Annotated in this window: 43 protein-coding genes and 1 pseudogene (2 of these 44 cut by a window edge); 12 read left to right on the top strand and 32 right to left on the bottom strand. The window is 63.2% G+C overall.

All coding sequences use genetic code 11. From position 1 onward, the window contains the following. Positions 1-1,698 carry the 5' portion of a S9 family peptidase gene (locus LNV07_RS09650; protein WP_263570956.1) on the bottom strand. The gene continues 279 nt to the left of window position 1, outside the view, so only the first 1,698 of its 1,977 coding nucleotides appear in the window; its start codon is at positions 1,696-1,698; the stop codon falls past the left edge of the window. A 1,124-nt stretch (positions 1,699-2,822) separates the two neighbouring features. On the opposite strand from LNV07_RS09650, the pseudogene LNV07_RS09655 reads away from it, so the two are divergent. Further along, positions 2,823-3,329, top strand: a pseudogene (locus tag LNV07_RS09655) (hypothetical protein); the annotation flags it as partial. Between the two features lie 253 nt (positions 3,330-3,582). Here LNV07_RS09655 and LNV07_RS09660 read toward each other — a convergent pair. Beyond that, positions 3,583-4,866 (bottom strand): formylglycine-generating enzyme family protein, encoded by a 1,284-nt coding sequence (locus LNV07_RS09660; protein WP_263570957.1) that lies wholly within the window; start codon positions 4,864-4,866, stop codon positions 3,583-3,585. Positions 4,867-5,181: 315 nt separating this feature from the next. Between LNV07_RS09660 and LNV07_RS09665 the strand changes: the two genes are divergently transcribed. From LNV07_RS09665 to LNV07_RS09680, 4 genes are all read left to right on the top strand, one after another. Next, entirely contained in the window at positions 5,182-5,574 is a 393-nt protein-coding gene (locus LNV07_RS09665; RefSeq protein WP_263570958.1) for a hypothetical protein, read from the top strand. Positions 5,575-5,869: 295 nt separating this feature from the next. Then, a complete protein-coding gene (gene ruvC, locus LNV07_RS09670) occupies positions 5,870-6,418 on the top strand; it encodes a crossover junction endodeoxyribonuclease RuvC (RefSeq protein ID WP_263570959.1) in 549 nt (182 codons plus the stop codon). A 10-nt stretch (positions 6,419-6,428) separates the two neighbouring features. Next, positions 6,429-6,908, top strand: a complete 480-nt coding sequence (locus tag LNV07_RS09675) for a PH domain-containing protein (protein WP_263570960.1) — start codon at positions 6,429-6,431, stop codon at positions 6,906-6,908. Beyond that, positions 6,901-8,415 carry a PH domain-containing protein gene (locus tag LNV07_RS09680; RefSeq protein WP_263570961.1) on the top strand — a complete coding sequence of 505 codons (1,515 nt, stop codon included), beginning with the start codon at positions 6,901-6,903 and terminating at the stop codon, positions 8,413-8,415. The genes LNV07_RS09675 and LNV07_RS09680 overlap by 8 nt, the downstream gene beginning before the upstream one ends. Before the next feature lie 23 nt (positions 8,416-8,438). Here LNV07_RS09680 and LNV07_RS09685 read toward each other — a convergent pair whose 3' ends face one another. Together LNV07_RS09685 and LNV07_RS09690 are read right to left on the bottom strand one after the other, a co-directional pair. Continuing rightward, the gene (locus tag LNV07_RS09685; protein WP_263570962.1) at positions 8,439-8,948 is read right to left on the bottom strand and encodes a PEP-CTERM sorting domain-containing protein; all 510 of its coding nucleotides are present in this window, start codon (positions 8,946-8,948) and stop codon (positions 8,439-8,441) included. 35 nt (positions 8,949-8,983) lie between these two features. Further along, positions 8,984-12,004: an ExeM/NucH family extracellular endonuclease gene (locus LNV07_RS09690; RefSeq protein ID WP_263570963.1), complete on the bottom strand. Its 3,021-nt coding sequence runs from the start codon at positions 12,002-12,004 to the stop codon at positions 8,984-8,986. 562 nt (positions 12,005-12,566) lie between these two features. Between LNV07_RS09690 and LNV07_RS09695 the strand changes: the two genes are divergently transcribed. Continuing rightward, positions 12,567-14,324, top strand: coding sequence for an ABC transporter ATP-binding protein (locus LNV07_RS09695; protein ID WP_263570964.1), 1,758 nt, complete (start codon positions 12,567-12,569; stop codon positions 14,322-14,324). After that, complete coding sequence (locus LNV07_RS09700) at positions 14,311-16,062, top strand: ABC transporter ATP-binding protein (protein ID WP_263570965.1); 1,752 nt, start codon at positions 14,311-14,313, stop codon at positions 16,060-16,062. Before LNV07_RS09695 ends, LNV07_RS09700 begins: the two co-directional genes overlap by 14 nt. 10 nt (positions 16,063-16,072) lie before the next feature. Here LNV07_RS09700 and LNV07_RS09705 read toward each other — a convergent pair whose 3' ends face one another. From LNV07_RS09705 to mraZ, 19 genes are all read right to left on the bottom strand, one after another. After that, on the bottom strand, positions 16,073-16,258 hold the full coding sequence (locus LNV07_RS09705; RefSeq protein ID WP_263570966.1) for a hypothetical protein: 186 nt from the start codon (positions 16,256-16,258) through the stop codon (positions 16,073-16,075). Positions 16,259-16,264: 6 nt separating this feature from the next. Continuing rightward, positions 16,265-17,200 (bottom strand): UDP-3-O-acyl-N-acetylglucosamine deacetylase, encoded by a 936-nt coding sequence (gene lpxC / locus LNV07_RS09710; protein ID WP_263570967.1) that lies wholly within the window; start codon positions 17,198-17,200, stop codon positions 16,265-16,267. Between the two features lie 17 nt (positions 17,201-17,217). Further along, the gene (locus LNV07_RS09715; protein WP_263570968.1) at positions 17,218-19,266 is read right to left on the bottom strand and encodes a sensor histidine kinase; all 2,049 of its coding nucleotides are present in this window, start codon (positions 19,264-19,266) and stop codon (positions 17,218-17,220) included. Positions 19,267-19,417: 151 nt separating this feature from the next. Beyond that, positions 19,418-20,656, bottom strand: a complete 1,239-nt coding sequence (gene ftsZ, locus LNV07_RS09720; protein WP_263570969.1) for a cell division protein FtsZ — start codon at positions 20,654-20,656, stop codon at positions 19,418-19,420. A 193-nt stretch (positions 20,657-20,849) separates the two neighbouring features. Next, complete coding sequence (gene ftsA, locus LNV07_RS09725; protein ID WP_263570970.1) at positions 20,850-22,079, bottom strand: cell division protein FtsA; 1,230 nt, start codon at positions 22,077-22,079, stop codon at positions 20,850-20,852. A 12-nt stretch (positions 22,080-22,091) separates the two neighbouring features. Next, the gene (locus LNV07_RS09730; RefSeq protein WP_263570971.1) at positions 22,092-22,934 is read right to left on the bottom strand and encodes a cell division protein FtsQ/DivIB; all 843 of its coding nucleotides are present in this window, start codon (positions 22,932-22,934) and stop codon (positions 22,092-22,094) included. A gap of 19 nt (positions 22,935-22,953) precedes the next feature. After that, complete coding sequence (locus tag LNV07_RS09735; protein WP_263570972.1) at positions 22,954-23,931, bottom strand: D-alanine--D-alanine ligase; 978 nt, start codon at positions 23,929-23,931, stop codon at positions 22,954-22,956. Beyond that, positions 23,928-25,340, bottom strand: a complete 1,413-nt coding sequence (murC, locus tag LNV07_RS09740; RefSeq protein WP_263570973.1) for a UDP-N-acetylmuramate--L-alanine ligase — start codon at positions 25,338-25,340, stop codon at positions 23,928-23,930. Before murC ends, LNV07_RS09735 begins: the two co-directional genes overlap by 4 nt. Further along, positions 25,337-26,416: an undecaprenyldiphospho-muramoylpentapeptide beta-N-acetylglucosaminyltransferase gene (gene murG, locus LNV07_RS09745; protein ID WP_263570974.1), complete on the bottom strand. Its 1,080-nt coding sequence runs from the start codon at positions 26,414-26,416 to the stop codon at positions 25,337-25,339. The genes murC and murG overlap by 4 nt, the downstream gene beginning before the upstream one ends. Before the next feature lie 145 nt (positions 26,417-26,561). Continuing rightward, positions 26,562-27,830, bottom strand: coding sequence for a putative lipid II flippase FtsW (ftsW, locus tag LNV07_RS09750; RefSeq protein ID WP_263570975.1), 1,269 nt, complete (start codon positions 27,828-27,830; stop codon positions 26,562-26,564). After that, a complete protein-coding gene (gene murD / locus LNV07_RS09755; RefSeq protein WP_263570976.1) occupies positions 27,827-29,587 on the bottom strand; it encodes a UDP-N-acetylmuramoyl-L-alanine--D-glutamate ligase in 1,761 nt (586 codons plus the stop codon). The genes ftsW and murD overlap by 4 nt, the downstream gene beginning before the upstream one ends. A gap of 154 nt (positions 29,588-29,741) precedes the next feature. Next, positions 29,742-30,920 (bottom strand): phospho-N-acetylmuramoyl-pentapeptide-transferase, encoded by a 1,179-nt coding sequence (gene mraY, locus LNV07_RS09760; protein WP_263570977.1) that lies wholly within the window; start codon positions 30,918-30,920, stop codon positions 29,742-29,744. Next, on the bottom strand, positions 30,910-32,331 hold the full coding sequence (locus LNV07_RS09765) for a UDP-N-acetylmuramoyl-tripeptide--D-alanyl-D-alanine ligase (protein ID WP_263570978.1): 1,422 nt from the start codon (positions 32,329-32,331) through the stop codon (positions 30,910-30,912). Before LNV07_RS09765 ends, mraY begins: the two co-directional genes overlap by 11 nt. An 8-nt stretch (positions 32,332-32,339) precedes the next feature. After that, entirely contained in the window at positions 32,340-33,830 is a 1,491-nt protein-coding gene (locus LNV07_RS09770) for a UDP-N-acetylmuramoyl-L-alanyl-D-glutamate--2,6-diaminopimelate ligase (RefSeq protein ID WP_263570979.1), read from the bottom strand. Positions 33,831-33,832: 2 nt separating this feature from the next. After that, entirely contained in the window at positions 33,833-35,641 is a 1,809-nt protein-coding gene (locus LNV07_RS09775) for a peptidoglycan D,D-transpeptidase FtsI family protein (RefSeq protein WP_263570980.1), read from the bottom strand. A 2-nt stretch (positions 35,642-35,643) separates the two neighbouring features. Next, positions 35,644-37,389, bottom strand: a complete 1,746-nt coding sequence (locus LNV07_RS09780; RefSeq protein WP_263571265.1) for a peptidoglycan D,D-transpeptidase FtsI family protein — start codon at positions 37,387-37,389, stop codon at positions 35,644-35,646. 86 nt (positions 37,390-37,475) lie between these two features. After that, positions 37,476-37,781: a cell division protein FtsL gene (gene ftsL, locus LNV07_RS09785; protein WP_263570981.1), complete on the bottom strand. Its 306-nt coding sequence runs from the start codon at positions 37,779-37,781 to the stop codon at positions 37,476-37,478. Positions 37,782-37,783: 2 nt separating this feature from the next. Beyond that, positions 37,784-38,767: a 16S rRNA (cytosine(1402)-N(4))-methyltransferase RsmH gene (gene rsmH, locus LNV07_RS09790; RefSeq protein ID WP_263570982.1), complete on the bottom strand. Its 984-nt coding sequence runs from the start codon at positions 38,765-38,767 to the stop codon at positions 37,784-37,786. Beyond that, a complete protein-coding gene (mraZ, locus tag LNV07_RS09795) occupies positions 38,767-39,195 on the bottom strand; it encodes a division/cell wall cluster transcriptional repressor MraZ (protein WP_263571266.1) in 429 nt (142 codons plus the stop codon). Before mraZ ends, rsmH begins: the two co-directional genes overlap by 1 nt. Positions 39,196-39,470: 275 nt before the next feature. Here mraZ and lplT point away from each other — a divergent pair, with 275 nt between their 5' ends. Further along, positions 39,471-40,733 carry a lysophospholipid transporter LplT gene (gene lplT / locus LNV07_RS09800; protein ID WP_263570983.1) on the top strand — a complete coding sequence of 421 codons (1,263 nt, stop codon included), beginning with the start codon at positions 39,471-39,473 and terminating at the stop codon, positions 40,731-40,733. Between the two features lie 17 nt (positions 40,734-40,750). Here the strand turns inward: lplT and LNV07_RS09805 are convergent, their stop codons facing one another. Further along, positions 40,751-42,001, bottom strand: a complete 1,251-nt coding sequence (locus tag LNV07_RS09805) for a glycosyltransferase family 4 protein (RefSeq protein ID WP_263570984.1) — start codon at positions 41,999-42,001, stop codon at positions 40,751-40,753. 165 nt (positions 42,002-42,166) lie between these two features. Between LNV07_RS09805 and LNV07_RS09810 the strand changes: the two genes are divergently transcribed. After that, entirely contained in the window at positions 42,167-42,811 is a 645-nt protein-coding gene (locus LNV07_RS09810; protein WP_263570985.1) for a hypothetical protein, read from the top strand. Positions 42,812-42,823: 12 nt separating this feature from the next. Here LNV07_RS09810 and LNV07_RS09815 read toward each other — a convergent pair whose 3' ends face one another. Beyond that, on the bottom strand, positions 42,824-44,485 hold the full coding sequence (locus tag LNV07_RS09815; protein WP_263570986.1) for an aminotransferase class III-fold pyridoxal phosphate-dependent enzyme: 1,662 nt from the start codon (positions 44,483-44,485) through the stop codon (positions 42,824-42,826). 83 nt (positions 44,486-44,568) lie between these two features. Here LNV07_RS09815 and asd point away from each other — a divergent pair, with 83 nt between their 5' ends. Then, the gene (gene asd / locus LNV07_RS09820; RefSeq protein ID WP_263570987.1) at positions 44,569-45,414 is read left to right on the top strand and encodes an archaetidylserine decarboxylase; all 846 of its coding nucleotides are present in this window, start codon (positions 44,569-44,571) and stop codon (positions 45,412-45,414) included. 1 nt (position 45,415) lies between these two features. On the opposite strand, the gene LNV07_RS09825 is transcribed toward asd, so the two are convergent. The 5 genes from LNV07_RS09825 to LNV07_RS09845 form a co-directional block, all read right to left on the bottom strand. Then, entirely contained in the window at positions 45,416-46,048 is a 633-nt protein-coding gene (locus tag LNV07_RS09825; RefSeq protein WP_263570988.1) for a PEP-CTERM sorting domain-containing protein, read from the bottom strand. Positions 46,049-46,098: 50 nt separating this feature from the next. Beyond that, the gene (locus LNV07_RS09830) at positions 46,099-46,713 is read right to left on the bottom strand and encodes a hypothetical protein (protein WP_263570989.1); all 615 of its coding nucleotides are present in this window, start codon (positions 46,711-46,713) and stop codon (positions 46,099-46,101) included. Between the two features lie 34 nt (positions 46,714-46,747). Further along, complete coding sequence (locus LNV07_RS09835; RefSeq protein WP_263570990.1) at positions 46,748-47,545, bottom strand: hypothetical protein; 798 nt, start codon at positions 47,543-47,545, stop codon at positions 46,748-46,750. Between the two features lie 76 nt (positions 47,546-47,621). Then, a complete protein-coding gene (locus LNV07_RS09840) occupies positions 47,622-50,420 on the bottom strand; it encodes a PEP-CTERM sorting domain-containing protein (protein ID WP_263570991.1) in 2,799 nt (932 codons plus the stop codon). Positions 50,421-50,465: 45 nt separating this feature from the next. Next, on the bottom strand, positions 50,466-50,678 hold the full coding sequence (locus LNV07_RS09845; RefSeq protein ID WP_263570992.1) for a hypothetical protein: 213 nt from the start codon (positions 50,676-50,678) through the stop codon (positions 50,466-50,468). Between the two features lie 116 nt (positions 50,679-50,794). On the opposite strand from LNV07_RS09845, the gene LNV07_RS09850 reads away from it, so the two are divergent. Both LNV07_RS09850 and LNV07_RS09855 read left to right on the top strand, forming a co-directional pair. After that, positions 50,795-51,568 (top strand): winged helix-turn-helix domain-containing protein, encoded by a 774-nt coding sequence (locus LNV07_RS09850; RefSeq protein WP_263570993.1) that lies wholly within the window; start codon positions 50,795-50,797, stop codon positions 51,566-51,568. Then, on the top strand, positions 51,499-53,385 hold the full coding sequence (locus LNV07_RS09855) for an ATP-binding protein (protein WP_263570994.1): 1,887 nt from the start codon (positions 51,499-51,501) through the stop codon (positions 53,383-53,385). The genes LNV07_RS09850 and LNV07_RS09855 overlap by 70 nt, the downstream gene beginning before the upstream one ends. A gap of 24 nt (positions 53,386-53,409) precedes the next feature. Here the strand turns inward: LNV07_RS09855 and LNV07_RS09860 are convergent, their stop codons facing one another. Both LNV07_RS09860 and LNV07_RS09865 read right to left on the bottom strand, forming a co-directional pair. Further along, on the bottom strand, positions 53,410-54,036 hold the full coding sequence (locus LNV07_RS09860; protein ID WP_263570995.1) for a LysE family translocator: 627 nt from the start codon (positions 54,034-54,036) through the stop codon (positions 53,410-53,412). A gap of 51 nt (positions 54,037-54,087) precedes the next feature. Next, on the bottom strand, positions 54,088-57,671 hold the 3' portion of the coding sequence (locus tag LNV07_RS09865) for a two-component regulator propeller domain-containing protein (protein ID WP_263570996.1). It continues 370 nt past the right edge of the window; 3,584 of the gene's 3,954 nt are visible here — the last part of the coding sequence; its start codon lies beyond the right edge, outside the window; its stop codon occupies positions 54,088-54,090.

The raw sequence follows: 57,671 nt of genomic DNA on the forward strand, positions 1-57,671 counted from the left end.
CTCCATGAACTGCACCAAGGCGCCATCGGTCTGTTCCAGCGCCATCTGGGTGTCGTACAGCGGCACCACGGCCACGCCCGCGCGCCACAGCTGCGGATGGTGCGCCAGCGTCATGACCGCGTGATAGCCGCCGGCGCTTGCACCCATCACGGCCATGCGTTGGCCATCAGCCCAGGGCTGGCGGGCGATCCATTCGCCCACGGCGCGGAAGTCGCGCACGGCGTCCAGTTTCTTGGCGCCGTTGTCGGCCCGCTCATAGGCCGGACCACTGCCGGCGGAGCCGCGCACATTGGGCTCCACCACCGCGTAGCCGGCGGCCAGATAGCTGGCGATGTTCGCGTTGAAGCGCGCCGTTGACGCGAACGGGAAGCCGCCATGGATTTGCACGATCACCGGCAGACCTTGCGCGCCCTTGGGGCGGTAGACCAGGGCCGGCACCAAGGTGCCGTCAAAGGAGGGGATCTGGACCACCTCGGACTCGACGGCCGGCGTGGGCGCACGCTCAACCGTCGTGAGCGCTTGGAGCGAACCCGTGCGGGTGTCGATCAGCAGAATGCGCGCCGGCGCGGAAGGGCTGGACCATTGCAGCGCCAGATGCCGCCCGTCATTGGACAGGGACAGCCCGCCGTTGCTATTGGGATGGCTGGCGCCGGGTACTTCGGAGCCCAGCGGCAGCTTGACGGCGGGGCGGGGCTTGAGCGTGCGCGTGTCCAATATCCGCACTTCGTGGTGCGTGCCCAGGTCCAGCACATAGGCCAGAGTGGGGCCTTGGACACTGAAGCTCTGCACGTCGCCGCCGGGCGTGCGCGGATCGGTGTAGCGGGCCAGTTCGCGGCCGGTCTTGGCGTCCAGCATCAGCACATGGGTGCGCTCGCCGCCGTCGTTGGTGGCCACGAAGACGCGCGTGCCGTCGCGTGAATACTCGGCCGCCATGATCTGGGTGGTCTTTTCCGTGCGTTCTTGCGCCGGGAACAGGCGTTTGGCGTTGCCCCCTGGCAGATCAACGCGCAGCAGCGTGTCGAAGAAAGGCTCTTGCACCACCAGGGCCTGCTGCCCATCCGGGCGCACGGCGGCCAAGCTGTGGTTCTCGCTCGCAAAGACCTGGGCAGAGGCCGCTCCCGGCGCTGCCGCGCGCTCGAACAGCGCCATCCCACTCGCGGTGACGGCCCGTGCGGTGTAGAAGAAACGCGCGCCCTGGCCTGTGAACCAGGGGCCGTCGCGATTCAGCTTTGCACCCGCCTCCACGTTTTCCACCGCGCCCGTGGCCAGCACCAGGCGCTTGATCAGGAAGGCTTCGTCGCCTTGGGTGTCGTCAGAAAAGTAAATCGCTTTCCCGTCCGGAGAGAACCGCGGGTGGCGCATCCGGCCCTGCGGTTCCGCCACCTTGGCGGGCGGGGTCTTGGCGCCGATCTCCTGCGCATAGAGCGCACGTCGCCCCTCGTAGTTGGCCATGAAGTAGACCTGCCGGTTGTCCGGGGCGATCAGCGGCCAGAACTCCGCCACGGGCGCCGGCGCCTGGGCGCGTGCCGCCGCCAGGGCGAGGTCGGCCTCGCTCGCGGGGTCGCCCACAATCGGCGGCGCTGCCGATGGGGCATGTTGGGCATGTTGGGCTTGGGGGGCTTCGATGGCGAAGGTGATAGGGCTCAGGCTGAGCAGCGCGGCGCAGAGGCTTGCACGCGCAAGGATTGGGGTAGGCATGGCGGAGACCGGAGATTGGAGGGTGGCTTGACACAGCAAGCCACCTTCATACGTCTGGACCGGCAGCTTGGATTCAAACTGAGAGTTTGAAAGTCATTCATCCAAGCCCGCCTTGCCCGCCAACGCCCCCCCGACGCGTCTTTGCTGACCGGGACATGAAAGGCTCGGTTCTGTCGCAACAACAGTCAATTGGCGTGCCAAAGCGGCCCTCCCCTCCTTCTTCCTCAGCCTTGCGATTTTCCGTACAGCTTCCAACCCCTGTGCCGCGTAGGTCGTCGGCGCTGCACCGCCATTCGGGGCGCTGCCAGCTTGCTTCGTCGGAACGCGCGGTCCGGACAAAACGGTGAAAAGTATCGGCAGGCCTCTGCCATTTCGCTACTTTGATTCCTTAAAGGTCTACACATGCCCATCACTCGCACGCTCTTCCTTTCGGCCCTTCTTTCAAGCGCGATCAGCGTCAACGTAATGGCCGCCGATGCGGCGCCCCCGATGCCTTCTCAGGCTGCGCCGCCGACATCCCCAAGGCGGCACTGCAAGCCTTTGCCGAGAAGATCGACAGCCATTGGAACGCCCGCGATGCCGCCGGGCTGGCCGCCCTGTACGCCAGCAAAGCCCGTTCCGGCCGGCAAGGTCTAAGCTAGTCTGTCGGACTTGGGGCTTTGATGAACACAGCGGACAGCAAGGTTCATGGAGAGCAAGCAAGCATTCTTTGGTACTCCAAATGCAACCGGGAGACACAGAGGCACAGAGAGATCTGTCGAACTCGATAGATTCCGCTGTGCCTCCCTGACTCAGTGCTTGATTTTCCTTCGCGGCTGAGCTTGCTAAACAGGTGACTCTTCGGATCAGGCTGCCCTTGTGCTCAAGGCGGAAGCCAGCATTTGGTCGGCCAAGGCCCCGATACGGCGCAGCGCTGTGGGGGTGTTCCGGGCCCCAGCGCCCGCCCACGCCCAGCCTGATGCAGTGCCGAAAGCGCCGGCTCGCGCTGAACATCGAGCCGGGCGCGATGCAGATATTTTCCGCCAGGCAGGGCTCGTACAAGGTCACCGCGTCCAGCCCCGCCGGCAACTCCACCCACAGGTTGAAGCCTCCGCCCGGGTCGCTGAACCGCGTGCCTATGGGGAAGCTGGCGGGGCAAGAGCATCGGCGATGTGCTGGCAATGGAGGTCGATGAGGCCGCGCCTTTCTTCGCCGCGATGCCGGCGATCGACCATCCACTGAAGCTGATGCAGGACGTCGGTCTCGGCTATCTGACCCTGGGTCAACTGTCACCGACGCTGTCCGGCGGCGAGGTGCAGCGGATGAAGCTGGTCAGCGAGCTGGTCAAGGTGCGCGACGAAGTCGGGCGGCGCGGCCAGAAGGCGCCGCACACGCCCTACGTCTTGGACGAACCGACGGTGGGCCTGCACATGGCCGATGTCGAGCGCCGGATTCGCGTACTGCACCCTCTGGTGGCGAGAGGGCATTCGGTCGTCGTGATCGAACATGACCTGGACGTGATCGCCAAGGCCGACTGGGTCATCGAACTGGGGCCGGACGGCGGCACGGCGGGTGGCGCGGTGATGGCGGAGGGCACGCCCGAGATGGTGGCCGCAGGCTCGCACACGGGTGTGGCCTTCGAGAAGCGTTGATGGGTTCAATTGGCCGTTCAATCCGATTCGCGCTGGCCAGTCGTCACGACACCGGTCAGTAAAAATGGATGAGCGCCAAACGGCAGCAGGGTGCCCGAAGCAGCCACACAGAATTGGAGTTGGGGCCGATCTCGCCAGGTATCGGGGCCAGGCCCTGCTCGCGCCAGCTTCAGGCGCGCCGGACGTGATAGCAAACACTGTCTGCCAGTCGCTGGCGCAATGCTACGCACGGTGAGCCAGAATCTTGATTGACTTACTTGGCGCGGCGGCTGCGTTCTGCAGCCTGCGCCTTCGCCAAACCTGCCTCGAAGGCTGCGCTGCCGTGGGCGCTGTCGCCGCTCACATCCTCGGCGATGCGAAAGCCTTCCCCTAGGCTGGTGCGGCCGTCCAATCCAATGTGCTCGCGGTGGGTCGGACTCGCGCCGGTCGGGCCGCTGTTGTAGCTGCCGCCTCGGCGGATGACCATGTTCTGGCCATGAAACAGATCGCAGGCTTTGGTCCAGGGCGCGCCGTCCTTGGGGGCGCCTTCGTAGCTCAGATGCTGGCAGTCTTCGGTCAATTCGGCCACGTTGCCCAGCATGTCATGCAGGCCCCAGGCGTTGGGCTCATACATGCCGACCACCGTCGTCAGCGCGGCCTGATCGTCGCAGGCGATCTCCTTTCTGTCTTTGCCGGTCAAACGCGCAATCGCCGGCTTGCCGCTGTGGTCAAACACGTTGGCATATTTGCACAGGCCGGTCGGATCATCGCCATACGGATAGCGGGTGTTGGTGCCGGCGCGCGCCGCGTATTCCCACTCCGCTTCACTGGGAAGGCGGAAGTGCCGCCCGGTTTGCTTCGACAGCCATTGCAGATAGGCATGTGCGTCGTCCCAGCTCACGCACATCACCGGGTGGGAGTCACTGGGTGCATTGGCGGCGGCGTCCCAGCCGGACTTGCTAACTTCAAAGCCCCAGTCATTGGCCGCCAGCTGAATGCAATCGCCACCGATTTTGTAGCCACTGAGCTCGACGAACTGGCGGAACTGCCCAACGGTGGTCTCGTACCGCGACAGCCGAAAGCTCTGAACCTTGACGGTGTGGATCGGCTCGGAAACCGGATAGTCAGCTTCCTTCGGGTTGGCGGTGCTGCCCATGGAGAACTCGCCCCCTTTGATCGTGGCCATGGAGGGCAAGAGCAGCGGATCAGTGGCAGCTAACAGGGGGCTGCTCAACACAAGCATCGACAGCAGCGAGACGACATTCTTCATTACAGAACCTTTGGAAAGATGGATAGGCCTCAACAGGGCGCGCGCCGCTACCACGGCCTCCGCACGGACGCCAGCGGCAGCCTTTGAAGGAGTTGCAGCAAGGGTTTGTTGGATGCTGCGAGGGCCAGGATGTGGGGGAGTGTTCATGCCCTCATTCTGAGAATTGAGCTGCCGGCCCGCTGGACAAAGCGACGAAAGCGGCCCATATGCGGATGAAATCGTTTGGGCTGCGACGAGTTCGGCGCGCCGCCGGCGATGCAAGCAAGCTTGGAACTCGATAGGCTGCATGGGTCTTCTAAATAAAAGCTGGATAGACCAGAGTCGTGGTCGGCGGCTAGAGTGCCTAAAACGCGGAGCAGACGATGGGCAAGCAAGGGTGGTCGACGACCCGAACGGCAGCTATGCGGCGCTTGTTCGAACTGTCGGCCTGGCGCAAGCCGGGGAATTTCGAGGGCACAGACCGCGTGGCAAGTCGGTGCCCAAACCTGACAGTTGAAATCGGACTCGACGGCCATTCGCTTGACGCAGAGCCGGGCGCTATAGTCGTCGCCAAGCATTGCGATAGTTGACGTCTAGCCTGCTCGCAATCGCAGGAGATACCTGATGAAGAAACTTGCACAACTGGCCGCACTGGCGGCCGCGTTCGGTGGAGGAGCGTTCGTAAACTGGACACTCGCGCAGGTGCCCGCCTCTGAAGACCCTCTCACCGTTGCCCCGGCGCACTACAAGGTCCGCTTCGAAAATGATCGCGTTCGGGTGCTAGAAGGCTTCGACGCACCGGGCGAGAAGATTGCTATGCACGGTCATCCCGACACGCTTATGGTCGCGCTTTCGTCCTTTAAGCGCAAACTCACCCTGGGCAGCGGGCGCGTCATTGAGACTGAGTCCAAACCGGGTGACGTGCGATGGATGTCCTCTCAATCCCATGCGGGCGAGAACATAGGTAGCACGGAGACTCGAGCCCTCTTTATCGAGTTCAAGCCGCAAGCGCGCTGACAAACGCGATGCAAAGTAATTGGCAGCCGCTGCTCTAGACGAAACTCTCAGCCGGCGTAGCCCTGTGCATTGCTCCACAGGTCTTTCACACTGCCCGTAGAGCGGTGCCGAATACCCGGTATGGGTAATGCCCCCCCCCCCGGAGCGACCCCAGGCCATCGGTACCTGGGCGTCAACGAGCCAGCACTGACTCCAACGCCGATCGACCTTGCTTGAACCGCTCGATGCCAGGCCGAAAATCGAAACTTGCGCCTTGTGATCCAGATTCTCCTTGTGAACTGCGACACTCCGAGCCATGAGAATTCTTGGCATTGACCCCGGTCTACAGACAACGGGCTTTGGCGTCATCGACGCCGACGGCCCACGCCTGAGCTATGTGGCCAGCGGCACCATCAAGACCAGCGCGGTGGCGACCGGCGACCTGCCGGCGCGGCTCAAAATCATCTTCGACGGGGTGCGCGAGGTGACCGCGCGCTATCAACCGCATTGCGCGGCGGTTGAGATCGTTTTCGTCAACGTCAACCCGCAATCGACCTTGCTGCTCGGCCAGGCGCGCGGCGCGGCCATCACGGCACTGGTCTCGAACGACTTGGCCGTTTCCGAATACACCGCCCTACAGATGAAGAAGGCGGTGGTCGGCCACGGCCACGCGGCCAAGGAACAAGTGCAGGCAATGGTGCAGCGGCTGCTGAACCTGCCCTCCGAGCCCGGCAAGGACGCGGCCGACGCGCTGGGCCTGGCCATCATGCACGCGCATGCGGCCGTGTCCTTCGAGGCAATGAGCCGCAGCACCACCTTGCAGCGCCGCCAACATGCGCAGTTCAAGGGCGGACGTACCTATTGAAAGCTCGTTCATGACGACAACTGATTCGCAAGCGACCGTTCACACGATCACCCGAATGCCGACCCTGCTGCGCTACTGGCGCTGGCACTATGGGCTGATGGGCGCCTTGCCGGGCTTGGCCCTGGCAGCTGTCGGCCTTGTGCGGGCATACCCAATGGCCACCGCTTCGGGATTGGCGCTGTGCCTGGCCGGTTCGACCTTGGCCTGCCTGTATGCCGGCCAACGCTTTGCGCATTACCGGGCCGAACTGCATGAGGGCGAAGGCGTGGTGCTGCATAGCGGCGTCTGGTGGCGCAGCGAGGTCTGGGTGCCGACCGCGCGTCTGCAGCATTTGGACGTTAGCCAAGGGCCGCTGGGTCGGCGCTGGGGCATGGCGATCCTGAGCCTGCACACGGCCGGCAGCCATGACCATCACACCCGCATCCACGGCCTGCCGCTGGCCGAGGCCCATGCCTTGCGGGAACGCTTGCTGCCGCGCCAATATGACTGAGTCGCCCGAGCAACAAGGGCAGCAGCGCCTGCATCCGGCCTCTTGGCTGTTTGGCATTGCCGGCCTGCTCAAGCAGATGTTGATGCCCTTGGTCGCCGTGTTGATCCTGGGGCACAAGGATGCGCAATGGGTGTTGTGGGCCCTGCCCGCCATGCTGGCGCTGACCCTGCTTTCGGTGTTGCGGGCGCGCGCCTTTCGCTATCAGGTGACGGCCTCCGAGTTGCTGGTGCGCGAGGGCGTGCTGGACCGCTCTTTGCGGCATATTCCGCTGGCGCGGATCCAGAACATCACCCAGCGGCGGATCTTTTTGCACCGGCTCTTCGGCGTCACCGAGTTGCACCTCGCCTCGGCCACCGGCGGCAAGCCCGAGGCGGTGATGAAGGTGCTGAGCCTGGCCGCAGCCGCGCGCCTGGAGGCCTTGTTGCGCGGCGGTGCAAAGGTCGAGGAAAGCGCGGACAGCCCTCGCCTTTTGCTCGCGATGCCCATGCGCGAGGTGCTGCTGCTCGGCCTGACCAGCAACCGCGGCAAGCTGATGCTGGCGGCGGCTTTTGGCGCCGTGATGCCCAATCAAACCCTGCGTTCAACCTTATTGCAATGGTCGACCGGCCCGGTGGATGCGCTGGCTCAAACCTTCAGGGCCGATCTGCAGAGCCAGGGCTGGCTGCATCTGGCGGCTGTGGGCCTTGGCCTGCTGCTGTTCAGCCTGCTCGTCCTGCAACTGCTTTCGGCGGTGATGGCCTTGGTCAAATTCCATGACTTCAAACTCGAGCAACAGGGCGAGCGCTTGCTGGCCTCGTCCGGCTTGACGACCCAAACGCGTGCCGCCGTACGGCTGCCCAGATTGCAACGCTGGGAGCTCTCGTCCAGCTGGCTGCAGCGCCGGCTCAATCGCTGTCAACTCAGCGTGACGGTGGCCGGCCAGAGCGGCAGCGAAGACAAGGGCGAAAAGTTCGCCCGCTTCAAAGAGCTGGCGCCACTGGCCACGCCGGAGCAGGCGCAAGCGCTGCTGCGCCTATGCCTACCCACGCTGGACTGGCCCGGCTTGCCATGGCGGCGCTTGGCCGACTCGAGTTTGCAGCGCCGCTTGTTCGGTCAGCTTCGCTGGCTTACGCCGCCTTGGCTGCTGGCAATCGGCGCGAATCTGGCCTTGGGCGCCCCGCTGCCATGGCCGGTATTGCTCGGCGCTTGCGGATTGTTTTGGCTGATGCTGGTGCTGCATGCCCGGGCCTGGCTGGATTTTTCGGCCTACGCCCTGGCCGACGATGTAATGATCTACCGCAGCGGCGTGCTGACCCGGCGCTGGGTGATTGTCTCGCTCGCGAAACTGCAAACCCTGCGCCTTTACAGCTCGGGCCTGGATCGCCATTTCGGCCTGCAACATCTGCAGGCCGACACCCAAGGCGGCAGCGGTTTGGCAAGGGCGCTGGATATCCCCTATTTGCCAAAGGCCGAGGCCGAGGCGCTCAGAGCCGCCTTGTGGCGCGGCTTGCTGGTTCAGGCCCGCTAGAAGCAGCGGGCCTGCGGCATCAATCAGCGCTGCTGGCCAATTGCACGCCGACGCGCCAAGGCGCCCAGCGCCAGGATGCCGGCTAGGCTCATGGCCCAGCTGGACGGCTCGGGCACGGCGCTGATGGTGTAGCTGCCGGTGCCGTCCAGCCCCGCCGCAGTGCGGTAGACCAAGTAGGCATCGGCCACACCAAACGGGCTACTGATCATCGCCACGGCAGGCGTACTTGCCGAATAGCTGACCTCAACGCCCAGCAATGTGCCGTCAAAAAAGGCTGCCCGCGGCGTCGCATCGGTGCCGTCAAATGAGTAGTTATTGCCGAAGGCCAGCAAATTCCAAGCGCTTAGGTTGAGAAATTCCTCTCCGGAGTTGCTCAACAAAGTTTCATCAAAACTGAACTGGCCGCTGAAAGCTTGCACAGGCAAAGGACCACCGGCATCGATGCTGCCATTGAAGTTAAAACTGGCGGCCATCGACGCCTGCGAAGCCAACGCCAAAGCGGCAGCGAAGGCGAGAGTTTTCAAATTGAACATGATGTTTGGCTTTCCGAAAATTTGATTGAATCGACTCAGAACTTGTAGTTCGCCGGGCTCAGCTTGTCGCAGCTCAGGCCCTTCAACTGGACCAGCGGACGGCTGCGAGTCAAGGCGCCGGCGCCGGCCGCATTGATGCCGATCACGGCCGCACCGATCGTGTTGCTGCAGACCACATGGCCGGAGGCCAGCGGGTTGGCGCTGACTATGCCCAGACTGCGCATCAACTGACCCAAGTCCAGCAAATCATCGGCCGGCGTGAAGTCGGTGATGATGTCGCCGGCATCGATCATGCTGGTGTAAACGAACTGGTCACGGCCCTTGCCGCCGGTCAGCGCATCGGCGCCGGCGCCGCCCTCGATGATGTCGTCGCCGTCGGTGCCGACGATCACATCCCGCCCGGCCGTGCCCTTCAGCGTCTTGTACAGATTCAGACCCAGCACCATCGGATCATGGTCGGAGGACTTGAACGGCGTCGCTTGGTAGTAGCCGGCCGGGTTGAACTCGGTGTTGTAGTCCAGCACGGTCGGCTCATCGGCGTTGATATGCCAGGAAGTGGCGTAGCTGACCTTGGGCGCAATGCTGCTGGTGCCGAAGCCATGGTCGAGACGACCGGCAAAGGCGTCGAATACATAGGAGTAATCGGCCGCATCGAACTTGCCGACCAGGTCAACGATGGCACCGTCCGATGTCAACTCGTGCACCGGGTCTTCTTGTGCATAGGCATTGAAGTCGCCCAGCAGCACCACATCTTGCGTGCCGGCGGCCGCCTGCACCTGACCGACAAAGCTGCGCAATTGCGTCGCCTGCAGGGTCCGGTGGGCGTTCCAGCAACCTTGCAGATCACCCTGATCGGCATCCACCCCGGCAGCACCACTGCAGCTCTTGGACTTCAGATGGTTGACCACCACAGCGAAGCGCTCGCCATTGGCGGCCTGGAAGCCTTGTGCATAGGTCGGACGGTTGTTGATGGCATTGGTATCGGACAGCGCGGCGCCGGCCAACTTCAGCTTGGTCGGCTTGTAAATCATCGCCACCCGGATCGCATCGGTGCCGGTATCTGCCGGCAAAGGTGCCGCCACATAAGTGCCCGCACCCATGACTGCATTGAGGCCGTCGACCAGATTCAACAGCGCCACATTGCCATTGTTCTGGATCTCCATCAAGCCGACCACATCGGCGTTCAAGGTGCTCAGCGATGCGACGATCTTGGCGCGTTGGCGAGTGAACTCGTTCAGGTTGTCGGCGCCGCGGCAGTTGGCGGCCGATGTTGCGCCGCCCAAGCTGCAACCCTGGCCGGTCTGGCCTGTGGCTGTTTGACCGTTGGTGAAGGTGGTGAAGTAATTCAGTACGTTGGCGCTGGCGATGCGGACATTGCCGCCGACCACCGGGGCAGTGACGCTGCGCGGATTGCTGCGCGCGAAGACCGGATTGCCGACCGGCTGCAAGCGGTACATCGAAGCCCCGGCCGCGCTGCTGGTGGCCAGACCGTAATCGATCACACCGGTCAGCGATTCAATCGTGTCGCCGGCGCGCACCGTCAGGTCTTCACCCATGAACGGCACGGGATTCGGGTTCTGCGCCGAACTGTTGTCGTCCAGGATGATGGCGCGAGCCAGATTGCTCTTGGCCATGGCCAGCGCGTCCGGGCCGGGCCGCATCACATTGGTCGGATTCAGCAAGCGCCCACCCGCCGCCAGCGTCAGCTGACCATAGCGGCCGAGGAAGTAGTTCTGCTGCACCATCACCGGGCCGGCCAGCGTCACCAACATGCCTTCATAAGCCTCCAGGCCGCCGGCGGCCAAGCTGGCCAGATCGACCACGGTTGGCGTGATCGCATTGCCGCTGCTGAGCGTGGTCAGGCCGCTGATATTCTTCAGCTGCGTGATCGTGCTGTTGCCGGATACAAATTCGGCCACCTGGCCACTCAACTTGACTTCTTGACCGATCGACACCGTCGGCGCGCTTGAAGTGAAGACAAAGATGCCGTCCGAGGTGCTCGCGTCGGCATCCCCCAGGCGATCTTGCATATAGAAGCCGGTCGAGGTCAGATAGGTGACGATGCCGCCGGTGCTGACCGTGGTGTTGACCAGCGGGCTGGCGTTGCCGCTGCCTTGAATGCTGTAGATCGGCGTGAAGCCGGCTACCGTCACCTTGATCGCGCAGCTGGCGGTTTGGGCTTCGTTATTGGCCCAGCTCAGATTCAGCGTGTAGTTGCCGCCGGCAAGGCCAGAGGAGGCTTCGATCTCTTGCGTCGCGACGCCGCCATCGGCGCTGGCGGCACTAAATGCCCCAAGGCTGAAGCCTGCGGGCCAGCTGCCGCTGATGGCGGCGGCGTTGACGATGCTGTCGGCGTCGCTGGCCGTCACGCTGAAACGAGCGGCGCTGCCGGCCGTGATGGTGGCGTCGGGGCAGACCGGGACAATCGGCTTGTCCAGCGGCGGCGTCACGCCACCGCAAACATTGGCGGCCGTCAGCAAGTTGCGCGGCGCGGGCGCCAGCACGGCAAAATCGGCCGAATTATTGTCGCTGTCGCTGCAACCGGCGGCATTGCGTTGGGCCGCCGTGGTGTTGCTCAAAATCGGCGTCGGCGCCGTCTCGAAGCCGTTGGCGAGGCCATAACCGACCAAGTCCACCAGCGCGCCACCGCTCGGATTGGCACCCGAGAGCGCCGTGCCCGACGAAGCCAAGGCCACCTTGCCGGCGGTGCCGGACATCGCGATCGTCCCCAGCACATCCCCAACCAAGACCGTACCGCCGGTTCCCGCCGCTTGGCTGATCAGCAAATAGCGGCCCGCCGCCAGCATGGTGCCGGCTGGGATCTTCGTCACTTGCCATGAAGTACCGGTGGCCGATGCATATTGCACCGACCAGTCACCGATATTCACATCCACTTGGCCGGCATTGAATATCTCGATGAAGTCGTTCTTGATGGTGGCGCCAGTATTGCCGCCGCCGCCATAGACCTGGCTGATCACGACGCCGCTGCTCGACGCCATCACGACCGGGGCTGCGAAAGCTGCAGCCAAGAGGCTGACAAGGGTTTTCAATTTCATGCTGACTCCAGGAGGGGGGGATAAGAAACTGCGTAAAAAAGAAACTGCAAAAAATACTGCGTGGGACAAAAAACTTCGGATAAACACTTTGCTTCGGGGTGCCAAACGTTTGCCACCACCGGCTCCAGCCAATGCGGCGACCCTATTGTTCTGATGCTAGCGTCAAAGTGTGACAAAGCGGGACACCGTATTCACGGGGTTGCGCAAATATAAATAGCTGTTTTCGCCGAAAAACAAAGGGTTTACCCATGATCCGAATGACCTATTTTCAAAATACCTGAAGTTTCATCACAAAAATAGGGCGGTCGCCCGCGGCATCTAGGGTATTCACCGATCGGTTTGAGTATTGCCCCTTCGTCCGATCGGGCTGGCGATACAGCCCTCAGGCCAGCCGCCCTTCGATTGACTCCGCCAAAGAGAAAGAACGTCAGCAAAGCGGCCGGGCCACCCAAACTAGAATCGGCTCCCTGTTTGTGTTCACTCCTCCCGGTCGGCCGCACCGCCGAATGTCGTATCACCGCACCCCGCCCCGGCCCTGCCCCGCCCGCCAATCGCTGATTCCATGACCCTGAAACAAATGCTCGTCGGCTTCGTGCGCCGGCATTGGGCCGCCTACGCGCTAGCGGCGCTGATGCTGTTCTGCATCGCGCTGCTGACCGTCTGGATTCCGCGTCAGGTCGGCCATGTCGTTGACGGCCTGGTCGCAGGCACGCTGCATGGCGATGCCTTGCTGACTCAGCTGGCATTCCTGGTCGGCTGCGGTGTCTTGATCTATCTGCTGCGAGTCGGTTGGCGTTTAGCCTTGTTCGCCGCCGCCTACCGGCTAGGCCAGGAGTTACGTACGCGGCTCTATCAAGTCCTGACCCTGCAAGGTCCGGTGTTCTTTCAAGCCAAACGCACCGGCGACCTGATGGCCCTGGCCACCAACGACATCGACGCGGTTGAAATGGCCGCCGGGGAGGCCCTATTGGCCGCCTTTGACGGCTCACTGACCTTGGCTCTGGTGCTGACGATGATGACCTTGGGCATCGACTGGCGCCTGGGTCTGGCGGCATTGCTGCCCTTTCCTTTGATGGCCTATGCGTTTTGGCGCATCTCCGAGAAGGTGCATCAGGCCTGGCAAAGCTCGCTCGGCCGCTTCTCCGGCCTCAATCAACATGTGCAAGAGGGCTTGTCCGGCGTGCGAACCCTGCGCGCGCTGGGCCTGACCGAGCGCAATGCCCGGCAGTTCAGCGAGCTGGCCGAGAGCGCCGGCAATGCCAGCTATCAAGCCCAGCGCTGGGAGGCTGCGTTCGAGCCGGCAGTCGGCATGACGCTGAGCGCCGCCTTGACGATTGCGCTCGGCCTGGGCGCCTATTTGGTCGCCAAGCAAGAACTGACCATCGGCCAGCTGACCGCCTTCACGATGTATTTGGGTCAGCTGATCTGGCCGATGTTTGCGGCCGGCTGGGTGTTGTCATTGCTGGAGCGCGGCCGGGCCGCCTGGGACCGTTTGCTGCCGGTTCTGGAGGCGCCGCTAACGTTGAGTGACAGCGGCTCAGCGGTCCCGCCTACCGCGGCTTCAATTCGTTTCGAGCGGGTCAGTTTCGGCTATGCCTTGGCCGAAACAGCGGCCCTGACCGATATCAGCCTGACGCTGAGCCCCGGCCAAACCCTGGGTCTGGTCGGCCCGACCGGCGCCGGCAAGTCCACCTTGCTGCATTTGCTGCTGCGCCAATTCGAGCCGACCGCCGGCAGCATTCATCTGGGCCCGCATGCGCTGCCCGAGCTGAGCCTGCAAGCGCTGCGCCAGGGCTTGGCCTGGGTGCCGCAGGAACCGTTTTTGTTCTCGGCCAGCATCGCCGAGAACATTGCCCTGGCAAGACCCGAGGCTACGCCGAGCGAGATCGAAGCCGCAGCCCGCATGGCCGCCGTGCATGAAGACATCCTGCGCTTGCCCGCCGGCTACGCCACCGAAATTGGCGAACGCGGCGTGACGCTGTCGGGTGGCCAACGCCAGCGCGTGGCGATTGCCCGGGCGCTGCTGTCCGACGCGCCCTTATTGCTGCTGGACGATGCGCTGTCGGCGGTGGACACCGGCACCGAGACGCAAATACTTGAACATCTGCGCGAGCTGAGGCGATCGCGTCCCGATAGAAGCAGCCTGATCGTCAGCCACCGACTCAGCGCCGTGATGGACGCCGACCATATTGTCGTGCTGCAACAAGGCCGCATCACCGAGCAAGGTGGCCATGCCGAGCTGCTATCGATTGAAGGCGGGTGGTACGCGGCGCAATGGCGTTATCAACAACTGGAGGCCAGCATTGATGCCGACGAATGAAATTGAACGCCCCTGGGCCGCCGTTGGCTTGTTGATGGAAGCCGCCGAGCCCGAGAAGCGGACTCTCTCTCGCGGTGTTCTCTGGCTGCTGCTGGCGGCCGGCCTCGAGGCGCTCGGGCCCATCACCGCCAAGCATTTCATCGACAACTATTTGCAGCCGCGCCACTTCGACGCGCTGGCGATGGCGCTGCTTTTGATAGCCCTGTTGCTGACCGGTTGGGCCAGCAGCTGGATACGCTTTGGCCAGCTTTCGCGCATGGCCGGTGTGGCCAGGCGCTCGGTCTTGCGGCTGCGCGAAAGGGTCTACGCCCATGTGCTGGCGCTGCCGATGAGCTACTTCGACCGAGCCATCACCGGTCAGTTGGTCAGTCGCGTTACCAATGACAGCGAGGCCGTCAACACCCTTTATCGGCAGGTCTTGTATGTGATGCTGGACTCCAGCATCGTCGTGATCGGCTCGTTGATTGCGATGGCCTGGCTGGACTGGCGGCTGATGCTTATCGTGGCGATGCTGGTGCCGGCAATGTTGTTGATCATCGCGCTCTATCAACGCCTGAGCGCGCCGGCGGTGGCGCGCGCGCGCCAACTACGCAGCGACATCAACGCGCAAATGGCCGAGAGCATGGCCGGCATGGCGATGCTGCAAGCGGCCGGCGCCGCCGCGCGTTTTGGGCAACGCTTCGAGCGCACCAACCGGGCCCATTTGAATGCCCGTGTGGCCGAACTCAGCGCCAATGCCTGGCTCCTGCGGCCTGCGCTTGACCTGCTCAATGTGCTGCTGCTGGTGACCGTTATCTACGGTTTCGGCCGACGCGATGTGAGCGGCCTGGAGGTCGGCCTGCTGTTTGCATTTTTGAGCTATATCGCCCGCGTCGTCGAGCCGCTGATTCAAATTACCATGCAGTTCGGGCAGTTGCAGCAATCGATGATTGCGGCCTCGCGAGTGCGCGGCCTGCTGCAGGAAAACGTGGCAGCGAGCCGAGCCGTGGCCGGCCACGAGATCAGCGCCGGCGCCATCAAGCTTGAGCAACTGAGCTTCGGCTATGACCCGCAGCGCCCGGTCTTGCGCGAACTCAATCTCGACTTTGCCGCCGGCAGCTTTGTCGGCATCGTCGGTCACACCGGCAGCGGCAAATCCACGCTCCTGTCGCTGCTCTTGCGTTTTTACGAGGCCCAAAGCGGACAGATCACGATCGACGGCCGGCCCCTGGCCACCTTGCCCGACGAGGCGTTTCGCGCCGCCGTCGGCCTGGTGCCGCAAGAGCCCTACCTGATGGCCGCCAGCGCACGCGAGAACATTACGATGGGTCGCCGGATCACTGAGGACGCATTGATCGCAGCGGCCAAGGCGGCCCGCATCCATGAGTTCCTGAGCGGCCTGCCGCAGGGCTTCGACACCGTCTTGGGTGAAGGTGGAGCGCGGGTCTCCACCGGGCAAAAACAGCTGATCGCGATGGCCCGCGCCTTGGCCGGTGCGCCGCGTATTCTGTTCCTGGATGAAGCCACCTCGAATATCGACAGTGCCACCGAACGGATCGTTAGCGATGCCCTGCTGGCCTTGCGCGGCCGGGTTACCGTAGTGGCAATTGCTCACCGGCTATCGACCATCCGCGAGGCGGATCAAATCATCGTGCTGAATCACGGTCACTTGGTTGAGCGCGGCACGCATTCGGAACTGATGGCCCATCAGGGCGGCATCTATCAGCGCTTGGTGGCCTTGCAAGCGCTGGAGGAGTGAGGGCCGCGCCCTACAACATCATCGCCAGCCGTTCCAATATCAGCACCGCGAAGAAGCCCAAACCGGCCAATACCGTCCACTTGATGATGATGAGGCCGCGCTGGCGCCAAAGGACCTGACCGGTGCCGATATAGAGCGCGAAACACAGCACGCCGGCAAACAGCAAGAGGCCCGCGACAAGACGGAATAGGAACATAACTATTTACCAGGCCGGGGCCAGCTCCGCAAAGCCCTTGGGCGCTTGGCTGGCGTCCTCGAAGCTGACGAATTCGAAGGCCGATTCGTCCGCCAGTAGCGCGCGCAAGAGCTTGTTATTGAGTGCATGGCCGCCCTTGAACGAGGTGTAGGCCGCCAGCAGCGGATAGCCTGCCACTTGCATGTCACCGATCGCATCGAGGATCTTGTGCTTGACGAACTCATCGTCATAACGCAGCCCTTCAGCGTTCAGCACCTTGTAGTCATCGACAACGATGGCGTTGTCCATCGAGCCACCCAGGGTCAGGCCGCGCGAACGCATCAGTTCGATATCGCTGGTCATGCCGAAGGTGCGGGCGCGGGCGATTTCGCGCTTGTACTGGCCCGAACCCATATCAAACACATATTGCTGACCGGTGGCCGAGACCGCCGGATTGTCAAATTCGATCTCGAAACTGAGCGTGTAGCCATGGTGCGGCGTCAGCTTGGCCCACATCAGGCGTTTGCCTTCGCCCTGGCGCACCTCGACCTCCTTTTTGACGCGCAAAAACTTCTTGGCCGCCTTTTGCAACTCGATGCCGGCGCTTTGCAGCAGATAGACAAAACTGGCGGCCGAGCCGTCCAATATGGGCACCTCGTCGGCGTTGATGTCTACATAAAGATTGTCCAAGCCCAGCCCGGCGCAGGCCGATAGCAGATGCTCGATGGTCTGTACCTTGGGTGCACCGGGGTCACCGCCCGGGCTGACCGTGGTTGCCATACGGGTATCGCAAACGGTGTCCACGCGCACCGGAATGTCGACCGGCGTATTCAGATCGACCCGTCGGAACACGATGCCGGTGTTGACGGGCGCCGGCCGCAGCGTCAACTCAACCCGTTGGCCGCTGTGAATTCCGACGCCAACCGCCTTGGTCAGAGATTTGAGTGTTCTTTGTTGAAGCATGGTTCGAGTGTCGGTGATCAGCTCGGTTTTTGCTGGCCTGGGGCCTCTTCCCTTGAGACGGGCAGCCGCAAACTCAGGCGCGTGCCATGCCCGAGGCTGGAGTCGATCCGCAGTGAACCGCCAAGCCGCAGGGCTCGACGCTGCTGGCTTTTCAGGCCGCGGCCCATCTGTGCGGTGGCGATATCAAAGCCATCGCCATCGTCCTCGACGCGGATTTCGACATAGCGCGAATGATTGCGCGTCACCATGCGCACCCGCGTCGCGCGGGCATGTTTGAGTACATTGCTGAGCGCCTCTTGCATCAGCCGCAGCACATGCAAGGCGTCGGGTGGCTCCAACCATTCCAACAGCGGCAGGTCTTGCACATCCCATTCCAACATCAAGCCACCGGCCTGCAAACGCTTGCCCAGGCGGTAACGCATGGTGGCCAGCAAGGCGACCAAATCATGGGCAACCGGCTCCAGCGAGTCGATCACCAAACGCAGATCATCGACGCACTCACGCAGCACCTCGACCACCTTGTCTTGGTCCATGCTGCCCTGCTCCACCGCCACCATCGCCGACAGCAAGGATGAGCCGAGGCCATCGTGCATGTCCTGCATCAGCCGTTGCCGCTCGATCAACAAAGCCTGCTGCCGCTCCGCCTCGCGCAAGCGCTCGTACTGCGCCTGCAATTCGGTGCTCTGCAATTGCAGGCGCTCGCCCAATTGCCGATTCAGCAGCTCGACTTCAGACAACGCGCCGGTATAGCGGCGCTGCACCGCATACAAGAAACTCGCCAAGGTGAGCAAGGTCGCATAGGGCATCAAGTAGATATGTTCAGGCCAGGCCGCGCCGGCCAGCAGGGTCAGGTCATGCATGCCAAGCAGCAGGCTCAACATGAGACTCAAGGCAATCATGCGCAGTTCCCGACTGCCCTCACTCCAAGCCAGCCGCATCACAAACAGCACCGCCAGCGTGCCGACCAGCGCGTTGGCGCCGTGTTGCAGCAAGGAGCTGCCCAGCACTTCATTCCACCAGGGCAAGGTGAGCAAGCCACTGATCAACACAAAACCGACCATGCAGCGCTCAAGCAACTCGAAACGCCGGTGTGCAAAGCGCAGCGCAAACAAGAAAATCAGCAGCATGACCCAGGACATCGACGCATTGGTGAGCCACCAAAACCATTCCAGACCCAAGGCCTTGCGCGGCAACTCCAGGTGGTAATGCAGATTGCGGACCCACCAGGCCGCCGACAATATGGCGAACAGAAGAAAGGCCGGCTCATCGCGTCTGCGCACCCACAAGGAAAGCGAAAAAAGACCGAGGGCAATTAGCGTTAGGCCGGTCGCCTGAGGCACACCGATTTGCAGCCACCAACGGCGCTGAAAGCGCGTCTCGACATCCTCCCGCGCGCCCAACCATGCGGTGGAGACGGAAAACGCGGCGCCAGTCGCGACCGGCACCGCCACCACGACATCGATCATTTGATGCTGGCGCAACTCGGTCAATGCGGCAGGAAAGACCACCCAAAGAGGCCGCACCCATTGCTCGCGCGCGCCGGCTTGATTGTCAAAAATCGGCTGCCAGCCCTCATTGCTGCGCACCAGGACCGCTGCGGCCATTGAAACCAATCGCGGCATGTACAAGGCCACCGAAGTCGGCCATCGGCCCTGCTCGGGCGCATACCGGAATCGGTACCAGCGCATTTGAACGGCGGGCTCCGCCTTGATCCCGCCTGCACTTGCCCCACGGCCGCTTAAGTCGGGCAAAGCCACCGTCGCCCAGGCCTTTGGGTCCTCCGGGGGCTGCAGGTGCGCGGGCAAACCGCCACGCTTGTCCGCCGCGCCATCCATCGCGCGCAGGGCAGCCCACCAAGCATCCAACTCGCTACGGCTCCATGCGCTCAGCGCCAATTCAGCCGCCTGCGCTTGTTCACCGGCATGCTGGGCAGGGGCCTCGGGCAGCGACATGGCCTGCGCGCGTGCCGGCGTATAAAAGGCCAGCCCGCAGCCGAGCAGGATGACCGCCAGAAGAGCCAACAAACTGCGCCTTAACAGCGAATGGATTGCGTCAGGAAGATCCAAGTCAGGCTTCAAAAAATGAGCGCGGGTAGCGCCGAAAAACTGGCTGAAAGGTAGACAGGCGGACAGGCAAAAAAAGGCCCGATTCCGTGAAGAGACTTCACGGAATCGGGCCTTCATTCTGCGTCAGAACCCACACCGGGTTCCGCTTCTATCAATCGGCCTGCTTGCGCAGAAAAGCCGGGATTTCGATCTCGTCCATGCCGTTTGACGACAAGGCCTCAACCTTGGCCGACGCTGTACGACCGCGCCCCTGCCAAACGCTTGGGCCGCCCGAGCCGCCGATATCAACACCGCCGCTCATGCCAAAACCGATGGCCGAAGCAGCTACGCCACCCCGACCCATCACCGCCTCGGTCAAGACCGGAATGTCATGGGTACCGGTGCGCAGGCCTTGGCTTTGGTTCACCACCAACACAGGCGCCACGGCAGCGCGTGCACGCTGCGACAAGCCGGTGGCGATGACCGTGACGCGCAAGGCGTCGCCGAGGCTTTCGTCATAGGTCGTGCCATAAATAATATGGGCATCTTCCGACGCATAGCGCTTGATCGTATTCATCGCAATGCGCGACTCGTTCAGCTTGAAATTGCCCTTGCTGGCTGCAATCAACACCAGCACACCGCGCGCGCCGGATAGATCGACACCATCCAGCAGCGGGCAAGCAACTGCGGCGTCCGCTGCCTTGCCGGCACGATCCGGGCCACTGGCCTGAGCAGTACCCATCATGGCCTTGCCCGGCTCGCTCATCACCGTCTTGAGGTCGGCGAAGTCAACGTTGATCAGGCCGGGAACATGAATCACGTCGGAGATGCCACCGACCGCATTCTTCAGCACGTCGTTGGCGTGCGCGAAGGCTTGATCCTGAGTCACGTCGTCGCCCAACACGTCGAGCAATTTGTCGTTCAAAACCACGATCAAGGAGTCGACATTGGCCTCCAATTCGGCCAGACCGGCGTCGGCCGCCTTCAGGCGCCGGCCACCTTCGAATTCAAAGGGCTTGGTCACAACGCCAACGGTCAAGATGCCCATTTCGCGCGCAACTCGGGCAATCACAGGGGCTGCGCCGGTCCCGGTGCCGCCGCCCATGCCGGCCGTGATGAACAACATATGCGCGCCCTGAATGGCCTCGCGGATACGCGCCTCGGCCTCTTCGGCCGCCGACTTGCCCATCTCAGGCTTGGCGCCAGCGCCCAGACCCGTTGTTCCCAACTGCAGAAGTTGATCGGCTTTCGAGCGATTTAACGCCTGCGCATCGGTGTTGGCGCAGAGGAACTCCACACCCTGAACGCCCTGAGCAATCATGTGCTCAACCGCATTACCGCCGCCGCCACCGACACCAATCACCTTGATTTGAGTGCCTTGGTCAAACTCTTCGATCATCTCGATCGCCATATAAATTCTCCTTCAGCAATTTTGTGCCGCTGCCTTGCGTGAAAACCTCAGGGAAGACCCTCTTTTTTCACCCACCGCCGTTGTTTCCCGGCGGCTAAATGTCCTATTTATCATTATCCAAGATAAACAGGCCATATTTCAAAAAAAGTGTGAGAAAACATCTCAAAACTTGGTCGAACCGGCCTTTGGGGGCTTAAAAATTCCCCAAAAACCAGTCTTTGGCGCGCCCAAACATGGTTTTCATCGAACCGGCCTGTTGGGCCGCCTTCAAACCCCTGGTGCGTGACAGTCGTGCCTCCTCCAGCAAACCCATCACCGCGGCCGAACGCGGGTTGGCGACCATATCGAACAGGCCGCCGCTATAAGTCGGATTACCGCGCCGCACCGGCTTCAGGAATATGTCCTCGGCCAGTTCCACCATACCCGGCATGACCGCCGAACCACCGGTCAGGACAATCCCGGACGAGAGCAATTCTTCGTAGCCGCTTTCGCGAATAACCTGCTGCACCAAGGAAAATATTTCTTCAACGCGCGGCTCGATCACGCCGGCCAGCGCTTGTTTTGACAGCATCCGTGGAGCGCGGTCCCCCAAACCCGGCACTTCGACTTGGGCGGCGGGGTCGGCCAGCATTTGCTTGGCGACGCCATGTTCGACCTTGATTTCCTCGGCATCCTTGGTCGGCGTGCGCAAGGCCATAGCAATATCACTGGTAATCAAATCGCCTGCAATTGGTATGACGGCGGTATGACGAATCGAACCGCCGGTGAATATCGCCACATCGGTCGTGCCGGCACCAATATCTACCAGTGCGACACCCAAATCCCGCTCATCGGCGGTCAATGCCGCCAAACTAGAGGCGCTCGAATTCAATACCAACTGCTCGACCTCGAGGCCGCAACGGCGCACGCACTTGACGATGTTCTCGGCCGCGCTCTGAGCGCCGGTAACGATATGGACCTTGACTTCGAGTCGACCGCCACTCATGCCGATCGGCTCTTTGACCTCGTGGCCGTCGATGACAAACTCCTGCGGCTCAACCAATAAAAGTCGCTGATCATTGGGAATATTGATCGCCTTGGCGGTTTCAACCACCCGCGCCACATCGACCGGCGTGACTTCCTTATCCCGCACGATCACCATGCCGGTCGAGTTTTGGCCGCGAATATGACTGCCGGTAATGCCGGTGTAAACCTTGCTGATTTTGCAGTCGGCCATCATTTCGGCCTCTTTCAAGGCCTGTTGAATCGATTGCACGGTGGCGTCGATATTGACCACCACGCCGCGTTTAAGTCCGGTTGAACTGGCAACCCCAAGGCCGGCAATGCGTAATTCGCCATTACCCAACACTTCGGCCACCACCGCCATGATTTTGGCCGTGCCGATATCCAGCCCGACGACCAAATCCTTGTATTCCTTGGCCATGCTTTTAATCCTTCAGTTTTTCTTCGGTCGGCCATTCAATCCGGGTTTAACCTGATTGGGCGTCGTTGATATTCCACTCAACCGTACCGCATACCCGTCTGCATGACGCAGATCGGCCGACAGTAATGGAGCCCGGTTGAGCGAAGTAATTTGAGTAATCGAGTGTATGAATTGTCCGTAACGTGCCAGTATCTCGGCCTCGCTGCCGCGACCAAGTTCGATCACGGCACCTTTTTCGAAGCTCACCCGCCAGGAGCCGCGGCCCGACAGGTCCAAGCGCTCAAGCTGCTCACCAATGGTGGCGCTGACTTTTTGCAAGCGCTGCCACATCTGCAGCATTGCGGGCGCCGTACCGGCGGGTCCGGCCAAGACCGGCAGATCGTCATCTTCGACATCGCCAAGATTGGCCTGGAACACCTCGCCATAGCTGTTCACCAGCAGGCGCTCGACGCTGGCGTCGCTTTGCGCATCGGCGCCGTCGGCCTTGGTTTCCCAGTAAGCGCTGGGCCGGTGTTCCTCCAGATTGACCAACAGGCGGCTCGGCCACACACGCTTCACCACCGCCCGGCGCACCCAGGGAACCGCCTCGAATGCATCGCGCCCCTCTTGCAAATTCAGACTCAAAAAGGAGCCCGACAGACGCGGCAGCGCATTGGCCCGCAGTGACGCCTCGCTATTGCGCGTCACGTCGCCTTCAACCTGGATCGCGCGGATCGCGAACACCGGCAAGCGAACCACCCAGCGAAGCGCCAGTGCGGCCGCCGTCAAAACCATGGCGGCCAACAGCAGCGCCGTCACCGCATTCATCAGGCGGATATCGGGCGGCAAGGTGACGGGCGCGCTATTGCTTCGCATGGCTATTTCTGGATGAGGCTCAGGCCTTGCCGTCCAAGCGTGCTTGCGACAACAACCACAGACAGAGCTGCTCGTAGGAAATGCCCGCCGCCTTGGCAGAAATTGGCACCAAGGAATGCGAGGTCATGCCGGGCGAGGTGTTCATTTCCAACAAAAAGGGCTTGTTGTCGCTCTTGCGCAGCATCACGTCGGCGCGCCCCCAACCCCGGCAGCCCAGCGACTTGTAGGCTGCCAGCGCCAAGGCCTGCACCTGCGCCTCCTGCTCATCGCTCAGGGCGCCCGTCAGGTAGCGGGTGGTATCGGTGAAGTATTTGTTCTGATAGTCGTAATTGCCGCCTTCGGCCTCAATGCGCACCACCGGCAAGGCAAATGCGCTATCGCCCTCGCCCAGCACCGAGCAGGTCAACTCGGGGCCGGCGATGAATTCCTCGCAGAGAATTTCATCGTCGAACTGCGCGGCCAACTGCACGGCATCGAGCATTTCCGAATAGCCCATCACCTTGCTCATGCCCATGGACGAGCCTTCATGCGGCGGCTTGACGATGATGGGCAGACCCAACTCGTCGGGAATCGCCATACAGCGCTCGCGACCGATGTCCGACTTCTTCAGCTTGACGTAGCGCGGTGTGGCCAGGCCGTCGGCAAGCCACAGACGCTTGGTCATGATCTTGTCAATGGCAATCGCGGAGGCCAGCACGCCAGAGCCGGTGTAGGGAATGCCGAGCAGTTCCAGCGCACCTTGGACCGTGCCGTCTTCGCCGTGGCGGCCATGCAGCGCGATGAAGCAACGCTCGAAACCCTCGGCCTTCAGTTCATGCAGGCCGCGTTCGGCCGGATTGAAGGGATGGGCGTCGACACCGCCGTGCAACAAGGCCGCCAACACGCCCGGCCCCGACATGGTCAAGGACACCTCGCGTTCGGCCGAGTCGCCGCCCATCAGCACGGCCACCTTGCCGAGCGCCTTGGGGTCGATATTCAGATCCAGCTTGCTGATCATGGCTGCACGCCCTTCTTCTTCGTCAAATAGTCCACCGTCTGCGCCGGCACCGCGCCGATGGTGCCCGCACCCATCACGATCACCACATCGCCAGCAATGGCCGTCGCGGCGATCTGCTCGGCCAACGCCGCCACATCCTCGACAAACAAGGGCTCGAGCTTGCCCGCCACGCGCAGCGCGCGCACCAGCGCGCGGCCGTCCGCCGCCACGATGGGCGCCTCGCCGGCCGCATAGACCTCGGTCAGCAAGACCGCATCCGCCGTCGAAATCACCCTCACAAAGTCCTCGAAACAATCGCGGGTGCGGGTGTAGCGATGCGGCTGAAAGGCCAGCAGCAGACGCCGGCCGGGGAAGGCGCCGCGTGCGGCCGACAAGACGGCGGCCATCTCGACCGGGTGATGGCCGTAGTCATCGATCAAGGTGAACTCGCCGCCGCCCTGGGCCGGCAGCTCGCCGTAACGCTGAAAGCGCCGGCCGACACCGCCGAACTGCGCCAGCGCGGCCACGATGGGGCCATCGGGCAGCTCCAGCTCGGTTGCCACCGCAATCGCCGCCAAGGCGTTCAAGACATTGTGGGCACCGGCCAAATTCAAAGTGATTGGCAAATCAGCCAGGCCTGCTCGCTGGACTGCGAAACTCATCTGCCCACCGGCCAGCGCCTGCATGTCCACCGCGCGCACATCATTGCCGGCTTCAAAACCGTAGCTGATCACCGGCCGGGACAGCAGCGGCATGATGGAGCGCACGCCAGCATCGTCGCCGCACAGCACCGCCGCGCCATAGAAAGGCATCCGGTGCAGGAACTCGACGAACGCGGCCTTCAGGCGCGCAAAGTCGTGACCATAGGTCTCCATATGGTCGGCATCGATATTGGTGACGACCGCCAGCATCGGCAGCAGATTCAGGAAGGACGCATCCGACTCATCGGCCTCGACGACGATGTACTCACCCGAGCCCAGGCGCGAATTCGCACCGGCGCTCATCAGCTTGCCGCCGATTACAAAGGTCGGATCGATGCCGGCTTCGGTCAGCACGGCGGTGACCAGCGAGGTGGTGGTGGTCTTGCCGTGGGTGCCGGCAATCGCGATGCCTTTTTTCAAGCGCATCAGTTCGGCCAGCATCACCGCCCGCGGCACGACCGGGATGCGCTGGGCGCGCGCCGCGATCACCTCGGGGTTGTCGGGCTTGACGGCGGTGGACGTGACCACCGCCTGCGCGCCGGCGATATGGCCTGCGGCGTGGCCGATATGGATCTGCAGCCCCAGGCTCGCCAGGCGCTGCGCGGTCGCGCTGTCCGACTGATCGGAGCCCGACACTGTGTAGCCCAGGTTGTGCAGAATCTCGGCGATGCCGCTCATGCCGGCGCCGCCGACGCCGACGAAGTGGATATGTTTGACGGCGTGTTTCATGAGGGATTTGTTAGCCTTTCTATTTCATCGGCAACACGCGAAGCCGCACGTGGCCGCGCCAGGGCGCGAGCCTTTTCGGCCATCTCCAGCAGCACTTCGCGGTCCATGCTTTTCAGCAGCTGGTGGACGCCCTCGGCCGACATATCCTCTTGCGGCAGATGCAGTGCCGCGCCATGCTGGGCCATGAAGCGGGCGTTGTCGCGCTGATGCGAGGTGGTGCTGACGACCAAGGGAATCAACACCGACGGCAGGCCGGCCGCGCAGATTTCGCTGACGGTGACGGCGCCGGCCCGGCACAAGATCAGATCGGCCTGCGCGAGTTGCTGGGCCATATCGTCGATGAAGGGCCGCACCTCGGCCTGCACTCCGGCCTCGCGATAGGCGACCTGCACCGCAGCAAAATTCGCCTGGCCGGTTTGGTGGACGACGATGGGCCGCTCTGCCTGTGGCCACAGCGCCAGCATCTTGGGCAACATTTCATTGATCGCGCGGGCTCCTAGCGAGCCACCCACCACCAGCAGGCGCAGGGGTCCGCTACGGCCGGCATAGCGTTCGGCCGGCGGAGCCAAGGCCTCGATTTCGGCCCGCACCGGGTTGCCGGTCACGACCGCCTTGCTTGTGGATGCAGCGGCCACGCCGTCAAAGCCGAAGCCGATCTTGCTGGCGAACGGCGTCAGGCTGCGGTTGCTCAGGAGCATGGCCGCGTCGGCGTTGATCAACATCAGCGGGCGGCGCATCAAGTAAGCCATCAGGCCGCCGGGGAAGCAGACATAACCGCCCATGCCCAGGACCGCGTCGGCGCTGCGATTACCAAACACCGAACGGCTCTGCACAAAGGCCTGCACCAGCTTGAACAAGCCCTTGACCGAATGCGTGAACCCCTTGCCGCGCAGGCCGGCGAAGGCGAGGCGATCAAGTGGAATGCCGGTCGGCGGCACCAGCTTGTTCTCCAGCCCCAGCTCGGTGCCCATCCAGCTGACGCTCCAACCGCGCCGTATCATTTCTTCGGCCACGGCCAGACCGGGGATGATGTGGCCGCCGGTGCCCGCTGCCATGATGACGAGGTGGCGGCTCATGCGCGGCCTCCGCGCATGAGCGCACGATTCTGGTGCCGGCCGGCCGCAGCTGCGGCCTTCACGTCGCTGCGCGACATGAGCCGGCCCCGGAACAGGGTACCGGCGCGCGTCCCGCTCGCCGAGGCCAGATGAGTACACATGGCCTTCATGCGCGGCCTCCGCGCATGAGTGCTCTGTTCTCAATATCAATCCTCAGCACAATCGCCAAGGCGACACAATTCATCAGAATGGCCGAGCCGCCAAAGCTCATCAGCGGCAAGGTCAGGCCCTTGGTCGGCAAAGCGCCCAGGTTCACACCCATATTGATGAAGGCCTGGCCGCCCATCCAGATGCCAATGCCCTGCGCGTACAGACCGGCGAATACGCGGTCCAAAGCGACCGCTTGGCGGCCAATATGGAAGAGCCGACGCGACAACCAGAAGAAGGCAATGATCACCAGCGCCACGCCGACAAAACCCAGCTCCTCCCCGATCACCGCCAGCAAGAAATCGGTATGCGCCTCGGGTAGGTAATGCAGCTTCTCGACGCTGGAACCCAGACCCTGACCGAACCATTCGCCGCGCCCGAAGGCTATCAAGGAATGGGTGAGCTGATAGGCCTTGCCCTGCGCGTATTTCTCGTCCCAGGGATTCAAATAAGCAAAGATGCGCTCGCGGCGGAAGTCGCTAAAGGCGATCATCAGCACAAAGGCACCGACCAAGACCGCCACGATCAGGAAGAACATCCGGCCGTTGACCCCACCCAAAAACAGAATGCCCATTGCGATCGCAGCGATCACCATGAAGGCGCCCATATCCGGCTCTGCCAGCAAGAGCACGCCCACGATAGCCAGCGCCATCGCCATCGGCCAAACCGCCTTGAAGAAATTCTCGCGCGCATCCATCTTGCGCATCATGTAACTGGCCGCATACATCGCGATCGCCATCTTGGCCAACTCGGAAGGCTGAAAGTTCATCACCCCCAAAGGCAACCAGCGCCGCGCGCCGTAAACCACCTTGCCGATACCCGGAATCAACACCGCCACCAGCAAGACCAGCGAGACCACAAACATCCAAGGCGCCAGACGCTCCCAGGTCGACACCGGCACCTGCACCGTGATGAGTGCGGCAATCAGGCCGAACACCAACGCGACGATATGGCGCGTCAGGAAATGGGTAGGAAGATACTTGGCGAAGCGGGGGTTGTCGGGCATCGCAATCGAGGCCGAATAGACCATCAGCAAACCCAGGCCCATCAAAGCCAGAGTGACCCAGATGAGGGTCAGATCCAGGCCTTGGATACGCGTCGGCTGGCCCGCATTGGGCGAGACCCATTCGCGCACCGGCACATCGACCGCGCCTTCCTTGCCGCCGGACAGCAGCGACCTCAGGCGCTCGCCCAGATTTTTCAGGGACAGGGTCGCGGCCGTGCTCATACGCCCTGCCCCAGTTCGAGCGCCAAGGACTGCACCGCGTCGACAAACACCTCGGCCCTATGGGCGTAATTGCGGAACATATCCAGGCTGGCGCAGGCCGGGCTCAAGAGCACGCTGTCACCGCTTTGCGCCTGCGCCAAGCACCAGGCGGTAGCGGCCTCCAGGCTGGCATGGCTTTGCATCGTCACGCCCGTGTCGGCCAAGGCCGCGCGAATCTGCTCGGCGTCGCGGCCAATCAGGGCCACGGCCCTGGCATAACGCGCAACACCGGCGGCCAATGGGCCGAAGTCTTGACCCTTGCCGTCGCCACCCAGGATCAAGACCAACTTGGCCGGCGCACGGTCGGCACCCAGGCCGGAGATCGCCGCCACCGTCGCGCCGACATTGGTGCCCTTGGAATCGTCGTAAAAATCAACCCCGTTCAATGTCACCAAATGCTCGACCCGGTGCGGCTCGCCGCGGTATTCGCGCAAGCCATGCAACATCGGCGCCAAGGCACAGCCGGCCGCCGTCGCCAGCGCCAGTGCAGCCAGCGCATTCGCGGCGTTATGCCGGCCACGCACGCGCAAGGCGTCGGCTGGCATCAGGCGTTGCAGGGTGATTTCTTCTTCGTCATCACCCTTTTTGCGTTTCAAGGTCTCGTCTTGTTCGCGTGCGCGCACCAACCAGGCCATGCCGCCTTCGGTGACCAGGCCGAAGTCGCCCGGCCGGTCCGGCGCGTCGAGGCCAAAGCGGGCGACGCTGCGGCCGACCGATTTGGCCGCGCGGCCACGCCCTTGCTTGACCATCACGGCGGCCGGCACCATCGCCTCGACGGCCGGGTCATCGCGGTTGATGACCATCAGCCCCGAGGCCCCAAACACCCGCGCCTTGGCCTGTGCATAGGCCTTCATATCGCCATGCCAGTCGAGATGGTCTTGGCTCAGATTCAACACGGCGGCCGCCGTGGGCTCGAAACCACGCACCTCGTCGAGCTGGAAGCTCGACAGCTCCAGCACCCAGACCTCGGGCAAGAATTCGAACACAGGACCCTTGGGCGGCGGCGGGTCGATCGGCAGCGGCGCCTCATTCAACAAGGCATCGACCATTTCCATCGTGGTCTGCTTGTCTTCGGCTTCTGTCACGGTCTCGAGATCAGCCTCAGCCTCACCTTGGCCTTCAACTTCAACATCCGGATCGGCAATTCCCAGCGCAGGCTGTTCCGGCACTGAGGGCTCGGCCACCGGCTCACTTGCCGGCTCGGGTTCCTGGTCCAGCGCCAGCGCCAACGTCGTCAACATGCTGGGTCCGATATTGCCGGCCATCACCACGCGCTTGCCGGCCCGCTCGACCAGCAAAGCGGTCATGCAAGTGGTGGTGGTCTTGCCATTGGTGCCGGTGATGGCCAACAAGGCCGGCGCATATTGACGGCTTTGTTTCAAGTCCGCCAAGGCCTGCGCGAACAGGCCCAACTCGCCCTGCACCGGCACGCCGGTCTGCTGGGCCAGGCTCAAAAACGGCGCGATGCGAGCATCCAACGGCGATAAGCCAGGGCTCTTCAAGACCATTTGCACGCCGTTCAAGGCGCCAGTCGGGAGCTCGCCGTGAAAGAACTCGGCGGCCGGCAACTCGGCGCGCAGCTTGTCCAGCTGCGGCGGATTGGCACGTGAATCCCAGACCTGGACGCTGGCGCCGTAACGCGTCATCCAGTCGGCCATGGCCAGGCCGGAGTCGCCCAGACCCAGCACCAAAACCCGGATGCCTTGGTAGCCTCTCATCGCAGCCTCCGCAGGGCCGCCCCAAGGAGGCTGCGCGCCCCCTCGGGGGGCTGCGCCCGCGCCCGCTGAGCGCCTGCGCGCTCGGCGGTGGCTGGTGAGCGCCAAACGGCATGCAAGCCGTTTGGCAGTGAACGAAGTGAGCGTGGGGGCATCATCATCGCAGCTTCAGACTCGCCAAGCCGACCAGGCACAAGAGCATGGTGATGATCCAGAAGCGCACGACGACCTGCGTTTCCTTCCAGCCGGACTTCTCGAAATGATGGTGCAGCGGTGCCATCTTGAAGATGCGCCGCCCGGTGCCGAATTTCTTCTTGGTGTATTTGAACCAGCTCACTTGCAACATCACCGACATCACCTCGGCCACGAAGATGCCGCCCATGATGCCGAGCAGAATTTCCTGCCGGGTGATGACCGCCACCGTGCCGAGCGCTCCGCCAAGCGAGAGCGCGCCCACATCACCCATGAAGACCTGCGCCGGGTGGGCGTTGAACCACAGAAAGGCAAGACCTGCCCCCGCCATCGCCGCGCAAAAAATCAACAATTCACCGGCACCGGGGATATAGGGCAGCAACAGGTATTTCGAGAACACCGAGGAGCCGGTCATATAGGCAAACAGACCCAGCACCGAACCCACCATCACCACCGGCATGATGGCCAAGCCGTCCAGACCGTCGGTAATGTTGACGGCATTGCTGCAGCCGACGATGACGAAGTAGGACAGCGCGATGAAGCCGAAAACGCCCAGCGGATAGCTGATGGTCTTGAAGAAGGGCACCATCAAGTCGGCCTTGGGCGGCAGGTCGGTCGAGAAGCCCGAGCTGACCCAGCGGAAGAACAACTCCACGACGCCAAAGATCGAGGTCTCCGACACGCTGAAGGCCAGGTAGAGCGCGGCAATCAAACCAATCAAGGACTGCCAGAAGAACTTCTCGCGGCTGGCCATGCCCTCGGGATCCTTGTCCACCACCTTGCGCCAATCGTCAACCCAGCCGATGGCGCCGAAGCCCATCGTCACCAGCATCACGACCCAGACGAAGCGATTGCTCCAGTCGAACCAGAGCAGGGTCGACACCGCGATGCCGATCAGGATCAACACGCCGCCCATCGTCGGTGTGCCGCTCTTGACCAAATGCTGCTGGATGCCGTATTCGCGGATCGGTTGGCCGATCTTCATCTCGGTCAATTTGCGGATCACCCAGGGGCCAAAGGCCAGGCCGATCAACAAGGCGGTTAGCGCCGCCATCACTGCACGGAAGGTGATGTACTGGAAGACGCGCAAAAAGCCCATTTCGGGATACATGCTTTGCAACCATTGAGCCAGACTAAGCAGCATCGGAAGCTCCTGCTTGGGTTTGCAATGTGCCAACCACCCGTTCCATCTGCATGAATCTCGAACCCTTGACCAAAATATTGTCGACCGCCGGCAACTCGGCCGGCGCGGTCTGCATTGCCGAAATCAGATCGGCAGTGTTGTTGAAATGACGTGCAGCCGGACCGAAGGCAGCGGACGCGTCGGCCGCCGCAACGCCGGCCGTCCATAAATTGGCAATGCCTCGCGCCGCCGCATAAGCGCCGACTTCGCGGTGGAAGGCCGGGCCTTGATCGCCGACCTCGCCCATATCGCCCAAGAGCAGCCAGGACCGACCGGGCAAACCCGCCAGCACATCGATGGCCGCCCGCACGCTGTCGGGGTTGGCGTTGTAGCTGTCGTCGATCAGCGTGACGCGCCGCTCGCCTTGCATACAGCTCTTTAACTGCGAGCGACCTTTCACCGGTTCAAATTCTTCCAGTCCACGCACGATCGCGGCCAGCGGCGCACCCGCGGCCAGCGCACAGGCCGCCGCCGCCATGGCATTGCGCACGTTGTGAAGGCCGGCCACGGCCAGCGCGATCGGCGCATCGCCGGCCGGCGTGTGCAGCTCCAACGCCCAATGGCCGACGGGCGCGGCCTCGACCCAAGTTGCGCGGCCCGTCACATCGGCCTCGCCTTGCAGCGCAAAGCTCAGATGAGGGCGCGCGCCGGCCATCGCATACCAGATCGGCGCACAGGCGTCTTCGGCCGGAAACACCGCCACACCGGTGGCGCCCAGCGATTCGATCACGGCGCCGTTCTCGCGCGCGGCGGCCTCCACCGTTTGCATGAATTCCTGGTGCTCGCGCTGCGCGTTATTGACCAAGGCCACGCTAGGGGCGGCCATCTGCGCCAGCGGTGCGATCTCGCCCGGATGGTTCATGCCCAACTCGATCACGGCAACCCTTATCCATTGGCTGTCGTCCTGGCGCAGCCGCAGCAGGGTCAAAGGCACGCCAATATCGTTATTGAAATTCCCGACGGTCGCCAAGGCTGCATTGCCGACCCAGGCACGCAGGATGCTGGCGATCATCTGCGTCACCGTGGTCTTGCCGTTACTGCCGGTGACGGCAATCAAGGGCAGCTGAAGCTGGGCACGCCAGGCGGCCGCCAAATGCCCCAGCGCGGCCTTGGCATCGGGCACCAAAATGCCGCTCAGGCCTGCCTCAAGCAAGCCGCGCTCGGCCAGCGCCGCCACGGCACCTGCGGCGGCGGCTTGCGGCAAAAAATCATGCGCATCAAAACGCTCGCCGCGCAAGGCGACAAACAGATCACCCGCCTCAAGGCTGCGACTGTCACTGTGAACGCGGGCAATGGCGACGCTCCCGTCACCGACCAACTGCGCCTGCGGCACGGCGCTCAGCAAGAGCGCATGGGCCTGAGCCAAGGTCATCAAAGCGCTCACAGTCCAGCCCTCGCGATCAGGGCCAGGCGTGCTTCCTCGACATCGGAGAAAGGCTGGCGCTGACCCGCCACCTCTTGATAGTCTTCATGCCCCTTGCCTGCCACCAGGATCACATCGCGCGGACCGGCCTCAAGCACCGCAGCTTGAATCGCCGCGCGACGGTCGACCATGGACAAGGGCTCGCCGGGCATGCCGGCGGCGATGTCGGCCAGAATCTGCGCCGGCTCTTCATGGCGCGGGTTGTCGCTGGTGAGGATGACCTTGTCTGCCTTGGCCGCTGCAATCGCGCCCATCGCCGGGCGCTTGGCGCGGTCGCGGTTGCCGCCGCAGCCGAACACGCAAATCAGCTGGCCACCGCGCGCCGCAGCGAGTGGCTGCAAGGCCGTCAAGGCTTTATCCAGAGCATCCGGCGTATGCGCATAGTCGACCACTAGTTGCGGCAACTCCAGACCATTGCCGACCCGCTGCATGCGGCCGGGCACCGAGGTGACTTGGCCGGCCACGGCGGCAATTTCCGCCAGGCCGTGGCCCAAGGCGCGCAGGCAGCCGATGACGCCCAGCAAGTTGGCGACGTTGTATTCACCGATCAGCCCGGTTTCGATCAACAAGGCTTGTTCGCCCTCGCGCAAAGTAAAGGCCAGGCCGCCGGCAAGATAGTGCAGGTCGGTCGCCCGCAAACGCGCCGGGCCGTTCAGCGAGCAGGTCCAGACATCCAGCTTTGCGGCCAGCTCAAGCGCCAACTCGGTGCCCTTGGCATCGTCAATGTTCAAGACCGCAGCGCGCAGGCCAGGGGCTTCGAACAGCTCCCGTTTGGCGGCCCAATAGGCGTCCATCGTGCCGTGATAGTCGAGATGATCCTGGGTGAAATTGGTGAACAGAGCGACGCGGATTTCGCTGCCGCTGAGGCGGAATTCCTTCAAACCGATTGAGGAAGCCTCGATCGCGCAGGCCGCATAACCTTCATCTTGCATGCGGCGGAAGTTCGCTTGCAGCAGCACCGGGTCGGGCGTGGTCAGGCCGGTGTATTCAATCGCAGCGGCCTGCCGACCAGGAATAGGTGGCTCGCCCACCCCCAAGGTGCCGACGACGCCGCAGCGCTGGCCCAGCAAACTCAGCGCCTGCGCGCACCACCATGCGGTGGAGGTCTTGCCATTGGTGCCGGTGGTGGCGATCACGCTCAAGGCCTTGGACGGCTGACCGTAATAGGCGGCGGCGATCAGGCCGGTCTTGGATTTCAGATCGGGCAAGGACGCGACGCGAGCGTCCACAAAACCATAACTCTCGACACCAGCGTCTTCGACCAGACAGGTCGAGGCACCAGCCGCCAAGGCCTGCGCGACAAATTCGCGGCCGTCGCGCGCATAGCCGGGCCAGGCGATGAAGGCATCGCCGGGCTGCACGGCGCGGCTGTCGGTGCGCAGCACGCCGGTGGTCCATTCCTGCAACCAACGGGCACAGGCTTCGGGGGATTTGAGTCGGGTCAACATGGTCAGAGCGCCTGGTAGGCCGCGGCAGCCATTTGCTGGGGCGGCAAGATTTGTGGCCTGAGGGTCGGATCGCTTGGCACGCCCATCAGCTGCAGGCTTTTGGAAACAACCCGACTGAACACCGGGCCGGCGACCTTGCCACCGTCGTGGAACTGCTGCGTCGGCTCGTCCACCATCACCGCCACGATGATGCGCGGCTTGTCGATCGGGGCCAGGCCCACAAACCAGGCGCGGTATTTGTTGCGCACATAGCCTCGCCCCTCTTGCTTGTAGGCGGTGCCCGATTTGCCGCCGACGCTATAGCCGGCGACCTGCGCCTGCGGCGAGGTGCCGCCTGCCGCCGTGACCGACTGCAGCATCTGGCGCAGCTGTTGGGCGGTCTTGGCCGAAAACACGCGCTGGCCGGTCACAGCCTCGCCTGCGGCGCGCTTGGTCATGCTCAGCGGCAGCAACTCGCCATCATGCGCGAATACCGTGTAGGCATGGGCCAACTGCAGCAGCGAGGCCGACAGGCCATAGCCATAGCTCATCGTCGCCTGCTCGATCGGCCGCCATTTTTTATAGGGCCGCAGGCTGCCGGTGACGGCGCCTGGGAAGCTGATCTGCGGGCGCTGCCCCAGACCTAATGACGAGTACAGCTGGTGCATCTCGCTGGCCGGCATCTGCATCGCCATCTTGACGGTGCCGACATTGCTGGATTTTTGAATCACCTGGGACACCGTCAGCGCATCGCCGGGATGCGCGTCGCTGATGGTGGCGCCACCGATGGTGATGCGGCCGGGCGCCGTCTGAATGATGGTGTCGGGCGTGACGCGGCCGCTCTCCAAGGCCTGCGCGGCAATGAAGGGCTTCATCGTCGAACCGGGCTCGAAGACATCGGTCAGCGCGCGGTTGCGCAACTGCTCGCCGCTCAGATGCTTGCGCTGATCCGGCTGGTAGCTGGGGAAGTTGGCCAGCGCCAGGATCTCGCCACTGCGCGCATCCAGGACCACCACGCTGCCCGCCTTGGCCTGGTTGGCGGCGACGGCGTCGCGAATCGCTTGATAGGCAAAGTACTGCGTCTGCGAGTCGATGGATAGATCAATGTCATGGCCGTTGACGGCCGGCATCGCTTCGGAGCGGGCCTGGGCGACATCATCAATGACTCGCCCGAGGCGGTCGCGCGTGACCCAGCGCGAGCCGTCGCGGCCCTGCAGGTCTTTTTGGAACGCCAGCTCGATGCCCTCTTGACCGCGTTCTTCCACATTGGTGAAGCCGACCACATGGGCCGAGGCCTCGCCCTCCGGATAGTGGCGCCGATATTCGCGGTCTTGATAAACGCCCTTCAGGCCCAGCGCCTGAATGCGCGCGGCGCTGGCTTCGTCGGCTTGGCGCAGCAGCCAGACAAAGCGGCTGGCGGGATCAAGCTTTTGCGCCAAGGCCTGCGGGCTCAGCCCCAAGGCCTTGGCCAAGGCTAGGCGCTGCTCGGGCGTGGCCTCCAATTCGGACGGTATGGTCCAGAACGAAGGCACGGCCACGCTGGAAGCCAGGACCTTGCCGCTGCGGTCGACAATGCGCCCGCGGCTGGCCGGCAGTTCCATCTTGTGGGAGAAGCGTGCCTCACCTTGCTTCTGGAAAAACTGCTTGCCAATCACTTGCACATAGAGTGCGCGGCCGAGCAGGCCGGCCAAGCCCAGACCCACCGCGACGACCAGGAACTGCGACCGCCAGGCCGGCGTGCGCGAGGCCAGGAGCGGGCTCTGCCTGTGGCTGAGCGGCTCGGCGGCGCGCGAGCCACGCTTGGCGCCGGAGAAAAACTTCTTCAGCGCCATGGCTAAAAGCTCTCCTCGACGGCCTGCAGCTTTTGGCTGGCAATGATCTGCGGCTTGACCTCGAGATCGGTCGGCACATTGAGCAGGCGCAGGCTCTGCGACACCACTTGGCTGAACACCGGCCCGGCCACCGCACCACCGAAATAGATGCCGTTGGTCGGCTCGTCGACCATCACCGCCACGATGATGCGGGGCTTGCTGATGGGCGCCATGCCGACAAACCAGGAGCGGTATTTGTGGCCGGCATAGCCCTTGCCTTCTTGCTTGTGCGCGGTGCCGGACTTGCCGCCGACGCTATAGCCACTGACCATCGCCTGGGGTGCCGTGCCGCCGGGGCCGGCCGCCATTTGCAACATGCCGCGCAGGGTCTCGGCAGTTTTAGGAGAGAACACCTTGATGCCGCTAACGACCTCGTCCGGCGGCTTGCGTGTCATCGTGATCGGGATCACTTCGCCGTCATGGGCGAACACCGTGTATGCCCGCGCCAGTTGCAGCAACGAGGCCGAGAGACCATAGCCATAGCTCATCGTCGCCTGCTCGATCGGGCGCCAGCTCTTGTAGGGCCGCAGTTTGCCGGTGATGGCACCGGGGAAGTCGATCTGCGGCCGCTGCCCCAGGCCGATGGCGGTGTACATCTCGTGCAACTCACGCGGCGACATCTGCATCGCCATCTTGACCACACCAACGTTGCTGGATTTTTGAATCACCTGCGCGACCGTCAATTCGCCATGCGGGTGGGCATCCGAGGGCGACCAGCCGCTGATGACGATGCTGCGCGGCCCGGTATTGATGACGGTGTCGGGGTGCACCCGGCCGGTCTCCAGCGCCAACGCGGTGACGAAGGGTTTCATGGTCGAGCCGGGCTCGAAGATGTCGGTCAAGGCGCGGTTGCGCAACTGTGCGCCGCTGAGATTCTTGCGCTCGCCGGGGTCGTAACTGGGGTAATTCGCGAGCGCCAGAATTTCGCCCGTCTGGGCATCCAGGACCACCACGCTACCGGCCTTGGCCTTGTGTTCGGCGACCGCATCGCGGATGCGCTGGTAGGCGAAGAACTGCACCTTGGAGTCGATCGAAAGATCAATATCGCGGCCATTGGCAGCGGGCACGCGCTCGCCGATGTCTTCGACCACCCGACCAAGTCGGTCACGCACGACCGAGCGACTGCCGTCGCGCCCCTGCAGGTCTTTTTGGCGCGCCAGCTCGATGCCTTCCTGGCCCTTGTCTTCGATATTGGTGAAGCCCACCACATGGGCGGCGGCTTCGCCTTCCGGGTACTTGCGCTTGTATTCGCGATCCTGGAACACACCCTTCAGGCCCAGCGCCTTGATCTGTGCTGCAACTTGGTCGTCGGCCTGGCGCTGCAACCAGACAAAGCGCGTGGCCGGGTCGAGCTTGCGCTCGAGTTCGGCATTAGACCAGCCGAGAATTTTTGCCAGGGCCTTGCGTTTTTCAGGATCTGTATCGACCTCTTTCGGAATCGCCCAGACCGAGGGCACCGCGACGCTGGCGGCCAGGACGTTGCCGCCACGGTCATTGATTCGGCCACGACTGGCCGGCAGTTCGAGCTGATGCACATAGCGTGCCTCGCCCTGCTTTTGATAGAACTGCGTACCAATCACTTGCACATAGAGTGCGCGTGCCAACAAGCCGGTGAAGGCAAAGCCGACCAGCGCCACCAAAAAGCGCGAGCGCCAGACCGGCGTCTTGGACGCCAGCAAGGGGCTGGTCGAGTAGCTGACGCTGCGCATGCCCTGGCTGGCAGCGACTGCCTTGGCGGACTTGGCCGAGCGCTTGACCGGCTCGGCGCCGCTGGAGCGAGCGCGCTTGAACCATTTCATCGCGCGGCTCCGGCCTTGGTGGCAGCTGCGGCAGCGGCGTGATCGTCAGCCGTTTGAATCACATTCGGGCTGATGGCGCGCATCTTCAGGCGCTCGCGAGCCACCTGCTCGACGCGCAGATTGGTCGCCTGCGCATGGCGCTCGGCCTGTAGGCGCTGGCTGTCGGCCTCCAAACGGCGACCCTCGGCCTGCGCCCGGTCCACTTCTGTGAAGAGGCGGCGCGCGTCATAGGCGCTGCGCACCAGCACCATGCCGGACACCAGCACGACCAGCAACAAGACAAAGTTCAGCCGCCCCAACACGCTTACTCACCCCGCCGGCGCTTGTGATGCTCAACAGGCAAGGGCACCGCGGTGCGTTGGGCGATCCGCAAAACGGCCGAGCGCGAACGCGGATTCGCCTGCACCTCGGCCTCACTGGGCTTGATGCGGGCAATCGCCTCTAGCGCCAGCGGCTTGGGCTCGGCGAACAGCGCGCGCCGGTCGACCACCTGCTTGCTATGGCCGCCGATGAAGTTCTTGACGATGCGGTCTTCGAGCGAGTGGAAGCTGATGATGGCCATGCGGCCACCGGGGGCGAGCAGCGCCAGCGCTGCGTTCAGCCCCTGCTCAAGCTCCTCAAGCTCGCCGTTGACGTGAATCCGAAGAGCTTGAAATGTGCGCGTGGCGGGGTTCTGACCCGGCTCGCGAGTCTTGACCGCACGAGCCACGACTTCGGACAAGTCATCCGTGGTTCGGACGGCTCGGCCCTCGAGGCGGCGAGCAACAAGCGCCTTTGCAATTTGCACAGCAAACCGTTCTTCCCCATAGTTGCGCACGACCTCCGCAATCTGGCGCTCATCGGCGCGGGCCAGGAAATCCGCGGCACTTTCGCCGCGGGTGGTGTCCATGCGCATATCCAGCGGGCCGCTGAAGCGGAAGCTGAACCCACGCTCGGGGTTGTCAATCTGCGGGCTCGACACACCCAGGTCCAAGAGCACGCCTTGCACCTGCTCGATACCGATCGCGCGCAGCTGCGCGCGCATATCGGCAAAGGCCGAGTGAACAATCGTGAAGCGCGGGTCGCTGATGCGATCCGGCCCTTCGGTCGCAGCGGCGATTGCCTCCAAGTCGCGATCGATTGCAATCAAGCGCCCTTGGGGGCCCAGCTTACTCAGCAAGAGGCGCGAATGCCCGCCTCGGCCAAAGGTGCCATCGACATAAATGCCGTCGGGTGTGGTCAGAACGTTGTCGACCGCCTCATTCAAGAGCACGGTGGTGTGAGAGAACTGGGGGGCTGGCGTTTCCATCAGAAGCTGAAGTCCTTCAAGGCGTCCGGCAATTCGGACTGCATCACCTGGGCTTCATGCGCGGCATAGGCGGCCGCATCCCAGAGTTCGAAATGACTGCCCATCCCCATCAAGATCACGTCTTTTTGCAGGCCGGCGGCGGCGCGCAATTCGGGCGAGATCAGCACGCGCGCGGCGCCGTCGATCTCGACATCCATTGCATTACCCAGAAAAACGCGCTTCCAGCCCGCGGCCGACATCGGCAAGGCGGCGACCCGCTCCCTAAAGCCCTCCCAAACCGGGCGAGGAAACACCACCAGACAGCCGTCGGGGTGCTTGGTCACGGTCATTTGCCCGGCGCAAAGCGCCTGCAAAACCTCACGGTGGCGTGTGGGGACGGCCAAACGCCCCTTGGCATCCATTGCCAAGGCCGAAGCCCCCTGAAACACAAAATTCGCCACGGCGACCCACCAAAATGCACTAGTTCCCACTTTACTTGCAGAAGCCACAAAGGTCAAGGTAGATCAAAGATTTTTCAATTAAATCAAAGACTTAGCGGCAAGTCCTAAATTGACCAAGACGTAAAACTTGTTCAAAAATAAGGACTTGCGCGATGGTCTGCATGTTGAAGATGAAGTGAGCGTCTCAAACGCTTGCAAGCTGTCACCAGCGTTTCACGCGGCGCTGTCACGCTTTTGCCTTTGATTCCTCAGGTGCACGCTTCATGCCCACCGGCTTCCATCTCTTGATCGCCGCCCAATTCGCCTCGGCCCTGGCCGACAACGCGCTGCTGATCGTCATCATTGCCAGGCTCCTGGAGCTGAATCTGCCCGCCTGGTGGGCACCGATGCTGAAGTTCGGCTTCACGATTTCATACGTGGTGCTGGCGCCCTTCGTCGGCCCGCTGGCAGACGCCCTGCCAAAAGCTCGGCTGATGGCATGGATGAACGGCATCAAGCTGCTCGGCGTCTTCGGCCTGGCCTTGGGCTTGCACCCGTTTGCCGCCTTTGCCATCGTCGGCTTTGGTGCGGCCGCCTATGCACCCGCCAAGTACGGCTTGGTGACCGAACTGGTCGGGCCGCAGCGCCTGGTGATGGCCAATGGTTGGCTGGAGGTCAGCGTCGTCTGCGCGGCGCTGTTCGGCACGGTCTTGGGCGGCTTGTTGGTCAGCCCTTGGTTGCTGGGCCTGAGCGGCCTCAATACCGCGCAGCAATGGCTGCAAGGCTTGGCTTGGCTGACGCCCAGCCGCCTAGCCCCGTCGATAGGCTTGTTGATACTCGTCTACGGCTTGGCCGCCGCACTCAATCTCGGCGTACCCGCCAGCGGCGCCCGCTACCCCAGCAGCCGCAGCCTCCACCCCCGCTGCCTGTGCCGGGACTTCTGGAAGGCTAACCGCAAGCTTTGGGCCGACGCCGACGGCGGCCTCTCGCTCGCCGTCACCACCTTGTTCTGGGGCGTAGGTGCGACCTTGCAGTTTGCCGTGCTGCGCTGGGCCGCCGATGTGTTGCATTTGCCGCTGTCGCAGTCGGCCTATTTGCAGGCTGCCGTGGCGCTGGGCGTGATTGCGGGCGCAGCCATTGCCGGGCGCTGGGTACCGCTGCATGCGGCCAAGCGCATGCTGGCATTCGGCGTGCTGCTGGGCCTGTTGATTCCGGCGGTGGCCAGCGCCGGCAGTTTGCTGCTGGCGATTCCGCTGTTGGTGCTGATTGGTGCCGTCGGCGGGCTGATGGTGGTACCGCTGAACGCCCTGCTCCAGCACCGGGGCTATAGCCTGCTCAGCGCCGGCCGCTCGATCGCCGTGCAAGGCTTCAACGAAAACGCCAGCGTGCTGGCGATGCTGGCGGCATATGCGGGCTTGTTGGCGCTGGATGTTTCCATCGTGACCGTGATGTGGGGCTTCGGCCTGAGTATCGCCCTGGCGATCGCCGGGCTGATGTGGCGCGAGGCCCGGAGCATGCCTGAAGCAGCCGGGCCGATCACACATTAAAAAGCTCCGGCCTGCTTTTAGACGACGCGGCGTTGTGGCGCCACGATGGGCGAACGATAAGGCTGCTCGGCACGGTGGATGACCGAGTCGAGCACCCCCTCGAAGCGCCCGACGATGCTGCTCCAGTCCAAGGCTTGGGCCGTCACCGCAGCCGCCTCGCCCATGCGCAGGCGGCCCGCTGCATCGCCGGCCATATCAATCGCCGCCTGCACAAAGCCGGCCGCGTCATCGATCTCCACCACATGGCCATTCACGCCGTTGCGGATCAACTGCGCGGCGGCCGCGTAATTGAATGCCAGCACGGCCAAGCCACTGGCCATCGCCTCGGTGGTGACGTTGCCGAAGGTCTCGGTCAGGCTGGGGAACAAGAACAGATCGGCACTGGCGTAATGGGCAGCCAAGTCTTCGCCCTTGCGCTGCCCTGCGAATATCGCGTTAGGCAAGCGCTGCTGCAGCTCTGCCTGCTGCGGGCCGCTGCCGACCACCACCAGCTTGGCGCGCGGATCGTTTTTGCTGATCGCCTCGAAGGCAGCAATCAAGGCCGGCAGATTCTTCTCCGGCGCGATCCGCCCGACATAGACGGCCACCAGAGCATCCGGCGCCACGCCCCATTGCTCACGCAGGGCCTGACTGCGCCGCAAGGGCGAGAACTGCTGCACATCAACGCCGCGCGACACCACGTTCAGATGCTTGAAACCACCCGTCTCCAGTTCGCGGCGCAAGGCCTCGGTCGGCACCATCGTCGCCTGCGTGCGGTTATGGAATTTGCGCAGATAGGCCATGATGGGCTTGTAGAGCCAACCGATCCCGTAATGGCGGCTATAGGCGTGGAAATTGGTGCGGAAGTCCGAGCAGACCGGCAGCTTCAGATGAATCGCCGCCTGCAGCGCCGACCAGCCCAAGGCGCCCTCGGTGGCGATGTGAACCACATCGGGCCGGTGCAGTGACCAGAGCTGCACCAAGGCACGCTTGGACGGCAGACCCATGCGCAGATTCGGGTAGCGCGGAATCGGCAGACCGCGCATCAGCACCTCCTGAAAGCGCACGCCGGTCTCGGCGGCATCGCTGGCATCTTGGCGCGGTCGGATCAGCTGCACATCATGGTTGCGGGCGTGCAGGCCTTCAACGATGCGAGAGATCGTCATCGCCACACCATTGACCTCGGGCGGATAAGTTTCCGTCACGAAGGCGATGCGCAAGGAGCGCTGTGCCGCAGGGTAGTTATCTACCAGAATGCCAGGAGACGAAAAGGAAGTAACGTTCTTCATGTGCGCATAGTGCACGGCGCGCGTAACAGTTCGATGACAGATACAAAACATTACGGTCGCGCGAACGTCACGGAATTTTCATGCAGCGCGGTCACCATTCCGTCGCGGCATGCCGGCCCATCCCGGGCGGCAGCTCTTGCACCTGAACGATACGAGGACGTGCGCGTGAACGACAAGCCTTTTCTCCAAACTCTTGCCCACACCCTGAGAGTGCAGCGCTGGGACGACCACCGCTACTACCATCACAGCCGCATCAATCAAAGCCTGCATCTGCTCAGCGCGATCTTCTTCCTGATCTCTTATGCAATGCTGTTCTTCAACCCGGCGATGGCAGCGCTGCTGGCCTGGTGCGTGTCGATGACCAGTCGTCAGGCGGGGCACTTCTTCTTCGAACCGCGCGGCTACGACCATGTCAATCAGGCCAGCGATCAGCACAAGGAAGAGATCAAGATCGGCTACAACATCCAGCGCAAGATCGTGCTGCTGGCGATCTGGGTCGCGATCCCCGCCGCGCTGTGGCTACAGCCCTCGCTGCTGGGCTTGATCCAGCCGGCCAACGATGTGCAAGGCTGGCTGCATGACGTCGGCATCGCCTGGCTGGCACTCGGTGCGGCCGGCCTGATCTTCCGCGTCTTGCAGTTGTGGATTCAGCAAGACCTGATGACAGCCGTGGCCTGGATGACCAAGATCCTGACCGACCCCTTTCACGACATCATGCTGTATCACAAGGCACCGCTGTACCTGCTGCGCGGCGAGTTGATCGACCCGATGGACCATGTCTCGCATGATTTAAATGCGAAACACGGTTGAGTCGATTGAGCTTTAGGATTTGCTGCCCCACGCCTGCTGCAGCATTTCCTTCAGCAGGCCGCGCTTGATGGCCTTGTTCGTCAGCGCGGCATCTGCCTCCCACCAGCCCTCGGCCCGCATCGTTTGAGCCGCCTTGACGAAGCGCTGCGTGACTTCATCAAAGTCCGCATCGCTGTAGTTGAGGCTGAAGATCAAGCGCCCGGTACCGACCCAACTCAAGGCCAGCCCTTGCTCGCGCAGATAGAACTGCAACATCCAGTTGTAGCGCGAGGGCTCGGTGTAGAACACCGTCCAGATTGACTGCATATGCGCAACCCGTACCGGCAAGCCCGCCCCCTGCAATGCCGCATTGAAACGCTCGGCGCGCGCGTTCCAGCGCTCATCAAGCCCGGCGTAAATGTCCTTCACGGCCGGTGTTTCCAGCCTATCCAGGAACACCTTCATCGCGCCCATCACATAGGGATGCGAGTTGAAGGTGCCGCGGGCAAAACAGATGTCGGCCGGGCGCTCCTCGCGAAAGCGTTTCATCAGCGCCTGCTTGCCGCAGACCACGCCGACCGGCAGGCCGCCGCCCAGCGTCTTGCCGTAGGTGACCATGTCGGCACGCACGCCGAAGTATTCCTGCGCGCCGCCCGGCGCCAGCCTGAAGCCCAGGAACACCTCGTCGAAAATCAACACGATGCCGCGCTCGCTGCAGACCTCGCGCAAGGCCTGCAGCCAGGCGGCGTAGGCGGCGCGGTCGTAGCCGGCGCTTCTGGCGCTGTCCAAGAGTTGCGAGTCACCCGGTGCGCCCTTGTTCGGATGCAGCGCCTGCAGCGGATTGATCAGCACGCAGGCGATGTCCTTGCGGGTGCGCAGCACCTGCAGGCTGCGCGCATCCATCTCCTGCAGCGTGTAGGTTTCGCGCGGCGGCAGCGGGTTGCCGATGCCGGGCTGCACATCCTCCCACCAGCCATGATAGGCGCCGCAAAAGCGCACCAGGTGCTTGCGCTTGGTGTGATAACGCGCCAGCCGCACGGCCTGCATCACCGCCTCGGTGCCCGACATATGGAAGGACACCTCGTCCAGCCCCGAGATGGCCTTGAGCCGCTCGACGTTGTCGGCCACGCAGGGGTGGTAGGCGCCCAAGACCGGCCCGAGTTGGTGCGTCAAGGCGATGCCTTCGTCGACGCAGTCGCGGTAGAAGTCGTAGCCGAAGACGTTGACGCCGTAGCTGCCGGTCAGGTCGTAAAAGGCATTGCCGTCCAGGTCCACGACCTCGACGCCGGACGAGGCCTGCAAAAAGCTGCCGGTCTTGATGTGCTCGCGCAAATAGGGGCTGTACTGAAACGGCACCCGGTAGCTGCCGGTGAATTGCAGGTCCGAAATGCCCTCGCGGGCGCGCGCCGTCATTGCAATGCTCTTGGCATAGCGCTGGGCAAAGGTCTCGCTCAGGCGTTTGAAGCCGATGCGGCGGCGGCTGACGACCTCGGCCGGCGCCGCGTCGGAATTGAAGAAGCGCTCTTCGTCATAGGCATAGCCGGGAATGAAACCGGCCAAGCGCTTGGCCATGCGCGAATGGCCGGCGAGCGAGCGGTGTTTGGCGCGCGACAACTCCAAGCGCCGTTTGGCGCGCGGCAGCGTCCAGGCCAAGGCGGCCAAGGCCAGGGCGGAAAGCGCAAAAGTTTGTTCCATGACGTAGGTCGAAGTAGTTCGGTCCCTCTATCTAAACAGCGCTGCTTGACAGCCTCGTGAATATGACAATTTCTCTGCGAAAGATGCTCCAACAGGAGGATCTGAACTTTCTGCTGACCAACCGGATTCCGCGCATCGCGCTGACAAGGCTGATGGGCAAGTTCAGCCAAATCCGCCATCCGTTGCTGGCCCGCGCTTCGATCGCGATCTGGCGGCTCTTCACCGATCTGGACCTGAGCGACGCCAAAAAACAAAAGTTCGACAGCCTGCACGACTGCTTCACCCGTGAGTTGGTAGCGGGCGCACGCCGGGTCGATATGGCCACCGAGGTGTTGAGCAGCCCCTGCGACGCCATCGTCGGTGCCTGCGGCCAAGTCGAAGGGCGGCAGATCTTTCAGGCCAAGGGCTTCCCTTATTCGATGCAGGATCTGTTCGGACCAACGCAAGACACATCCGCTTTTCAAGACGGCATGTTCGTCACGCTGCGCCTGACCTCGGCGATGTACCACCGCTTCCATGCGCCGCAGGACTGCACGGTCGAACATGTCACGCATATCGCTGGCGACACCTGGAACGTCAACCCGATCGCACTGAAGCGAGTCGAGCGCCTGTTCTGCCGCAATGAGCGGGCGGTGCTGAGATCAAGGCTGAAAACCGGCGAGCAAATCGCGATCGTGCCGGTGGCCGCGATCCTGGTGGCCAGCCTAAGACTGCACTTTCTCGACCTGCTGCTGCATGTCGATTACCAAGGCGCTAACGAATTACCCTGTCGGGCCAGCTTCAAGAAAGGCGAAGAGATGGGCTGGTTCCAGCATGGTTCCACCATCATCGTGTTCGCCCCCAAGGGCTTCACCTTGAGCCCGGGGATCGGAAACGGCAGCAGGATTCGAACGGGTCAAGCCTTGATGCAATTACCCCAACCGAGCTGAATCAGCGCCCGGACCCTTGCCGCCGCAAGAGCATTGCGACCAAACCCGCGGCCACCAAAGCCAAGCTGCCGGGCTCCGGCACCGGGACGGGTGGCTGGGCCTCGCAACCGGCCACGCAATACAGACTGCCGAGCTGCCCTTGCAACTCGGCGTCGGCCGACTCGTAGCGAAAACTGTTGAAAGAAAAATTGCCCAGGGTCAGGCCGCCAAGCGGCAAGGCGTCACTGTCGAAGACGCTGGCCGACACATCGATCAGGCTGAGCGAAAACACCTCGCTGCCGCTGCCGTTCTGGGCCAAAGCGCCCCATTGATCGGCGCCTTGCAAATCATTGCTGACCAGCATATTGAAGCTGCTGTCAAGCAGCAAGGCCGGGCCGCCGTCGAAGCTGACGCTCATGCCCCAGGGCGCGCCGGCATGCGCATAGGCGGCGGTGCTGGGGTCGGCAATGGCGTCGAGGGCGACGCTGTCGAAGCTGAAGCTGCCGGTGAATTGCTGCCAGCCGCGCTCGGCCGTGTCGCTGGCAACCACGCCGCTGAACTCATAGGTAATTGGTGAGGCGTTCGCCGGACCCAAGACGGCCAGCCAGCCCAGCATGAACAGGCTTGACAGTGAAGACAGGGTTTTGAATTTCATGGTGTGCTTTCGTTGGAGGTGTGGCGAGGCCGGCCAAGCTGACCAGGACCTCAATCGGAGGGAAATAGCCCCGGTGGATCGGGTTCGGCGGCGCGATATGGCGGACTTGGCGAGGGTGGTGCTGCGCCAGCAAGCCCGGGCGCCAGTTGGCCCAACAACCAGACGCGGCAATGGTGGTTCGCGCATTGCGTCGCGTAGCTGGCCTGGCCTTGAAGCAGCAGCGCCCAGGCCTGCTGCGGGTCGCGGCCACGCCAGCGCAAGCTGAGCGGACGCGCCTCGTTCAACAAGGCCAGCTCACCCAGCAGCTCGCTGCCGGTCTGTGCGGCCAAGGCTGTGGTCAGTTCGGCCAAGGTTGCGGCTTTGGCATCGATCACCAGATCTTGCCCCTCCCACCGGATTGAAGGCCCGATGGCTGGAGCAAGGTCTGACCCCTCCTCTGCCACTGCCGGCTCGGGCGCAGACGTCGCCTCGATCAATGCTTGCGGGGGGGCAAAGCTCGGCGCCATCGGCCGGGCTGCTGCCGAGGTCAAGTACAACCAAACCCAGATCAGCAGCATGACGACCAAGGGCCAACCCTGCGCGGGCCCTCGCTTGTCGACCGGTTTGCGGGCTAGCCGCAGCAGCTGCTGGGGCACCGGCAGGTTCAAGTCAAAGGTCTTGGCCATGGTCAAGGGCTCCGCTTTGTTGCTGCGCCTGAGTTCAGAATGGCGTGCCGCCGTCCATATTGCCGCCCATCGACTGAATGCTGCCGGTGCGGTTGACGCCATTGAACTGCAGGTTGACGCCACGCAGCACGCCTTTGTCGACCCCGGCAATTCGGTTTCCATAGGCAAAACTGTCCAGCAAAGAAACGACCTGCGAGTTCAGACTAAAGCCAATGCTCCCGTTGTTATTGGCTTGGCTGCGTTCAATCAGCCCATTGAATACGTTCAGGCCGTTTTCACCATTGAGCGTGGCAATCAGCCCACTGGCACGCAGGTACGGGCCTTTGGCTGCGTTGGAACTCAGCCCAGCTCTCACGTTGCGGGACAGCAGCAGGTCTGCCAGCACGACACCACCTTGGGTGCCGTTTCCCAAATAGACCACGTCAATTCCATAGTCGAAGCCGGAGACCGTGCCATTGCGAACGGTCGCGGCGTCAGCCACCACACGAACCCCGATCGAGCTACCTACGGTGCCGGAGCAAGTGACCACCTTGGTGCCGTCGTTGCGGCTGCAATCGCCCGTGCCCATGATGCTGAAGCCGTTCAAATCCAGCGTCACGTTTTTGCCGGTGATTTCAATGCCATGCACGCCGGCCGGCACCTGCAGATTGCTCTTCAGCACATAGTGGCCGGGCTGGCTCAGGGTGATGGGGTAGCCCGGTGCATCGCCCGGCAGCGAGTTGCCGGCCAAAGCCTTGTTGTGGTCGAGCGTGGCTTGGGCCATCGCGCTGCCGCCAGCGGCCAGCAAAATGGCGGTGATCATCAGGGTCTTCAAAGTGTTGATATTTTTCATGGTCAAGGTTCTCCGTCAGGTTGTTTACAAATGTGAAGGGGTCAGGGATTGAGCCTGCCGTCGTGGGCAATTCCGCTCACTGCATCCGGCGGCGGCAATGCACGCCGATCAGCGCCAGGCCCGCGAACAACAGCGCATAGCTCGCCGGCTCGGGGACGGGTGCCATGGCCGTGAGCACACCGCCGTCCTGCAATGCGAAGGTCTGGCCGCCCAGGTAGGCGTTATCGCCCAGGCTGGCGTCGTAATAGATGTTGAAGCCGTTGCCGGTGATGTTGCTAACCGCTCCGCCGGCCAGCGCCACGCCCGTGACACGGCCCACATAGAGCGCCGCACCGATGCTTGCATTGCCATCGGCCAAGGCCAGATGCGCGCCGCCGGCGAGTGCCAGCTCACCCCAACTGAAATTGTTCTGGGAGCCTGCCGCACTGAAGCCCAATTCCTCGCCGGCCAGCAGCATGGTCTTGCTGCCTGGGCCGGCAAACACCAGGCTTGCCGCGCCCGTCTGCCACTGCGAGGCCTGTGCGCTGTGGTTGATGAAGTTGCCGCTGAAGATGAAGCTGTCGCCTGTTTCGCCGACCAGGAAACCCTGCTCGTTGACGATCAGGTTGCTGAAGTGGTTCTCGGACGGGTCGCTGATGTAAGCGCCGTTGTTGGTGAGCGTGCCCTCAAAGACCACCTTGCCTTTGATCGTGCGGATGGTGCCGTTGTTCACCAGGTCGCCGGTGATCAAGGTCTGGTTGTTGCGCACCAGGAAATCCGCGCCTGCTTCATTGCTGACATTGCCGACGATATTCGTCGGGCCATAGAAGTCCACATTGCCGAGATTGCGAAGATCGCCGCTGAGCGTGCCGAAGCCGGTGACCGTGCCGCCGGCAAAGTTGCTGAGCTTCGGTGTCGCCAGCGTGCCGCCGAGCAGGGTGACGACCTTGCCGGACTGATTGCCGAGATTGGCATCGAACACGACTGCACCGGCGGAGTTCACGTCGATATTGCCGTTGTTGCTGACGCTGCCGGCATTGACGTAGACATTGCTGCCGACGCCGTTGCGCAGCTTGCCGCTGTTGACAAAGCTCGCGCCGGCCAGGGTCAGGTCACCGCCCTTGGATTGCAGGGTGCCGGCGTTGTTGACGTTGGCCAAGATGCTGCCCTGGCCCGTGATGGTGCCGACGCCGTGGTTGTAGAGCGTGCCGCTGCCGATGACGCTGTGGTCAGCCACCAGGCTGCGTGTGACCGTCAAGGTGCCGCTGTTGGTGAAGGTGGCGTCGATCTGGGTGATCGAGCTGCTGCCGAGCTTGATATTGGCCGAGGTGCCGCCGTCTTTGCTGACCCAGAGTTTGCCGTTCTGGTTGATCACGCCGCCGGTCATGCTGCCGCCATCGAAGACCAGCTTGCCGTTGGCATTGATATTCAGGCTGACGGTGTTCAACAGGCCACCGCTGAGGGTGTAGGTGCCGGACGCCGCGCCGCCGAGTTGCGTGGACCCAGCCACCACAAAGCTGCCGCCCGTTTGGGCGAAGCTGCCCTTGCCGGCCGCGCCAATGCTGGCATTGTTCGCGTTCAGCACGCCTCCGGACAGATTGACCTGGCCATCGCCGCCATCGGCTTGGCCGACGATGAAGGCCGTCGTCTGGTGGGAGCCCGCGCTTTGCTCGAAAGTGCCAATGGTCTTGTCGCCGACGATGGTCCGGTTGCTGCTGAGGCTGCCGCCCTGAAGCTTGTAGAACCCGTTGACATAGCCGGAAAGCGCAAGGTCGCCGGTGATGGTGTGGGTGCCGCCCGACTGATTGAAGCTGGCCCCGGCGCCGTTGATCGAACCCACGCCAACAGCGGCGCTGTTGAGTATGCCGGTGCCGGACAGGTGGTACGCGGCACCGGGCCCGAACACCGACAGCATATTGGTGATCGTGACGCTGCCGGCACCGTGCAGGAAGCTGCCGGCGTCCGAGATGAGCAACTTGTCCCCCGTGAAGCTGCTGCTGCCGGCAATCTTGTAGCTGCCGCTGCCATTGATCGCGGACTGGCTGCCGCCCGACACGGTGCCCCCATTCTGATTGAAGAGGCCATCGGCCGACACGGTGATACCGCTGCCACTCACCACCTTGCCGCTGCCGGACAGCAGATATTGCGAGCCAGCACCCACGCCAATGCCGTACTGGTTGTTGTGCGTACCGCTGCTTTGAGAAAACTGGCCCTTGTAGAGATCGCTGCCTTGCAAAAACCCGAGCGAGACGTAGTTGGTATTGAGCGTGCTGCTGCCGGACATCGCGTAGCTGGCAAGGGCATCGCTGCTCAGAAATATGTTCTTTGCGTTATTGACGCCGCCGGTTTGCGAGAAACTCATGCTGCCGAGGCCTCGCATTTCCAGCAACTCGGTGTTGAGCGCGCCACCTGACAGGATGTATTGACTCTTGGCATTCGCGTTGGCGGCGTTGCCCGTCATCTTCAGGCGGGTCGCGGCTGTGAGGACGCCCGCTGACTGCGTGATGCTCGCACTGCCCGCAGCTGCGGCCACGATGTCGATATAGTCGCTGCTGAAGTTCGAGGACGCACTGTTGATATTGAGCGTCATGTTGCCGCTGGAGGATGCCTTGATTTCGGTGTAGTCGTACACCTTGCCTGGATTGAAGCCAAAGGTGACCGTGCGTGCAGTCGTCGTGGCGTTGTCGAGGTAAGCGTAGTCACCGGTGTCCGGGGCCGTCGTGACGACGCCTGCCGAGGTTTTCCAGCAATTGGCCGTGTTCCAGGCCACGGTATTGGCGCAAGCCCAGTACTTTGAAGCCGCCTGTGCTGCTGGCGCAGCCAAAGCCAGCAGGGCGGCGCTGGCCACCAGGGCCAGCGGGTGGAGCTTGAAAGGAGCGGCAATACGGTGCGACATGATGAATTCCTTGCAGTGGTGATCGGATGAACAGGAGTGATGGGGTCAGGGCTTGCGCCTGCCGTCGGGGCCGGTCTGCCGCAGCAGCGCCATCAACTGACGCGCCGAGCCAAACTCGAGCTGCCGCCCGCAGACCACATGCTCCAAGCGGCCGGTCAATTCACCGGCGGTGGCGCTGTCGGCCAGCTTCAGCACAAAGACCCTTTCCAGGGGCATTGCGGCAGGCGCTGGCTTGTTGGTGTGGTGTGTGGAAGGCATGGATCACAGTGTCTGCAGCCCTGCCGCCCAAGTCCTCAACTGCGGGTTAGCGTTTGGTTAGCGTTGCGCGTAAACAGGGGGGCAGGTCGAACATTTGGCCTGCTAAAGTGCCCCGCATGCCTGCCCTAGAGCCCTCAACTCAGCGCTTGGCCTTCGGGCCGTTCGAGATCGACTTGCACGCGCAGCGCCTGTTGCGCGAGCAGCAGCCGGTGGCGCTGCGGCCGCGCTATTTCGATGTGCTGGTATTTCTGGCCCGCAGCGGCGGGCGGCTGGTCACCAAGGACGAATTGCTGGACGCCGTCTGGGGCCATCGCCATGTCAGTGATTCGGTGCTCAAGGTCGCCATCAACGCCTTGCGCGTCGCGCTGGATGAAGACGCCAAGGCCCCGCGCCATCTGGAGACCGTGTCGCGCCGAGGCTACCGGCTGCTGGGGGTCAGCGATGCGCAGCCCACAACGGGCGGCCAGGCAGCGGGCGCGACGGTGGCTGCAGCAGCCAGCCAGCCAAACCTCAGCCTAGGCAATCTGCCCGCAGCCCAGGCCGGGCTGATAGGCCGCGAGGCCGACTTGGCTCAGCTGCAGGGCTTGTTCGCCAGCCAGCGCTTGATCACCTTGCACGGGCCTGCCGGCGTGGGCAAGACCCGTCTGGCCCTGAGCGCCGCCCACCATGCGGTGCCGACCGACGGGGTCTGGCTGATTCGGCTCGATGCGCTGGCCGACGCCGAGCCCCTGCTGGCCACGGTGGCGCGCACCCTGAACCTGGGCGCGGGCACCCAGGCCAGCGCCGAGACCCTGGCGCGCGCGCGTTGGCGCCGCTGTCCATGCGCCTGCTGCTCGACAACGCCGAACACCTGGTTCAAGCCGTCGCCGAATTGGCCACCGCCCTGCTGAACCATGCGCCGCGCCTGCAGTTGCTGGTGACCAGCCAGTTGCCGCTGCGCGTCAGCGGCGAAACCGTGCTGGCCGTGGCGCCCTTGGCCGTGCCAAGCGATGCGAGCGAAGGCTTGGACAACAGCGACACCGCCGCCGTCCAACTGCTGCGCCAACGCGCCCAGCAACATGACGCCGCCCTGCCCTGGACGCCGGCCGCCGCCGCCTCGGCGGGCGCCATTGCCCGCATGCTGGACGGCCTGCCCTTGGCCTTGGAGTTGGCCGCCGCGCGCGTCCCGCTCTTGGGTTGGGCCGGCGTACATGCCCGGCTGGACGAGCGCTTTGCCCTGCTGACCCGCGGCGAGCGCGGCGCACCCGAGCGCCACCGCACCTTGCGCGCTGCGCTGGCCTGGTCCTGCGCCTTGCTGCAGCCCACCGAATTGCGGTTGCTGCAGCGTTTGTCGGTGATTGCCGGCAGCTTCAGCCTGGACGCCGCCGCAGCCGTGCTGGGCACAACCGTCGATGCCGAACTGCTGGACGCACTCGACGGCCTGCGCGAGCATGCGCTGCTCAGCAGCAGCGAGAGTGGCATTGCGCCGCGCTGGCGACTCTATGACAGCGTGCGCAGCTATGCCGCCGAAGGTCTGCAAGCCAGCGGTGAACAGACCGAGGCGATGAGCGGCCTGATCGACCATTTGATCGCCTTGTTTGAGCAAGCCGACCTGGACCTGCTTGAAATCTTCCTGCGCCCCTGGTTGGCGCAACTGAAGCTTGAGGACGACAGCTTGCGCGCCGCGCTGCAAGCCGCCTTGCAGCAACCCGCGCTGCAATTGAAAGGCGTCGCGCTGTTTTCGGCCAGCGCCAACTACCGGGCCCGAGCCGGTCACAAGCGCGAACTGCAGCAAGACCACGCGCTGATTGCCACCCTGCCGCGCGATCACTGGCCGGCGCGGCTGCAAGCCTGTTTTGATTTGGCGCTGAGCCATCTCGGCGTGCTGGCCCAAGTGATCTCGCCGGCCCTGGCGCTTGAAAGCGCGCGCCGCGCCCAGCAAGCCTTTCGAGAACTGGGTGAATTCCCTGCGCTTTACGTCGCGCTTGATCGCGAAGCTGGAGGCTTGATGCGCCAGCAAGCACCGCTGGAGCAACGCGTGGATGCCATCGCCCGCATGCGGGCACTTGAGCCCGAAGCCTGGGGCACAAGGCAGCGTCGCTTTCGCGCCTGGCACGACCTGATGCTGCTGCGGGATATGGGCAATGACAGCCTTTATGAAGACCGCATCACCAGCTACCTGGCCAGCTCACGCGCCCAGGGAGATGACTACGGCGCTTGGAACTCCGCGCAACTATTGGCCCAGCTCAAGAGCAGTCAGGGTGATCTGGCGGCAGCCACCCAACTGCTCGACCAGGCGGTGACCGAAATGCGCAGCACCGGCCAGCTGCTGCAGAACAAACCGGTGCTGGCCCAATGGGCCTATTTGCGCATCGCTCAAGACGCTCAAGCCTGCACCATTCAATTGCTGCGCGAGGCCGTTGCAGCATTGCAAGCCGAAGCCATGCTCTGGTGGATGGCCGACGCGCTGGCCTGGCTGCCGGCCCATCAGGGCCGCTGGCTTGACGCGCTGCGCCTGCAAGCCTGGGCCGACGGTCTGGTCACGCAGCGCGGCGACAAACGCGGCCCGATGTTCAAGGCCTTGCGAGAGCGTTTGCAAGAGAAGTTCCAGGCTCAGGCACCGGAACTGCCGGACTCGCTGTCGCAAGAAGCGTTGGGTCTTGATGAAACCACCGCCCTGGCGCTGAGCTTTGGCCCGACGGAATTAAGAGTTAGCCAATTGGCCTGAGCGGCACCGGCCGAGTGACGCATCTCAACGCTCGGCCAGCGCCAGCCGCAAGGCCAGGCCAATGAAGACCGTGCCGGCCAGCCAGTTCAGGCCGCGCTGCGCGCCGACGGAACGCTTCAAGACGCGGCTGACCGCGCCGGCAAAAAAGGTGATGGAGCCAAACGAGATCAGCGTGGCAACGATGAAGATCAGGCCCAGCTGCGCGATCTGCCAAGCCACCGCGCCCTGACTTGCATTGACGAACTGCGGCAGCAGCGCAAGGAAGAAGAACACCACCTTGGGGTTGGTCAGATTCATCACGACGCCGCGCCCATACATCTTCAGGGGGCTCATGCCGGCCTGCTCTTGCTCGGCCAGCGGGCCGACCGGCGCACGCAAGACCTGATAGGCCAGATATGCCAAATAGGCGGCGCCGGCCAGCTTCAAGACCGTGAAGGCGGTGGCCGAGGCGGCAAACACCGCCGCCAACCCCAAGGCAATCGCCAGCGTATGCACCATCAAGCCGGTGCATAAGCCCAGCACGACATAGAAACCGGCACGCCGACCATGAGTGGCCGACTGGATCAGCACGAAGACGTTATCGGGCCCCGGCGTGTAGCCCAGGAGCATGGCCAGGGTGAAGAAGGTCAGCGCGGTTTGGAGGGTCAGCATGGGTAAGGAGAAAGGCCAGCGAGTCAGGGCCGGCGATTATCGACCAGCCGGCTAAGGTGCGACCCTTGGGATGATGATCTCGAACCGAGCGCCCTCGCCGGGCTCGCTGCTGACGGTGATGCTGCCGCCCAGCACCGAGCCGACGATGTTGTAGCTGATATGCAGTCCCAAACCACTGCCTCCCTGCCCCAGCTTGGTGGTGAAGAAGGGCTCGAACACATGAGGAAGATTGGTGGCGCTGATGCCGCAGCCGTTGTCGCTGAAGTTGATCTTGACGCGGTCATCATCCAGCACCACGGCTTGCAGCGTCAGCTGCCCGTTGCGCTGGCCGTCAAGCCCATGGATGAGCGCATTCAGCACCAAATTGCTCAATACCTGGCCGAGCGGGCCGGGGAAGCTGTCAAGCTCCAAGCCCGGTGCCACGTCAAGATGCAACTCATGACCGTCGCGGCGCAAGCGATTACCCAGTGTTTGCGCAATCTCCCCGCACAGCTGGTGCAGCTCAAAGGGGCGGCGCTGCTCGGAGGTCTGGTCGACCGCCAATTGCTTGAAACTGGTGACCAGGCCGGCCGCACTCTGCAGGCTGCGCACCAGCAACTCACTCGATTCCTGATTGGCCTGGCAGTATTGATCCAACTCGGAGCGCCGGATGCCGCCCTGGCTCAGATGCTGCGCAAACTCCCGGCCGCGATCCAGCAAGGTGCTGGCCATCAACAAGCTATTGCCGATGGGCGTGTTCAACTCATGCGCAACGCCCGCCACCAAGGCCCCCAGCGCGGCCATCTTCTCCTGCTCGACCAGTTTGGTTTGGGTCAGTAGCAATTGACGGTAAGCATCGGCATTGTCGAGTGCCACCGCCGCATAGGCGCCCAGGGTACTCAAAATCGCCAAATCATTGGCCGTGAAGGCGTGGCTGCGCTCGCTCAACATAAAGAGCAGCCCGACCACCTGGCCCTTCAGCAACATCGGCGCATAAATGCCCGAATTCACCGCCGCTGGATCGGCGCCGCTTTGCAAGAGAACCCGGCTGGGCCCTTCCTGCTTGTAGAGCACGCGGCTATCGCGTTCGATTTGGTCCACCAGCATCGCTTTGCCTTGCAACACCGTTTGTACCGACGGCATCTCGACCGCGACCAGACTGCGCACATAAGGCATGCACGCTTCGCCGCTGTGCATGACGAAGTCAAACGCCAAGGTGCGAGCCTTCCAATTGACCAGGCCGAGCCCGAACACCGCGGCCTCGATCAACTCACCCACCTGCTGATAGAGCGTGCGCTGAATCGATTCCACATCCAGCGAGGAGGTGAGCTGACGCCCGATTTCGCTCAGCAGCGTGATGTCATGTCGCGCCTTTTCGGCCGCCTCCCTGGACTGCACAGCCAGCGCTGTTTGCGTCAGGGCGATTTGCTTCTCCTGCGCCAATTGCTGTGTGCGCGCCGCCACCTCCCGCTCCAGTCGGCTGCGGGCCCTGTGCAATTTGCGCACACGCAAGCGGTAGGCCGTCCCCAGCGCCAGCAGGGTCAGCAAAGCCAGCCCGCTGATCCACCACCAGCTGCGCCAAAACGGCGGCAGCACCTCGACCTCCAGCAATTGCCTGGCTTCGCCCCAGACGCCGTCCGGGTTGGCCGCCATGGCCATCAAGCGGTAGCGCCCGGCATCCAAGTTCGTGTAAGTGGCCAGGCCCACATTGTCTTGGCCATAGATCCAATCGCGGTCAAAGCCTTCCAGCTGCCATGCATGCTTGAGCAGTGGATTCTTGTCGAAATGCAGTGCCGACAGCTCAAAGCTGACCATTGCCTCACGGTGACTCAGGCGAACCTTGCTGGCCCGGTGCAGCGGCCCTGTGATGCCAAGATCGGCCAGACTCAAGGGTGGCCCGCTGGCGCCGGCCTGTCCGGTACTCGCCGGCGCTGCCTCGGGCTGCAAAGAATGATTGAACACGCGCAAATCGCTGAGCACGACTTGGGGTGCATGGGTGTTGTCACGCAAGGCCTCGGGCCTGAAGTGCAGCAAACCCTTGCCGCCGAAGTAAAGCGTTCCGTCAGCGGCACGCGCTGCCGCAGCAAAGTTGAAACCGCCGCCAAAATGGCTGGCGCTGGGATAGAAGCGCGCCCGCCCCTGTTCGGGCAGAAATTCGGTCAACCCATGCTCGCTGCCCAACCAAATACCGCCGAACTGGGCGTCTTGTATGGACTCAAACGCGCCCGACGGCATGCCGGGCGACGCGGCGAAGGATTTGAGCTCCCACGCTCCGGCTCCTTTGCTCAGCAATTCAAACAATCCTAATTCGGTGACCAGCCAAATGCGCCCGCCGCCGTCCTGGCGCAGACCGTAGACCTGCAGCGCGGCCGGGTTGGGCAGATCGGCATTGCCCTGTACCGGCTGCAAAAACGTCTCGGCGTGCGGGTCCCAAAGATGCAGGCCGCCTTTGCTGCCTATCCAGAGCCTCCCCTCGCGGTCTTGCATCAAGGCATCGATGATGGCGTGATTCAAAGCCCCGGCGCGGCTCGCATCGGCCTGAAAGCTGTGCACTTGCCCCTTGCCGTCTATGCGGTAGAGGCCGCCCGAACTGCCGGCCCAGACTTCCCCGTTCTGCAGCTTCAAGAGTGAGCTGATCGAGGCCCCCGCCGCAGAGTTCTGGCGCAACTCGATCGTGCGGCTGCGCTGGGTTTTCGGATCGAAGAGCTGCAGCCCGTGCTCACCGCCGACCCACAGCCGCCCATCCGGCTCGCGCAACAGGGCCTTGATATGGGTCAGCGGCATCGCTGTGAGCGAAATCCGCTGGGTCTCGCCGCTGGCCAAATGCAAGCGGTTCAGCCCTCCGCCATAGGTGCCGACCCACAGATGATCGGCACCATCAAAGGCGGTCGCCATCACCACATCGCTGGACAGGCTGCTCGGGTCGCCGGGCAGGCTCAGATAGGCGGCAAAACGGCGCCCGCCAAAATCCGCCAGACTCACCCCCGACAGCAGGGTGCCGACCCAGAGGATGCCGCTGCGGTCTTGCATCAGCGCGCCGATCGAGTCCGCAGCCAGGCTGCTGTCCACCGCCGGCAAATGTTGAAAACTCTCAAGCCGCTCGGTGCCCTCGCGCCAACGGTGCAGCGCCGGACGGCTGCCCTGCCCGACCCACATCGCCCGGTCCCGGTCCAGCAGCAAGGCAAAGACACGCTCACGGGGCAATTGCAACTTGGCGGCCAAGGGGTCGGGGCGCGGCGGCCCGCTGTCCGGCGGAATTTGCCAGGTTTGCAAGCCTGCGGCCATGCCAACCCACATGCGCCCTTGGCCATCCAGCGCGAGGCGATTGACCATCAAGTCGATGGGCTTGAAGGAAGCGGTAGATAGCCCGTCAATTGTGCTGAACTGTTGGCCGATACGACCGGCCGAATCAATATGCAAGACTTGGTGGCCGCGACTCACCCAGACACCGCCTTGGCCGTCGGCCAAGAGGGCACGTGCCGGCGTCTTGTCGGGTGTCATGGCAGTCGAACCCGTTTGCCAGGGCATAAAGCGTCGGCTCGCTTTGTCAAACAAGAGCAGGCCGCCGACGCTGGCCACCCATAAGCGACCGGGCGCAGCGGGAGCCAAAGCCAGGATCCGGCGCTCGGCCAAACCCATACCCTCGGGCATGGGCT

Source organism: Roseateles oligotrophus, from assembly GCF_025717515.1.
GTDB classification, from domain to species: domain Bacteria; phylum Pseudomonadota; class Gammaproteobacteria; order Burkholderiales; family Burkholderiaceae_C; genus Paucibacter_A; species Paucibacter_A oligotrophus.

Excerpts from the sequence above, each read along its gene's own strand:
- LNV07_RS09660 (WP_263570957.1), bottom strand. The coding sequence starts at position 4,866 with ATGCAGCCTATCGAGTTCCAAGCTTGCTTGCATCGCCGGCGGCGCGCC.
- LNV07_RS09665 (WP_263570958.1), top strand. The coding sequence starts at position 5,182 with ATGAAGAAACTTGCACAACTGGCCGCACTGGCGGCCGCGTTCGGTGGA.
- ruvC (WP_263570959.1), top strand. The coding sequence starts at position 5,870 with ATGAGAATTCTTGGCATTGACCCCGGTCTACAGACAACGGGCTTTGGC.
- LNV07_RS09675 (WP_263570960.1), top strand. The coding sequence starts at position 6,429 with ATGACGACAACTGATTCGCAAGCGACCGTTCACACGATCACCCGAATG.
- LNV07_RS09680 (WP_263570961.1), top strand. The coding sequence starts at position 6,901 with ATGACTGAGTCGCCCGAGCAACAAGGGCAGCAGCGCCTGCATCCGGCC.
- LNV07_RS09685 (WP_263570962.1), bottom strand. The coding sequence starts at position 8,948 with ATGTTCAATTTGAAAACTCTCGCCTTCGCTGCCGCTTTGGCGTTGGCT.
- LNV07_RS09690 (WP_263570963.1), bottom strand. The coding sequence starts at position 12,004 with ATGAAATTGAAAACCCTTGTCAGCCTCTTGGCTGCAGCTTTCGCAGCC.
- LNV07_RS09695 (WP_263570964.1), top strand. The coding sequence starts at position 12,567 with ATGACCCTGAAACAAATGCTCGTCGGCTTCGTGCGCCGGCATTGGGCC.
- LNV07_RS09700 (WP_263570965.1), top strand. The coding sequence starts at position 14,311 with ATGCCGACGAATGAAATTGAACGCCCCTGGGCCGCCGTTGGCTTGTTG.
- LNV07_RS09705 (WP_263570966.1), bottom strand. The coding sequence starts at position 16,258 with ATGTTCCTATTCCGTCTTGTCGCGGGCCTCTTGCTGTTTGCCGGCGTG.
- lpxC (WP_263570967.1), bottom strand. The coding sequence starts at position 17,200 with ATGCTTCAACAAAGAACACTCAAATCTCTGACCAAGGCGGTTGGCGTC.
- ftsZ (WP_263570969.1), bottom strand. The coding sequence starts at position 20,656 with ATGGCGATCGAGATGATCGAAGAGTTTGACCAAGGCACTCAAATCAAG.
- ftsA (WP_263570970.1), bottom strand. The coding sequence starts at position 22,079 with ATGGCCAAGGAATACAAGGATTTGGTCGTCGGGCTGGATATCGGCACG.
- LNV07_RS09730 (WP_263570971.1), bottom strand. The coding sequence starts at position 22,934 with ATGCGAAGCAATAGCGCGCCCGTCACCTTGCCGCCCGATATCCGCCTG.
- LNV07_RS09735 (WP_263570972.1), bottom strand. The coding sequence starts at position 23,931 with ATGATCAGCAAGCTGGATCTGAATATCGACCCCAAGGCGCTCGGCAAG.
- murC (WP_263570973.1), bottom strand. The coding sequence starts at position 25,340 with ATGAAACACGCCGTCAAACATATCCACTTCGTCGGCGTCGGCGGCGCC.
- murG (WP_263570974.1), bottom strand. The coding sequence starts at position 26,416 with ATGAGCCGCCACCTCGTCATCATGGCAGCGGGCACCGGCGGCCACATC.
- ftsW (WP_263570975.1), bottom strand. The coding sequence starts at position 27,830 with ATGAGCACGGCCGCGACCCTGTCCCTGAAAAATCTGGGCGAGCGCCTG.
- murD (WP_263570976.1), bottom strand. The coding sequence starts at position 29,587 with ATGAGAGGCTACCAAGGCATCCGGGTTTTGGTGCTGGGTCTGGGCGAC.
- mraY (WP_263570977.1), bottom strand. The coding sequence starts at position 30,920 with ATGCTGCTTAGTCTGGCTCAATGGTTGCAAAGCATGTATCCCGAAATG.
- LNV07_RS09765 (WP_263570978.1), bottom strand. The coding sequence starts at position 32,331 with ATGACCTTGGCTCAGGCCCATGCGCTCTTGCTGAGCGCCGTGCCGCAG.
- LNV07_RS09770 (WP_263570979.1), bottom strand. The coding sequence starts at position 33,830 with ATGTTGACCCGACTCAAATCCCCCGAAGCCTGTGCCCGTTGGTTGCAG.
- LNV07_RS09775 (WP_263570980.1), bottom strand. The coding sequence starts at position 35,641 with ATGGCGCTGAAGAAGTTTTTCTCCGGCGCCAAGCGTGGCTCGCGCGCC.
- LNV07_RS09780 (WP_263571265.1), bottom strand. The coding sequence starts at position 37,389 with ATGCGCAGCGTCAGCTACTCGACCAGCCCCTTGCTGGCGTCCAAGACG.
- rsmH (WP_263570982.1), bottom strand. The coding sequence starts at position 38,767 with ATGGAAACGCCAGCCCCCCAGTTCTCTCACACCACCGTGCTCTTGAAT.
- lplT (WP_263570983.1), top strand. The coding sequence starts at position 39,471 with ATGCCCACCGGCTTCCATCTCTTGATCGCCGCCCAATTCGCCTCGGCC.
- LNV07_RS09805 (WP_263570984.1), bottom strand. The coding sequence starts at position 42,001 with ATGAAGAACGTTACTTCCTTTTCGTCTCCTGGCATTCTGGTAGATAAC.
- LNV07_RS09815 (WP_263570986.1), bottom strand. The coding sequence starts at position 44,485 with ATGGAACAAACTTTTGCGCTTTCCGCCCTGGCCTTGGCCGCCTTGGCC.
- asd (WP_263570987.1), top strand. The coding sequence starts at position 44,569 with ATGCTCCAACAGGAGGATCTGAACTTTCTGCTGACCAACCGGATTCCG.
- LNV07_RS09825 (WP_263570988.1), bottom strand. The coding sequence starts at position 46,048 with ATGAAATTCAAAACCCTGTCTTCACTGTCAAGCCTGTTCATGCTGGGC.
- LNV07_RS09830 (WP_263570989.1), bottom strand. The coding sequence starts at position 46,713 with ATGGCCAAGACCTTTGACTTGAACCTGCCGGTGCCCCAGCAGCTGCTG.
- LNV07_RS09835 (WP_263570990.1), bottom strand. The coding sequence starts at position 47,545 with ATGAAAAATATCAACACTTTGAAGACCCTGATGATCACCGCCATTTTG.
- LNV07_RS09840 (WP_263570991.1), bottom strand. The coding sequence starts at position 50,420 with ATGTCGCACCGTATTGCCGCTCCTTTCAAGCTCCACCCGCTGGCCCTG.
- LNV07_RS09845 (WP_263570992.1), bottom strand. The coding sequence starts at position 50,678 with ATGCCTTCCACACACCACACCAACAAGCCAGCGCCTGCCGCAATGCCC.
- LNV07_RS09850 (WP_263570993.1), top strand. The coding sequence starts at position 50,795 with ATGCCTGCCCTAGAGCCCTCAACTCAGCGCTTGGCCTTCGGGCCGTTC.
- LNV07_RS09855 (WP_263570994.1), top strand. The coding sequence starts at position 51,499 with ATGCGCCTGCTGCTCGACAACGCCGAACACCTGGTTCAAGCCGTCGCC.
- LNV07_RS09860 (WP_263570995.1), bottom strand. The coding sequence starts at position 54,036 with ATGCTGACCCTCCAAACCGCGCTGACCTTCTTCACCCTGGCCATGCTC.